This window comes from Daejeonella oryzae DSM 19973, assembly GCF_000422945.1.
Classification (GTDB): Bacteria; Bacteroidota; Bacteroidia; order Sphingobacteriales; family Sphingobacteriaceae; genus Daejeonella; species Daejeonella oryzae.
In genome coordinates, this window is the sequence record NZ_AUHA01000002.1 from 1,326,440 (window position 1) to 1,384,110 (window position 57,671).

Annotated in this window: 36 protein-coding genes and 1 tRNA gene (2 of these 37 running past the window's edge); 21 read left to right on the forward strand and 16 right to left on the reverse strand. The window is 37.2% G+C overall.

The features are described from left to right. From G521_RS0106240 to G521_RS0106255, 4 genes are all read left to right on the forward strand, one after another. A protein-coding gene (locus G521_RS0106240) for an NADP-dependent malic enzyme (protein ID WP_026897778.1) crosses the window boundary here: on the forward strand, positions 1-591 show its final stretch. The gene continues 1,737 nt to the left of window position 1, outside the view; 591 of the gene's 2,328 nt are visible here — the last part of the coding sequence; its start codon lies beyond the left edge, outside the window; its stop codon occupies positions 589-591. 2 nt (positions 592-593) lie between these two features. Continuing rightward, positions 594-1,178, forward strand: coding sequence for a Holliday junction branch migration protein RuvA (gene ruvA / locus G521_RS0106245; protein ID WP_026897779.1), 585 nt, complete (start codon positions 594-596; stop codon positions 1,176-1,178). 25 nt (positions 1,179-1,203) lie between these two features. Beyond that, positions 1,204-8,253 carry a T9SS outer membrane translocon Sov/SprA gene (gene sov / locus G521_RS0106250; protein WP_026897780.1) on the forward strand — a complete coding sequence of 2,350 codons (7,050 nt, stop codon included), beginning with the start codon at positions 1,204-1,206 and terminating at the stop codon, positions 8,251-8,253. A gap of 117 nt (positions 8,254-8,370) precedes the next feature. Further along, a complete protein-coding gene (locus G521_RS0106255; RefSeq protein WP_026897781.1) occupies positions 8,371-8,589 on the forward strand; it encodes a hypothetical protein in 219 nt (72 codons plus the stop codon). Between the two features lie 71 nt (positions 8,590-8,660). Here G521_RS0106255 and G521_RS0106260 read toward each other — a convergent pair whose 3' ends face one another. Together G521_RS0106260 and gldB are read right to left on the reverse strand one after the other, a co-directional pair. Beyond that, positions 8,661-9,464 carry a patatin-like phospholipase family protein gene (locus tag G521_RS0106260; RefSeq protein ID WP_026897782.1) on the reverse strand — a complete coding sequence of 268 codons (804 nt, stop codon included), beginning with the start codon at positions 9,462-9,464 and terminating at the stop codon, positions 8,661-8,663. A gap of 57 nt (positions 9,465-9,521) precedes the next feature. Further along, positions 9,522-10,553: a gliding motility lipoprotein GldB gene (gldB, locus tag G521_RS0106265; protein ID WP_456072971.1), complete on the reverse strand. Its 1,032-nt coding sequence runs from the start codon at positions 10,551-10,553 to the stop codon at positions 9,522-9,524. A 96-nt stretch (positions 10,554-10,649) separates the two neighbouring features. Between gldB and G521_RS0106270 the strand changes: the two genes are divergently transcribed. After that, positions 10,650-11,294: a porin family protein gene (locus tag G521_RS0106270; protein ID WP_026897784.1), complete on the forward strand. Its 645-nt coding sequence runs from the start codon at positions 10,650-10,652 to the stop codon at positions 11,292-11,294. A gap of 131 nt (positions 11,295-11,425) precedes the next feature. After that, positions 11,426-13,066 (forward strand): NAD+ synthase, encoded by a 1,641-nt coding sequence (locus G521_RS0106280; protein ID WP_026897785.1) that lies wholly within the window; start codon positions 11,426-11,428, stop codon positions 13,064-13,066. A 52-nt stretch (positions 13,067-13,118) separates the two neighbouring features. Here G521_RS0106280 and lnt read toward each other — a convergent pair whose 3' ends face one another. The 3 genes from lnt to rsmI all read right to left on the reverse strand — a co-directional run bounded on the left by lnt (position 13,119) and on the right by rsmI (position 16,239). After that, positions 13,119-14,759 (reverse strand): apolipoprotein N-acyltransferase, encoded by a 1,641-nt coding sequence (gene lnt / locus G521_RS0106285; RefSeq protein WP_026897786.1) that lies wholly within the window; start codon positions 14,757-14,759, stop codon positions 13,119-13,121. A gap of 68 nt (positions 14,760-14,827) precedes the next feature. After that, entirely contained in the window at positions 14,828-15,472 is a 645-nt protein-coding gene (locus tag G521_RS0106290; RefSeq protein WP_026897787.1) for a PH domain-containing protein, read from the reverse strand. 74 nt (positions 15,473-15,546) lie between these two features. Continuing rightward, positions 15,547-16,239, reverse strand: coding sequence for a 16S rRNA (cytidine(1402)-2'-O)-methyltransferase (rsmI, locus tag G521_RS0106295; RefSeq protein WP_026897788.1), 693 nt, complete (start codon positions 16,237-16,239; stop codon positions 15,547-15,549). A 101-nt stretch (positions 16,240-16,340) separates the two neighbouring features. Here rsmI and serS point away from each other — a divergent pair, with 101 nt between their 5' ends. The 3 genes from serS to G521_RS0106310 all read left to right on the forward strand — a co-directional run bounded on the left by serS (position 16,341) and on the right by G521_RS0106310 (position 19,404). Further along, positions 16,341-17,612: a serine--tRNA ligase gene (serS, locus tag G521_RS0106300; protein ID WP_026897789.1), complete on the forward strand. Its 1,272-nt coding sequence runs from the start codon at positions 16,341-16,343 to the stop codon at positions 17,610-17,612. Positions 17,613-17,947: 335 nt separating this feature from the next. Continuing rightward, complete coding sequence (locus G521_RS0106305) at positions 17,948-18,598, forward strand: response regulator (RefSeq protein WP_026897790.1); 651 nt, start codon at positions 17,948-17,950, stop codon at positions 18,596-18,598. 482 nt (positions 18,599-19,080) lie between these two features. After that, positions 19,081-19,404 (forward strand): hypothetical protein, encoded by a 324-nt coding sequence (locus G521_RS0106310; RefSeq protein ID WP_026897791.1) that lies wholly within the window; start codon positions 19,081-19,083, stop codon positions 19,402-19,404. Positions 19,405-19,474: 70 nt separating this feature from the next. Here the strand turns inward: G521_RS0106310 and G521_RS0106315 are convergent, their stop codons facing one another. After that, positions 19,475-19,936 carry a DUF4112 domain-containing protein gene (locus G521_RS0106315; RefSeq protein ID WP_026897792.1) on the reverse strand — a complete coding sequence of 154 codons (462 nt, stop codon included), beginning with the start codon at positions 19,934-19,936 and terminating at the stop codon, positions 19,475-19,477. A 312-nt stretch (positions 19,937-20,248) separates the two neighbouring features. On the opposite strand from G521_RS0106315, the gene G521_RS0106320 reads away from it, so the two are divergent. Continuing rightward, positions 20,249-22,213: a tetratricopeptide repeat-containing sensor histidine kinase gene (locus G521_RS0106320; protein ID WP_026897793.1), complete on the forward strand. Its 1,965-nt coding sequence runs from the start codon at positions 20,249-20,251 to the stop codon at positions 22,211-22,213. 20 nt (positions 22,214-22,233) lie between these two features. Here G521_RS0106320 and G521_RS0106325 read toward each other — a convergent pair whose 3' ends face one another. The 3 genes from G521_RS0106325 to G521_RS0106335 all read right to left on the reverse strand — a co-directional run bounded on the left by G521_RS0106325 (position 22,234) and on the right by G521_RS0106335 (position 26,331). Further along, on the reverse strand, positions 22,234-23,289 hold the full coding sequence (locus G521_RS0106325) for a hypothetical protein (RefSeq protein WP_026897794.1): 1,056 nt from the start codon (positions 23,287-23,289) through the stop codon (positions 22,234-22,236). Between the two features lies 1 nt (position 23,290). Further along, positions 23,291-25,444, reverse strand: a complete 2,154-nt coding sequence (locus G521_RS0106330) for a S9 family peptidase (protein WP_026897795.1) — start codon at positions 25,442-25,444, stop codon at positions 23,291-23,293. Between the two features lie 185 nt (positions 25,445-25,629). Further along, the gene (locus G521_RS0106335; RefSeq protein WP_026897796.1) at positions 25,630-26,331 is read right to left on the reverse strand and encodes an SIMPL domain-containing protein; all 702 of its coding nucleotides are present in this window, start codon (positions 26,329-26,331) and stop codon (positions 25,630-25,632) included. A 144-nt stretch (positions 26,332-26,475) separates the two neighbouring features. On the opposite strand from G521_RS0106335, the gene G521_RS0106345 reads away from it, so the two are divergent. Beyond that, positions 26,476-27,630, forward strand: coding sequence for a sensor histidine kinase (locus G521_RS0106345; RefSeq protein WP_155975679.1), 1,155 nt, complete (start codon positions 26,476-26,478; stop codon positions 27,628-27,630). A 39-nt stretch (positions 27,631-27,669) separates the two neighbouring features. Here the strand turns inward: G521_RS0106345 and G521_RS0106350 are convergent, their stop codons facing one another. Genes G521_RS0106350 through ileS form a run of 3 tightly spaced genes read right to left on the reverse strand, consistent with a single transcriptional unit; the run spans position 27,670 to position 32,110 of the window. Next, complete coding sequence (locus tag G521_RS0106350) at positions 27,670-28,320, reverse strand: lipoprotein signal peptidase (RefSeq protein ID WP_026897798.1); 651 nt, start codon at positions 28,318-28,320, stop codon at positions 27,670-27,672. Then, positions 28,321-28,716 (reverse strand): TraR/DksA family transcriptional regulator, encoded by a 396-nt coding sequence (locus tag G521_RS0106355; RefSeq protein ID WP_026897799.1) that lies wholly within the window; start codon positions 28,714-28,716, stop codon positions 28,321-28,323. A gap of 1 nt (position 28,717) precedes the next feature. After that, positions 28,718-32,110, reverse strand: a complete 3,393-nt coding sequence (ileS, locus tag G521_RS0106360; protein ID WP_026897800.1) for an isoleucine--tRNA ligase — start codon at positions 32,108-32,110, stop codon at positions 28,718-28,720. A gap of 267 nt (positions 32,111-32,377) precedes the next feature. Here ileS and G521_RS0106365 point away from each other — a divergent pair, with 267 nt between their 5' ends. The 10 genes from G521_RS0106365 to G521_RS0106410 all read left to right on the forward strand — a co-directional run bounded on the left by G521_RS0106365 (position 32,378) and on the right by G521_RS0106410 (position 53,191). Then, positions 32,378-32,638: a hypothetical protein gene (locus G521_RS0106365; protein ID WP_036678248.1), complete on the forward strand. Its 261-nt coding sequence runs from the start codon at positions 32,378-32,380 to the stop codon at positions 32,636-32,638. 56 nt (positions 32,639-32,694) lie between these two features. Further along, positions 32,695-33,042 (forward strand): diacylglycerol kinase family protein, encoded by a 348-nt coding sequence (locus tag G521_RS0106370; RefSeq protein WP_026897802.1) that lies wholly within the window; start codon positions 32,695-32,697, stop codon positions 33,040-33,042. A gap of 1 nt (position 33,043) precedes the next feature. Beyond that, positions 33,044-33,769 (forward strand): DNA repair protein RecO, encoded by a 726-nt coding sequence (gene recO, locus G521_RS0106375; protein WP_026897803.1) that lies wholly within the window; start codon positions 33,044-33,046, stop codon positions 33,767-33,769. 60 nt (positions 33,770-33,829) lie between these two features. Next, positions 33,830-33,907 (forward strand) — tRNA-Val (locus G521_RS0106380). A 452-nt stretch (positions 33,908-34,359) separates the two neighbouring features. After that, on the forward strand, positions 34,360-34,650 hold the full coding sequence (locus tag G521_RS0106385; RefSeq protein WP_026897804.1) for a hypothetical protein: 291 nt from the start codon (positions 34,360-34,362) through the stop codon (positions 34,648-34,650). A gap of 659 nt (positions 34,651-35,309) precedes the next feature. Then, the gene (locus G521_RS0106390; protein WP_155975681.1) at positions 35,310-43,934 is read left to right on the forward strand and encodes a T9SS type A sorting domain-containing protein; all 8,625 of its coding nucleotides are present in this window, start codon (positions 35,310-35,312) and stop codon (positions 43,932-43,934) included. Between the two features lie 91 nt (positions 43,935-44,025). Then, positions 44,026-46,521 carry a T9SS type A sorting domain-containing protein gene (locus G521_RS0106395; RefSeq protein ID WP_026897806.1) on the forward strand — a complete coding sequence of 832 codons (2,496 nt, stop codon included), beginning with the start codon at positions 44,026-44,028 and terminating at the stop codon, positions 46,519-46,521. Positions 46,522-46,831: 310 nt separating this feature from the next. Beyond that, positions 46,832-49,765 carry a T9SS type A sorting domain-containing protein gene (locus G521_RS0106400; RefSeq protein ID WP_026897807.1) on the forward strand — a complete coding sequence of 978 codons (2,934 nt, stop codon included), beginning with the start codon at positions 46,832-46,834 and terminating at the stop codon, positions 49,763-49,765. Positions 49,766-49,802: 37 nt separating this feature from the next. Beyond that, entirely contained in the window at positions 49,803-49,976 is a 174-nt protein-coding gene (locus G521_RS0106405; protein WP_155975683.1) for a PID-CTERM protein-sorting domain-containing protein, read from the forward strand. A 155-nt stretch (positions 49,977-50,131) separates the two neighbouring features. Further along, a complete protein-coding gene (locus G521_RS0106410) occupies positions 50,132-53,191 on the forward strand; it encodes a T9SS type A sorting domain-containing protein (RefSeq protein WP_036678254.1) in 3,060 nt (1,019 codons plus the stop codon). A gap of 17 nt (positions 53,192-53,208) precedes the next feature. On the opposite strand, the gene G521_RS0106415 is transcribed toward G521_RS0106410, so the two are convergent. From G521_RS0106415 to G521_RS0106430, 4 genes are all read right to left on the reverse strand, one after another. After that, the gene (locus G521_RS0106415; RefSeq protein ID WP_026897810.1) at positions 53,209-54,069 is read right to left on the reverse strand and encodes an N-acetylglucosamine kinase; all 861 of its coding nucleotides are present in this window, start codon (positions 54,067-54,069) and stop codon (positions 53,209-53,211) included. 1 nt (position 54,070) lies between these two features. Continuing rightward, positions 54,071-54,463, reverse strand: a complete 393-nt coding sequence (locus tag G521_RS0106420) for a response regulator (protein ID WP_026897811.1) — start codon at positions 54,461-54,463, stop codon at positions 54,071-54,073. Between the two features lie 85 nt (positions 54,464-54,548). Next, on the reverse strand, positions 54,549-55,868 hold the full coding sequence (locus G521_RS0106425) for a TolC family protein (RefSeq protein ID WP_026897812.1): 1,320 nt from the start codon (positions 55,866-55,868) through the stop codon (positions 54,549-54,551). A 14-nt stretch (positions 55,869-55,882) separates the two neighbouring features. Next, on the reverse strand, positions 55,883-57,671 hold the 3' portion of the coding sequence (locus G521_RS0106430) for an efflux RND transporter permease subunit (protein ID WP_026897813.1). 1,313 nt of this gene lie beyond the right edge of the window; 1,789 of the gene's 3,102 nt are visible here — the last part of the coding sequence; its start codon lies beyond the right edge, outside the window — the gene reads right to left on this strand; it ends in the stop codon at positions 55,883-55,885.

Genomic DNA, 57,671 nt, shown 5'->3' on the forward strand with positions numbered 1-57,671 from the left:
TATATGATGCTTACCAAAAAAGGACCTGTATTCTTTGGCGATACTACAGTAACGGTTGATCCAACGGTAGAAGAACTGGTAGATATTACGGTATTGCTTGATCACTCTGTTAAGAAATTTAATATCGCTCCCCGCATTGCCATGTTATCTTATTCTAATTTCGGATCTAACATGGGCATCATACCTGAAAAAACCCGTCGTGCAGTAAAAGTACTTCACGATAAGTATCCTGAAATAATTGTTGACGGAGAAATGCAGGCTAATTTTGCGATGAATACTGAATTGTTGCATGATAATTTTCCGTTCAGTACTTTAAACGGTGCTCCGGCAAATGTGCTGGTTTTTCCAAATCTGGAATCCGGAAACATTGCCTACAAATTATTGCAGGAACTGGGTGGGGCCGAAGCGGTTGGCCCAATTCTGCTGGGTTTGAATAAACCGGTGCATGTTTTACAACTCGGAAGTTCAGTTCGCGAAATTGTAAATATGGTGACTATTGCCGTGGTAGATGTTCAGGCTAAAGAAGCTGAAGATGAAACCGTACGTAAAAAAGGATTATTTAATCGCATACGCAAACCTGTTAAAGCATAAAAATGTACGCCTATATTGATGGTAGACTGGTTTTTAAATGTCCTGCTTACGTGGTTATTGAAACCGGCGGAGTAGGTTATCATATAAATATATCTTTAAATACCTATTCTGCTTTGCAGGATAAGGAACGCTGCAAATTGTTTACATGGTTACATGTTAAAGAAGATGCGCATACTTTATACGGTTTTTTTGATGAAGGTGAGCGCAGGCTTTACCTTCATCTTATTTCCGTTTCGGGAATCGGCCCAAATACCGGGAGAATGATCCTTTCATCCATAACACCTGCCGAAATTCAAACGGCAATTGTAAAAGGAGATGTGCCTTTAATACAGAGAATTAAAGGAATTGGTCCAAAATCAGCTCAGCGTATTATTCTGGAGCTTCAGGATAAATTAAAGAAAGAGGGTCCTGATTCTTTAATTAGCATGCCCCAGCATACTTCGGCCAAAGATGAAGCACTTTCTGCACTCATTATGCTTGGCTTTAATAAGGCTGTTGCCGAGAAAAATTTAGACCAAACTATCCGAAACAATACAGAAAATTTATCAGTAGAACAGTTGATAAAAATTGCCCTGAAAAGCTTATAATTACTTTCATTAAAGGATTGGGAGTTTGAAAAACGTTTTTACTTTTTTATTGCTGAAAGTATGCTTTTTCATTGTGCTTTTTGGCGGAATTGCATCTGCGCAAAATGCTCCTTCTAAGATTGATTCTACTAAACTCATTTATCCTTTCAGGGATGCCAAAACCATTCAATTACGTCCGCCAAGCGGAATTTTTCTTCCCAATCCGTCCAATATACAGCGAAGCGTAGAGTTTGATCCGGTAACAAAGCAGTATATCATTCGCGAGAAAATCGGTGACCGGTTTTACCGTGCTCCCCAATATTTAAGCATTGAAGAATATCAGCGTTTTGAAAATCAGCTCATAAAAAAAAATTACTGGCGTGAACTTGCTGATCTTCCTTTAAGTGAAGCACGGGCTCCTGGCTTTATACCCTCAGTTAAAGTCAACAGCCGCTCATTCGAAAAACTTTTTGGTGGTTCAACAATAGACATTCGTCCGCAGGGATCTGCAGAATTAACTTTTTCCGGTCGATTAAACCGGAATGAAAACCCGCTGTTTAACGAGCGGCAGCGAAGTCAGGGAAATTTCGATTTTGATCAGCGGATTCAGATGAATGTGGTTGGGCAAATTGGGGAGAAACTCAGAATAACCACCAATTACAATACCGAAGCTCAGTTTGATTTTGAAAATCAGGTAAAACTGGATTATACCGGGAAAGATGATGAAATCGTAAAAAAAATAGAAGCCGGAAATGTAAGTCTTCCTTTAAGCTCAACACTTATTACGGGCAGCCAGGCTTTATTCGGTTTAAAAACACAATTGCAGTTCGGGCGCCTAAATGTAACCAGTGTTTTCTCGCAGCAAAAATCTCAACAGCGTGAAATAACTATTACCAATGGTTCACAGCAAAATGATTTCCGCATTTCTGCGGATAATTATGAGGCCAATAAGCATTACTTCCTGGCTCAGTATTTTAGAAATAATTACAATCGTGCGTTAGCTAACATCCCAATAATCACTTCCAATATCAATATCACCAAAATTGAAGTATGGATTACAAACCGAACCAACAGCACAGTAGATTCAAGGGATGTTTTAGGATTAATTGATCTGGGGGAAAACCTTCCTTATAATACAGCACAAATTCAGGGCGGTGCGGCATTTTCTGCTTTGCCTGCCGGCTTTAGCGGCCCGGGATTTCCGCAGCAATCTAATAACCTTCTTCAAAATCTTCCACCCGGTGCCCGATTAACTAATACGAATGATGCGAATGCGTATTTTCAGGCAAATGGCGGAACTGATAATTTTGCTAAACTAACCTATGCCCGTAAACTTACAGATCGTGAATTTACTGTAAACCGGCAGCTGGGTTATATATCATTAAATACTTCGCTAAATGCGGATGAGGTTTTGGCGGTGGCATACCGATATACCAATAATGGGGTTGAATATCAGGTAGGCGAATTATCTACAGATATTGCAGTAAACAATGCAACACCTCAGGTTCTTTTTGTAAAATTATTAAAGAATGAAACGCTCAAAACCAATCTCCCAACCTGGGATTTGATGATGAAGAATATTTATTCTTTAAATGCGTACCAGGTTAGCCGCACAGATTTCAGGATGAATATTTTTCGGCTCGATGAAAATTCAGGAATAGAAAAACCACAGATTACAGAAGGGGCCAATACCAGCGGACAATTGTGGCTGCAACTTACCAATCTGGATAATTTAAATCAGCAGAATGACCGTAAACCCGATGGGTATTTCGACTTTATTGAAGGAATTACCATTGATGCACTTAACGGACGGATTACTTTTCCCATTATAGAACCCTTTGGATCGGATCTAGCCGCCAAATTTAATCCGGTTACCGAACAGAACCTGATTCAGAAGTATGTTTTTCAGCCGCTGTATGATTCAACTAAAGTTGATGCGCAACAGCTGTTTCAAAAGCTTAACCGATATATAATTCGCGGAACTTATCAATCTCAGGCCGGATCAGAGTTTCAGCTCAATGCCATCAATATCCCGCAAGGTTCGGTACAGGTTATTTCCGGAACTTTGCCTTTGCAGGAGGGAGCAGATTTTACAGTAGATTACAACATAGGCAGGGTGCGGATTTTAAACCAGGCCCTGTTAAATTCAGGTCAGCCTATTCGAATAAAACTTGAAAACAATGAACTTTTTGGTTTGCAGCAGCGCTCTTTGATAGGATCAAGATTTGATTATCGCTTGAGCGATAAATTGAATCTGGGAGCAACCATAATGAATCTGACTGAAACGCCCCTGACTCAAAAGGTTAATATCGGTGAAGAGTCAATTTCTAATTCTATATGGGGAATGGATCTTAATTACAGCAGCAATTCGCGTTGGCTGACCCGTATGGTTGATAAAATACCGTTCATTAATACCCGTGAAATTTCGTCCATTACATTCAGCAGTGAATATGCTAATTTCATTCCCGGTCATCCTTCAGCCCTTAACTTTGCCGGCAGTCGGAATGGCGCCAGTTACCTGGATGATTTTGAATCAAGCCGTTCTTTAATTGATATCAAAAGTTCATCTCCATGGCAAATATCCGGCACACCGCAATTATTTCCTGAGGCGCAGCTGATTAACGATCTGTCATATGGATATAACCGTGCCCGTTTAGCCTACTACAATATTGATCCGATATTTTTTACTTCGGCAAATTCGGCAACTCCAGATAATATAAAAGGGAATAAGAACGAATTGTCTAACCATTACGTAAGGGAGATTTTTGAAAGGGAAGTTTTTCCATTTAAGCAATCGGTAACGGGGCAGCCTTTAATTCTGCCAACCTTTGACCTTGCTTATTATCCTTCCATTCGCGGTCCTTATAATTTTACTACCACAGGATTAAATCCTAACGGAACGTTAAGCAACCCAAGAAACCGCTGGGGCGGTATTTTCAGGAAACTGGAAACCAATGATTTTGAAGCCCTCAATATTGAGTTTATAGAGATGTGGGTTTTAGATCCATTTATTTACAATCCCAATCGCCAGGGTGGCGACTTGTATTTTAACCTGGGTAATATTTCTGAAGATATTTTAAAAGATGGACGTAAAAGTTTAGAAAACGGTTTGCCCGTTGATGGAGATGTTGCCAAAACCGATCAGACAAGCTGGGGCCGTGTGCCAAGACTGCAGCCGGTAATCCAGGCATTTGATAATAATGCAGGTGCCCGCCAGTTTCAGGATGTTGGAATTGATGGATTAAGCAATAATGATGAGCGCCAACAATTGAATACATTTTTAACGCAGGCTAAAGCACAGTTAAATGCACAGGCTTCTGCGGCATTAGATGCCGATCCTTCTTCTGATGATTATCAGTATTACCGTGGAAATTTTTATGATCAGCTAAATGCAGGCATTTTAAAAAGATATGAATTATACAACGGTACAGAAGGAAACTCAAAAACTACCGAGCAATCATTAGAGCAAACAGGAATTGAGAATTCGGCCGCAACACCTTTGCCTGACGGCGAAGATATTAACCGTGATAATAACTCAACACAGGCAGATGAATATTACCAGTACCGGGTTTCTATACGTCCGCAGGATTTGCAGACTGTGGGAAGTAATTATATAGCTGATATTGTACCTACCACTGTAAAACTGGCCAACGGTAAGCAGGAAACTGTTCGCTGGATTCAGTTTAAAATTCCACTGGCAGAATTTCAACAGAAGGTTGGCAATATTCAGGACTTTAAATCCATCCGTTTTGTGCGCATGTTTATGACTGATTTTGCAGATACAACCGTAATGCGGTTTGCAAAACTTCAATTGGTTAGAGGAGAATGGCGCAGATATAATTCTGAGAATAATCCCGGCAAAGTGATTACCGATCCATCATTAATTAATCCGGGTTTGGATAATTCGACACTGGAAGTAGGTGCTGTAAACATTGAGGAAAACGGAAAACGTACGCCAATTCCGTATGTAGTTCCTCCGGGAATTGAACGCGAACGTGATATCAGTAATTTCAGAGGAGATACCCGGCAGAATGAGCAGTCATTGGCTGTAACCGTTAAAAATGTCCGGGATGGGTATGGGAGAGCGGCTTTCAGAACCACTATTAATGATTTCAGATCTTACCGAAGAATGGAAATGTTTATCCATGCCGAGGGAGATCAGCTACGGGACAACGATGTAAATGCGTTTATCCGTGTTGGAACAGATAATCAGGATAATTATTACGAATATGAGCTCCCGTTAAAGGTAACTAATCCGGGTTCTCGTGACCCGTTTGCAATCTGGCCGGATCAAAATAAAATTGATCTGGAGATTCGCCTTTTTCAGGAAGCAAAAATTGCCCGTAATAAGGCAACGCTTAATGGTCAGCCTTATCCCATTAATGTTCCATTTGTTTATACAGTTGGCAGCACTAAAATTACAGTGTTGGGCCAGCCTGATCTGAGTAAAGTTCGGGTCTACATGCTCGGTATTAAAAACCCTTTGCGAACTGCCGCAAATCCCGGGCTGGATGATGGCTTAGATAAAACCGCACAAATCTGGTTTAATGAACTCCGTTTAACGGATTTTGATGAGCGGGGAGGCTGGGCTGCCACCGCCAGGATGAATGCACGCTTAGCTGATTTTGCCGATATTACTGTTTCTGGAAGTAAAAGTACCATCGGGTTTGGCTCTATCGATAGAAGAGTTAGTGAACGAAACCGTGCGGATGATGTATTGTTTGATGTTTCAACAAGCATGGAGCTGGGTAAATTTTTCCCGGAACGTACGGGATTAAAAGTGCCGATGTTTGTTAATTTCTCTTCCCAGATTGGAACACCTCAGTATGATCCGCGTACACCCGATCTGGAATTGAAAGCTGCTTTAAAAAGTGCGACAAAACCTGTTCGTGATTCCATTCGTTTCAATACCGAAGATTATACATCCCGTAAGAGTCTCAATTTTACCAATGTGCGTAAAATCCGAACCAATCCGCAGAGCAGAATTCATTTATGGGATATAGAAAACTGGAGCGCTACATATGCTTTTAATGAATACAATCACCGCGATTTTATTAATGAAAAGGCTTTGCAAAAAACCTACCGGGCGGGCTTAGCTTATAATTACTCTAACCAGCCTAAAGTAATAACTCCATTTGAAAAGCTTATTAAGTCTAAAAATCTGGGATTAATTAAGGATTTTAATTTTAGCCTCCTGCCCTCAGTTTTAAATTTTCGTATTGATGTAGATCGTTTATATTCTGAAAATACGCTGCGTAATAATGATCCGAACAACTTTCTGCCTATTAATACCAATTTTAATAAAAATTTCCAGATGTCGCGGTTGTACGGTATCAGCTGGAATTTAACACGATCTATGCAGATAGATCTGAATGCCACCAATTATTCTGTTATTGATGAACCTGCCGGAAGAATTAACGGAATGGTTCGGGATACTATATGGGAGAACCTAAAAAGATTGGGCCGGACTACCGATTACGGTCATACTTTAAATATTACCTATAATGTGCCTATCAATAAAATTCCTGGTTTAGACTGGGTAACTCTTGCTGCCCGTTACGGATCTGATTTTAACTGGAGGGGAGAGCCATTGCTAACATTAAATGACCCGAATATTGATTTTGGCAATACCATTCGTAATTCGCGGATACTGCAGCTGAATCCAGCTTTAAGTTTTACTGCACTTTATAATAAAATTGGATTTATACGTACTGCGAATGCCCCGGATAATAAAGGGTTTGGAAAATTTTTAGTAAATGCTTTAACCAGTATAAAAACAATTAACGGAGCCTATACCAAAACTGAAGGAATTTTCCTTCCGGGATATTTGCCGCAAACAGATTTTCTGGGGCAGGATGTGGATGCCAATGCACCGGGCTATGATTTTGTATTCGGCAGTCAGCGTGATATTCGCGGCCGGGCATTAAATAATGGATGGATTACCCGCGATTCTTTGCAAAACCAGCTCTATATAACCAATTATAAGGAAGATCTGAACTTGAGAAGTATTGTTGAGCCATTCCGTGATTTCCGGATTGAACTGACTGCAGTTCGAAGCCGCAATTTTAATTATTCAACTAATTTTAAGTTTTTACCATCATCCAATAGTTTCGAAAACTTGAGTCCGGTAACAACCGGAGATTACAGTGTGTCTTACTTTTCATTAAGAACAGCCTTCAGTGAGGAAAATAAAAGCAATAATTCCTCAAATCTTTTCAGGCAATTTGAAAATAACAGAAATATTATTTCACAGCGATTGGGAGCTCAAAATCCAAATTCTTCCGGCTCGGCGGCCGGATTTGCTGATGGATACGGCAAAAATTCGCAGGATGTATTAATTGCAGCTTTCTTAGCTGCTTATACCGGCAAAGATGCAAACTCGGTAAGTCTTAGCCGTTTTCCTCAGGTTCCAATTCCAAACTGGAGAATTACCTATAATGGTTTAACCAAATACGATTTTTTCAGTAACCTGTTTGCTTCCTTTGATTTGAATCATGCATACAGATCGACTTATAATGTAAATGGATTTAATTCACTGGTACGATACCAGGAGTCAAACGGATTTGTAAATGTGAGAGATGCAAACGGAGATTTTCTGCCTTTTTACCAGTTTTCACAGATCACACTTCTTGAGCAGTTTGTTCCGTTGCTGGGTATTGATATGCGGTTGAAAAATAATATAACCACTAATTTTGAATACAGAAAATCACGGATATTGAGTTTTAGTTTGGCGAATAACCAGCTGGCGCAACAAAAGGAAGATGCAGTTGTGTTCGGTTTTGGATACCGCACCGCGAATTTCCGTTTTCCTTTTGGATTGTTCCGGGGACTTAAGCTGAATAATGATATGAACTTCAAACTGGATTTTGCATTGGGAGACCGGAAAACGATTATTTACCGTGCCGATGTAGAAGACGCAGAAGTTTCATCAGGAGCTCAGAATATTACAATAAGACCATCTCTGGATTACGTATTAAATCAGCGCTTTAATATCAGGTTGTTTTACGACGGGAATATGACCCGTCCGTATACTTCTCAAACTTTTAATACATCATTCAGTAATTTTGGGGTGAGTTTGAGGTTTACATTGCAGTAGTGCAATCAGATGCGGATTGTTCTTTGTTTTTTAGGATATTCGGAACGAATTTTAATTTCATTAATTATTGTCTTATTATATTCAGTATTTGTAATTTAGCGGCATCAAAAAAATAACATGGAAAACATAAAGGAAACCTATAATAGAAGTGAAAGTGTAGTACAATCCAACTCTCCAAGCCATTATAAATTAATTGCTATCGGAATTGTAGTTGGTTTGATTGGAATAATGCTTCGTTTTGTTACTGATTGGGTATTTATTGATATCGTTTCGAACATCATATTTGTTATAGGTATTTTTCTTTGTATCAAAGCAGTTTTGAATATTCTTAAATAGTTCCAATACTATAAAAAAAAGAGGTTGCTCCGGTAAGGTGCAACCTCTTTCTGTTTTAAGAAATTTAATCCTTAGGCTTTGTCGTTAATAATGTTTTTCATTTTAAAATTCGCGATAAGCGTATTTAATTTTTCATTGGTTTGTATTGCCTTTAGGGTTGCTTCGTAAGCCCTCCAGTAAATTTCTTCTGCCCGGCTTATCTCGAAAATAGTAATTTCACCTAATCCTTCGGGTTCGATCATTACGTCACATAATTTGCTTTTCTCTTCAATATCTGCATTAATGGATATAGTTGCAGCTCTGGATAAATACTTTTTCAAACCTCCCACCTGATTAATGTCCCTTAATTTATTACATGACGAACCAATAATAAAATTGCAGTCATTCAGCAATGGTTCTACCGGAAAATTATTCATTACACCACCGTCAACATATAAATGAGAATCAATGTGGATAGGTTTAAAAATACCGGGAATGGTGCTTGAGGCCAGTATTGCCGGAATGAGCTCACCCTGTGAAAAGTAAGTCAGCTTACTTACACTGAAATTTGTTGCGGTAATTACCAATGGGATATTTAATTTCTCAAACGAGTTATGAGGAAGGTATTCAAGGAATAACTTCCTGGTATTTTCTAAAGTGAGCAAGCCCGAAGTTCCGAGCGCCGGTCTTAAATATTTTACCAAACGGATTTTTAGAAATACTTCCAGAATTTCATATGGATCATGCCCCTGTGCAAATAATGCACCCACAATTGAACCAGCACTTGTTCCAGAAATTTTTTCAAAACGCAGGCCCGCTTCTGTCAAAACTTTTAAAACGCCCAGATGTGCAATTCCACGTATTCCACCACCTGATAATACAATTCCAATCTTCATACGCTAAACTTATTGACCTTTCAGCAAATTAAATTTTAAATGCCAAAGGATGAATTCTTATTTAGGTTTATATTTTGATCTGGTTAATATTTTTTGAAAATCGGAATCCGTCATTAATTGCTGTAACGTAATTTCGGGATTTTTATTCATATACATTTTAACAATTTGCCAGCCTATAAATACTGCCAGTTTTGGTGCCGATTCAGAATTCTCTCCAATACCAGGCGTAAAAGGTGCGTCCGCAAGGTATTTTTGAATCTTCATATAATCAGACTCATAAAGCAGATCATTCTGCAAGAAATAGGCCCAAATTTGCGGTTCAAATTTTTTACTCCACTCCATTTGCCGGGATGAATAGCCAATTTTCAAACTATCTGCCAAATCAGGCATTGTTGCATCTAAAAAGTAGAGGATTTTTCCATTGTAGATCATTTTAGAGAGCAGTGATCGGTCTCCATCTTTTGCAGGAAACAAGTCTTCCCGTGCAAATCCTTCAATTACTCTCGGAGTTATATTTTCCGGTGTAAATCTCCGGGAAATATATTCAGGAATACTTTGCCGCAAAGCGGGATAAAATTTAGAATCAGCGCCTAAAAACATATCGAGGCCGATTCCGATATAATCATTACCTACGGGTGTCTGGACAGAAAATCCTGAAAAAAATGAAATCAGGCGTGGTAGCTTTTGTTTGGGATAATAATAGCGAACATGTTTAAATGCCTCCGTTAAGTCTTGCTGTACTTTTTCCATACCGGGGTATTTTTGATTTACTTCTGCAGAAAGCTCACGGTAGTCTTTATTTGCCAGAACAATCCTTAATTGCTGGTAATAACTGGTATCAGAAACATCTCCCACTCCCAGTATTTTATCCATAAAATCAGCATAAAAATGGCCATATTTTTGCTTTAGTTGCGGTGCCTTAACAGAAACCTGATCTGCTGTTAAAGCAGATAGTTCTTTATCAAACCTTTCAATACTGGTACTCACCTTAATATTGCTAACGTCAGGAGTTGTTTTACTTTGACAGGCAATCATTAAAATACTTGTTAAAAAAATCAGGTAGATTTGCGGGCATCTTTGAAGATTCATCATTTCAGTTTAAATAGCGAAAATATGAAACGATGTTAAAGGTTTTTGCATTAGTAAAAATTATTTGAAGCTGTTTATTTTAATTAATCACATTATATGAAAATCAAAATTTTATTACTTGCCGTTTTTTTGGCACCCCTATTTGCCAATGCTCAATACTCTGAAAAAAATAAGGTGCAGCTCGGCTTTACAACTTCTCCAACTTTCGGATGGTTAACTTTTCCTAGCGGGCAAACACCGCCTATTGAACCTGATGGAATGCGTACCGGATTTTCTTATGGTGTTTTGGCAGATATTCCTTTTTCTGATAATTATTATTTCTCAACGGCATTAACTGTAAGTACGCTTAATGCAAAGGCAACGGAGCCCGGAATTAATACCTCGGTTTACAAGCTTCAGTATCTCGAAGTGCCTTTAACGTTAAAGCTGAAAAGTAATGAAATGGATAACAGGAGATTTTACGGTCAGTTCGGCTTAAATACAGGAATTAATATTGGAAGTAAACAAGATATAGTTTACACAGCCCCTGCAACTCCTGATGAAAAAAATAAAGATATCGGAAATCAGATAAATACTTTTAGAGCCGGACTTATTATTGGAGGAGGAGCTGAATGGAAAGTGGGTGATAATATGAATGTTCTTACAGGCCTTTCATTCAGCAACGGTTTTACCGATGTTCTGGATGGCAATGCAAAGGCAAAAAACTCATATATCGCTTTAAATTTGGGTATCTTTTTTTAGAATGTTTTTCAGCCATTATTAAATTTGGCAGGAAAATATAGCTTATAAATGAAGCTTCCATTTGCCACAAAATATCCAAAAGGATTAGTTGGGCTTTTGGAAGCTTTATTCACTTTAAAAATAAAATAACTATGAAAATTGCGCTTGCTCAGCTTAATTACCACATCGGTAATTTCGAATCAAATACACGGAAAATAATTAATTCCATTGAGGATGCAAAAGGAAAAGGTGCAGATTTAATTGTTTTTGCTGAGTTAGCCGTTTGCGGATATCCTGCGCAGGATTTTCTTGAGTTTAGCGAATTTATTGAGCTTTGCGAAAAATCAGTTAAGGAGATTGCTAACTCCTGTAAAGGCATTGCCTGTATTGTGGGTTTGCCTGTTAAAAATCCTCAGGTACAAGGTAAGGATCTTTATAATTCGGCATATTTTATTGAGAACGGACAGATTAAGCAGATAGTTAATAAAGCTCTGTTGCCTAATTACGATGTTTTTGATGAATACCGATATTTCGAACCTGCTCAAAAATTCAAATGTATTGATTTTATGGGCCATAAAATAGCACTGACCATTTGCGAAGATCTTTGGAATATCAATGATAATCCCATGTACCTCGAATGTCCTATGGACGTACTTATTCTGGAGAAGCCCGATTTGATGATTAATATTGCCGCATCTCCCTTCTCATATAACCATGATGAAGAACGTGTATTGATTTTAGGGGATAACTGCCGCAAATATAATTTGCCATTATTTTATGTAAATCAGGTTGGAGCTCAAACTGAAATTATCTTTGACGGAGGTTCGCTGGTTTTTGATCAGGAAGGGCTATTGCTGGATGAAATGGAATACTTCCGTGAGGAGACTAAAATTTATGAATTTAAAGAGGGGCAGGTACAAGGTTTTTCTCCTATTGTTCATAACGCTCAGAATGATATCGCCCAAATTCATGAAGCTCTGATTTTGGGAATCAAAGATTATTTTTCCAAATCCGGATTCAGTAAAGCTGTTTTGGGCTTGTCGGGCGGAATTGACTCGGCCCTGGTTTGTGCACTGGCATCAGAGGCTTTGGGTCCGGAAAATGTAATGGCCGTTTTAATGCCTTCTGAATTTTCTTCAGATCATTCTGTTAATGATGCTCTTGAACTGGTTAAGAATTTGGGTTGTAAGCATGAAATAATTTCTATTAAAGAAGCAGCTTCTGCATTTGAGAACATAATGAAACCGGTTTTTAAGGATTTACCATTTAATATTGCAGAGGAAAATATTCAGGCCAGAAGCCGGGCAATTATTTTAATGGCGATGTCCAATAAATTCGGTTTAATTTTATTGAACACCTCTAATAAAAGTGAGGCTGCAGTAGGTTACGGAACCCTTTACGGGGATATGGCAGGAGCAATTGCCGTACTGGGCGATGTTTACAAAACGCAGGTTTACCAGCTTTCCGAATATATTAACCGTCATGCTGAAATTATACCTGTCAACAGCATTACAAAGCCGCCTTCTGCAGAGCTGCGCCCCGGACAAAAAGATTCTGACTCCCTTCCCGAATATGACATTCTCGACAAAATTCTTTTTCAGTATATCGAGCTTAAAAAGAGTTTAGAATTTATTATCTCACAGGGATATGATGAGGCTTTGGTTCGCCGCATTTTAAAAATGGTAAATGTTGCAGAATTTAAAAGAAAACAAGCTCCGCCAATTTTAAGGGTTTCTCCAAAAGCATTTGGAACAGGCAGGAGAATCCCGATAGTAGGAAAATATTTAAGCTAATCTGCTGCAGGTGAATTAAGCCGAGTTAGTAATGGCAATTAACTGAAGGCCTTTATTGCGGCATCAGTTTTTTGTCAGATTTCTTAAATACCGAGTAAGGTAATAAAAGCAAAAGGCCAAAAATTCCGCTTCCAAAACATCCGGCATAAGCAATATAATCGCCATGCTTCACATAAAAGGTGAGCTGGTCATTCAGGTTTATATCTGCTTTTAAGGCTGTGGCTGTCCACCATGAAGATTGTTTTATAATATCTCCCCTCTGGTTTATAAATGCAGAAATACCTGTATTAGCAGATCTGGCAACCCAGCGACGGGTTTCAATGGCTCTCAGTTTTGCATATTGTAAATGCTGATCTTTGCCGGAGGTATTTCCCCACCAGGCATCATTTGTTATAATCGCAATAAATAATGCTCCTTTTTCTACATATTCGGCAACATATGCTCCCCATATAGATTCATAGCAGATCACGGGTGCAGCCCCAATTCCGCTTTGAGAATAAAAAACTGAGGGCGCATCCTGTTTGCCATATCCGCCTGTGGAACCTCCAAAATTGGCAAATACAGGTTTCATAAATGCCAGTGCTTCAGAAAAGGGAACCTGTTCAACACCGGGAACCAGCTTCGATTTATGATAGAACTGAACTTTCCCGCTATTTTCAAACTGTATTGCTGTGTTGAAGTAATCGGAATATTTATTAATCTCTTTCTCAAATCGTGACGTTGGGGTTTTAGCAATATTATATAGAGCGTAACTTTCTATGCCGGATATCAAGTTGCCATTTTTATACTTAGCCAAAAACGGACTTATTTTTTTGAAATGAATACTTGAAAGTATATTTTTCTCATCTGTATAATCAGTAATCGCTGTTTCAGGCCAGATAAAATATTCGGTATTGGGCTGTGCTACAGAATCAGATAATCGAATCAGCTGATCTATCTGGGAACCCGAATTCATTGATCCATATTTTGCGTAGGGATCTATATTGGGTTGAACAACCACAATATTAGCCGGATTTTCTTTTTCCTGATATCTGAAGTAAATAATAAGGGAACCTAATACAGGAATAAGGATATATGCAAGAGTTCCGAATAACAAGACCCCTTGTTGCTTTATTTTCATGGAATTTTTAAATCCAAGGTAAATTTCAAACAGGAGAATGTTGGAGACGAGAACCCAGAGAGTACCACCATAGGTGCCGGTGTATTCATACCACTGCACCAGATAATGACTTTTTGCGAAACCGTTTCCGAGATTCATCCAGGGAAACGCCAGATCCCAGCTTTGGTGTAAATATTCATACCCGATCCAGAAACACACCAAGCCTGCAAAACTCCATGTCCGGCTAATTATGGTTCGCAAACGATAATATAACCAAAAAGCTAAAGTCATCAATATGGCTGCAAGTCCAAAAGGAATAAGCGAAATTAAAATAGCTGTTGCGGTTGGCATAACCGCATTTAAAGAATTAAATACCCAATAAATGCTGGCCGTATTCCAGGTTAGGAATGTGATAAAACAAATTCTGAAAATGTATTTACTTTTCTTTTTAGTATCGGAATTGATAATACTTTCTATGGCTATTAATAATGGAATTAAAGCAATCAGTAATAAAATAGAAGTATATGGTATTGGCGGCCATGCGAGCCATAATAAGGCTGCACTTGTTAAAGCAAGAAAATAATTATTTTTCATCCAAAAGGAATTGTTTTTATTGATGATAGAAACCTTATCCCGGATTTAATGGGATAAGATTTGAATATCTAAAATTGGGACAGGATATCGGCTTTTTTACTTTCGTATTCCTCCTGGGTTATGAGTTGTTTTTCAAAAAGCGATTTAAGCTTTTTAAGCTTCAAGGTAACTTCATCCTCGGGTTCCGGAACAATTTCTGTGATTTCCGGTTTGGCAATAAAAGGAATATGTTCTTCTTCAATTTCGGTATAGGAATCGTTTTCACCTAGATTATCCAGAGATAAATGAACTCTTCTGTCATCAATATCCTGATTGCGTTCCAGTTCTTTAATTTTTTCAAGCTGTTCATTACAAAACTGATATAGCTTGCGTGCCTGTACTTTTGGGATATAGTCTATAGCCAGGTTTTCTCCTTTTTGAGGAACGGTAATAAATTTTGATCCGAAAAATTCTTCTTTAAATGATACTTCTTTAATATCATTCCAGGTAAAAGTGACAAAGTTTGTGGTTAAACCCAGATTGCCCGGTAAACAAAAAACAATACGTTTATTAGTGACTGCTATGCAATCAGGAATTAACGTTACCGCAGGTTTTTTTTGAATGGCCAGATAAATTATAGCTTCTCCCGAAGTGAGCATATCGCGTAATTTTATAAGTACTTTTTCCGCGGTTTTAGGGTCTTGCTCGTCTGTTAAATATTGTTCAATCCACATTTGTGTATTCTGTTTATAGTTTATTTAGAGAATTAATTTATCCTGATGCTTTTCAATATCGGTGTACCTTAACTTCATTCTTTACTTTTTTTAAGCGTTTTGCCTGCCACACAAATTACAAATTCTCCTTTTAAGGTGTGCGTTTCAAAATGTAATTTAATTTCTTCCAATGTTCCACGCACAGTTTCTTCAAATAATTTTGTGAGCTCACGCGATACCGATGCCTGCCTGTCGGGACCTAAATAAACAGCTAGTTCTTCCAAAGTTTTAAGAATACGATGTGGGGATTCATAAAATATCATCGTTCGCTCTTCATCCAGTAATTCTTTAAAACGGGTTTGACGCCCTTTTTTTACCGGCAAAAACCCTTCAAAAGTAAAGCGGTCCGCCGAAAGGCCAGAGTTGACCAAAGCAGGTACAAATGCGGTTGCACCGGGTAAACACTCTATATCAAGCTCATTTTTCAATGCTTCGCGAACTAGTAAAAAACCCGGGTCAGAAATCGCCGGTGTGCCGGCATCTGAAATAAGCGCTACATTTTTACCTTCTTTTAAAAACCGGATAACTTCTGTAACGGATTTATGCTCATTGTGCTGATGGTGAGAATACATTTTTTTATCGATTCCAAAATGCTTCAGCAAGGGGGCACTGGTACGGGTATCTTCAGCTAAAATAAAATCAACCTCTTTCAGAATCCGGATTGCTCTAAAAGTGATGTCTTCCAGATTACCAATGGGTGTAGGCACGAGATATAGTTTTCCGTTCATTATTGTTTATCTGTAATTAAATGGATGCAGTAAGGAAAAAAGTCCAGTCAGCAAACAGCAAACTCCAAACTGTTTATATCTTTGTGACAAAATTATTAGAGATGCTGCAAGTTAGTTATATCCGCGAAAATAGGGAAGAAGTTTTAAATCGTCTGGCGGTTAAGAATTTTATTAGGCCAGAACTGATCGATCAGATTATAACTTTGGATGAAGAACGCAGGTTTGTGCAAAACCAAATGGATACTACGGCAGCAGAATCTAATGCTCTGGCAAAGCAAATTGGCGATTTAATGCGCCAGGGTAAAAAGGCTGAAGCAGAATCTGTAAAAGCTAATACAGCAGGATTAAAAGACCAGATCAGAGATCTAGGCAGCAAACTAACTGAACTTGAGGAGAAGCTTCAAAGTCAACTGATAATTCTTCCAAATTTGCCTCATCAATCTGTTCCTAAAGGTTTCGGTCCAGAAGAAAACGAAGTTGTTTTAGAATATGGCCAAATTCCGCAACTGCCTGATAATGCCTTACCGCATTGGGATTTGGCAGCAAAATATGATATTATAGATTTTGAGTTGGGTAATAAAATTGCAGGTGCAGGTTTTCCGGTTTATAAAGGGAAAGGTGCAAAACTTCAACGTGCCCTTATCAATTATTTTTTAGATAAAGCTGGTGAAGAGGCCTACCGCGAAATTCAGCCTCCAATAGTGGTTAATGAAGCTTCCGGATTTGGTACCGGACAACTTCCCGATAAAGAAGGGCAGATGTATCATATCGGTATTGATAATTTATATCTGATCCCTACGGCTGAAGTTCCGGTTACAAATTTATACCGCGATGTAATTGTTAAGGAGGAAGAGCTGCCTATTCGGAATTGTGCCTACACTCCCTGTTTTCGTCGCGAAGCGGGATCTTACGGAGCTCATGTAAGGGGCTTAAATAGATTGCATCAGTTTGATAAGGTTGAACTCGTTCAAATTGCTCACCCTGATGAGAGTTATAAAATATTAGAAGAGATGAGCACATACGTTCAGGGTTTATTAAAAGAACTTGGATTGCCGTACCGTGTTTTAAGTTTATGTGGCGGAGATATGAGTTTTACTTCATCAAAAACCTACGACATGGAAGTTTGGTGTGCTGCCCAGGCCCGCTGGCTGGAAGTGTCATCAGTCTCAAATTTTGAAAATTACCAGGCTAACCGTTTGAAGTTAAGATTTAAAGGTGCTGAAGGCAAGCCCCAGTTAGCGCATACGTTAAACGGAAGTGCCCTTGCTCTGCCCAGAATACTGGCTTCATTGCTGGAGAATAACCAAACTGAAAAGGGCATCAGTATCCCTGAAGTTTTAATTCCCTATACAGGCTTTAATCTCATCGATTAACCGTAACTTACAGAACTATTACACGGTTTAAAAACTTAATCAATCGTCTTCAGTTTGCAATAAGCTAAATTGAAGCGTTGTTATCTCTTTCTCTCTCTCCCTATTTCCCGGCAGCCTTATTCTTTGGCTGAGCAGGTTTTATGAAGACTTTTATTGCAAAATCGATTGGATTTAAAGTATTAATAACTGTTAAACAGGTATAAATACTCGATGCAATCTGTTAAACATAACTGATATTTGCTAGAGTTAATTATTTGATTTTTTAACCGATGGTATAGTATATCAACTTTGGTTATTTATAAAGCCTAGTTAAATTGTAAATAATATTACCTGTTGTGATAAAAGTTTTATTAGCGGAAGACCATAATATCGTACGCCACGGTATCAAATCTTTATTAGATAATGAATCTGATATGGAGGTGATAGCTGATGTGCGTAACGGGAAAGAAGCAATGCATGCTTTAGGCAATGGCGTACTTCCTAATATTATACTGGTAGATTTAAATATGCCGGAAATGGGGGGTATGGAATTAGTCAAAGAAGTGTCGCGGCAGTATTCAGAGGTCTTTAGTGTTGTTCTATCGATGACTGATCATGATCACTATGTTAATGAGGCTCTTATAGCGGGTGCAAAGGGTTATTTATTAAAAAATGTACAACAGGAAGAATTGATTTTTGCCATCAGGCATATTGCCGATGGTGGAAAGTATGTATGCAGTGAATTAGCTATGCGGATTATTTCCAGAGCATCGCACTCATCTGATCAACATAATGGTGAGGGTACCGGAAATTTCGTTTTTACAAAAAGAGAGATGGAGGTGTTAAAATTAATTTCTGAGGGTTTCACCAATAATGAAATTGCTGATAAATTATTTACCAGCCGGCGAACTGTTGAAGGGCATCGGCAAAGTTTAATTGAGAAAACAGGAGTTCCCAACTCTGCTGCACTTATTATGCATGCTTTTAGAGGAGGAATTCTAAAATAAAAATTTGAAATCTTAAGGATCTCAAATATTGAGGTAAGTATTTTTCAATACATCTACTTATGATCAACATCACCATAATACACTTAAACTCTTACTATCTCTGAATCCGAACCGATCTGGTTTTTGATCTACCACTACTATATTTTAAACTCTAAATAAATGCTGGGGTGTAACTTTCACACCCTGAATTTCAGATAATTAGACGAAAGAATATTTTGTTTGTATTTATTTTTTTCTATTTTTATACCCTGTTCACAGCTAATTTTGGAGTGTAAACAGGGGCCTTATTTGGGATTTAAGGTCTTGGTAGTTTATAGAAATACGGAATGCAGGGGAGCATTCTTTTAATTAATAAAACTTTAAATCTAAACCTCATAAAAATTAAACCGTAATTACCGTAATTAATATAGGTATTTGCACTATTTTATAACTTAATATTTTAATATAAATTTAATCAACCTATAAACCTAATACCTATCACCATGAAAACAATTTTAACGCCTCACCTCCTCGGATTTCTTATTGAACGCGGTTACACGCACTGCCTGGCAAAAACTCAAAGTATTTCTAAATCGAATGCTTCGGTTATGATCACTTTAACCCCAGTTAAAGTTAAACCGGTTTTGCATAATTTGCCTTTGGGCTACGATACCTATTACAAAATAACCAGAGAGCCGATGCAAATGGCTGTTGGCATTGATGATACCGAAGTATACATTAGTTTAGAATTAAAGCAAAACAGATTTGTAGATACTTCTTCTGATTCTAAAAAAGAAGTTGAAACTAATTCTTACGCTTTTGAATAGAAACCTACATTAACATCTGCCTATAAAACAAAATGCCGCTGATAACAGCGGCATTTTGTTTTATAACAATTTAGAACTGGGCCAGCATCCAGCTGGTCAATTGCCACATAATATATACGATTGAAATAATAAAAATTGAAAATATAATTATCAGTATTGTTATAATTCCTCGTCCGCTTCCTGTGTGTTTTCCTTCCTGATAATGTTCTTTTAATAATCTTAAATTTTTGGTATTGGATTTATACGCAAAATCAAAGATGTTACCAATTAATGGAATGGCACCTATAGTTGTATCAACGAGTACGTTTAAAGACATCATAATCAATAACTTTCTGCTTGCCCCGTATTTAGCCATCGTTGCGATTAAAACAATAGAAACTGCAAAAGTTGAGAGGTTGCCTGCAAATGGAATTAAATTTAAGATTGGATCTAAACCGAATCTAAAGTTTGTACCCGGGAGGCGAAACTTATCATCCATTAGTTTTGAAACATATTCAATCCATTTAATATTGGAATTATTTACAGTTTGCATATTCAAATCGAGTTTACAGGTTACTGTATTAATTACTGTGCCATAATTAAAAATAATGTTAGACTTAATACCCGAATAAATTGAAAATTAAATATGTATTAGAAATAATATCAACTAAGTGTAAAATACAACATTAAATTACTCTGAATGGGCAAGTATTTATTCATTCTTAAACTCTAAAGATATTTAAATTGATTTATAAAAAAATTATATAACTCTATATTAACAATAGTTGTAAAGTAGAATTTATTTCCAGATATTCGGAAACTATAATCTTGTGAAAGCGTATATAGCCCATATTAACCAACTACATTGAATATTACTACCGTTAGCTCCCTGCTTTCTACAATTAACAATTATCAAAAGTCAATTTTTGTATTTGCAGGCCTGCTAATTCTTTCTTGCCAAACCCTACAAGCTCAAAATAAAGTTTTGGATAGCTTAAGAATTAAAGCAGAGTTGAAAACAACTCTTAATGATTCAAATAAGGTTATTCTGTTAAATGATATTGCCTATAAATTTTGTTTTATCAATTTAAATCAGCTTCATAATTATTCGAAAAAAGCTCTTGAATTATCAAAAAGACTTAATTATATAAATGGAATTGCAGGTTCCTACAAAAATATAGGGTTGTATTATATGCTCAAGGATGCAAATCCGCTGGCGCTGGATTATTTCGATAAATCATATAAACTTTACAAGAGTGTTAATAACCGGGCAGGTGCAGTTCGGGCGCTGAATAACAGTGGCTACTATTACTCTGTGATAAAAGACTATGAGGAGGGGATCAGATATTACAGGCTGGCAGAAAGACAGGCCAAAGGTATTAAAGAACCCAATTTAAAAGCAATTTGGGTGGGTAATATTGGAAATAATTATGAAGCTCTTGGTCAGCTTGATTCTGCTTATGTTTATTATCAGAGGATGATTTCTTTGGCATCTACGAAAGATACAGATTATCTTCTTGGAAGTGCTTATGCGAATTTAGCCTCATATCAATTAAAAAAGGGAAAATATAATCAGGCGATCCAAATTGCCGAGAAGGTATTTGCATTAAATCAATTAGATGATAATCATCCAAATCAGGAATTATCGGATATTAATATGATTTTGGGTAAAGCTCATTTTAAATTGGGCAATTACGAAAAGTCCCGCAAGTTTTTTGAGAAGAGTAATGAAATCGCAAAAAACGTAGAGTATTCTGAAATCATCATCGAAAACTATTATAATTTCTACCGTTTGGATTCTTTGGAGGGCGATAGTAAGGCGGCGCTCAAAAACTTCCTGGTTTATTCGCAACTCCGCGATAGTTTAACAAATGCCAATAAAAACCGCCGAATTGCTTACTATCAGATAAAATTCCAATCAGAAAAAAGCGAGGCAGAAAATCAGAGATTACGAAAAGAAGAAGAGAAAAATAAAGCCTACATAAGCAGTCAGCAAACCCGGGTAATAACTTTGGGAGTAGCGGTATTCTTTGTATTAATTGCAGTTTTTATATTAAGCCGTGTTAATCATCGCATGGAGAGTAAAAATAAGATTATTAAGCAGCAGAATAAAAAGCTTGAAGAGGCCAACCTGGTAAAAAACACCTTGTTTTCTGTTATTGCACATGATCTCAGGACGCCATTCTCTCATATTATTCCTCTTCTGGAGATGATAGAAAAAGATCAGATGGATCAGTCGGATTTTAAAGAGCTTGCTCCGCTGATAAAAGTTAATTTTTTAGATAACTTATTGTTGGTAGATAACCTTCTGTTATGGGCCAAAAGCCAGCTTGAAGGATTTAAGGTTAATCTTCAGCCCTTTAACACCTTTAAACTGGGAGAGGAGCTGAAGCAGTTTTTTAAGGAGTCTTCATCTCAGAAAAACATTACTATTGAGAATTATATAGATGAAAACACCGGGATTCTTGCAGATAGAGAAACTATAAAAATCGTATTGAGAAACCTTCTGTCTAATGCTATAAAGTTTACATCAGAAGGTGGTAAGATAAAAATGGAAAGCCGGATTTCTGATGATACTGCTACAATATCTGTTACAGATACCGGAGTAGGAATAAATCAGAAAGATGTAGAAAACCTTTTTACGCTGATTAATTATACAACTTTGGGTACTTCAAATGAAAAAGGTACGGGCATGGGACTAAAAATCTGTAAAGATTTTATAGAACTTAACAACGGAACTATACAGGTAGAAAGTGTCAAGGATGTTGGAACCACTTTTTCGTTTACACTGCCATTTATAAAAGAGGCAGAAAACGCTGCGCTGGTTTAAATTTATTCTCAAAACTTAGTTTACAAGTTCATTCTTTTTCCTACTACCAGGTTTAAAAATTCATATACAATTTGACCCATCGTCTGGCAATTTTTAAAAATCGGAATGTTAAAATGTAAAGACAACTCTAATCCCAGCTGCTCAACTTTATCTTTAGGAGAAATTTCGTCCTTACACATAACATTAAAAAGGTCGTTCAGTCTGTAATGGGCAGATCGTACCCGGTTAGAAATTAAAGTCCGTTCTTCCTCCTGATATTGGCGCATAGTAGTTTTGTCCATGTGCTGCATTCCCAGATTCACCAGCTTAATATTCTCTTTAAAGAAATGAGGGAGATAAAGCTTTAATTTCCCTTCGTAAGATTGCTGATCAAAATCAATGGCCCTGATTCTGTATTGATTTCCTTCAATGTCTGGGGTTATATCAACCACAAAATTATACGATCGCATATCTCCCAATAACCTGACAAAACACCGTTCGTTGAATTTTACGAATTCTTTACTGATTCTGATTTGGTTGAATTTGATATCCTCAAGGTAATGATCAATAAAAACATCACCGGGCAAACCCGGTATATGTTCTTCTATTAAGGTATTATCATCTGTTAAATAGGTGATCCGGTTCGGAGACAAAATGTGCTCAAGCTCCAGGCCGTAAACTCTTGATGCGTCAGCCACTTTTACATAAAAATGGTCGTAGTTATCATTCAGCCTATTAATAATCCGAATGCGAAAGGGTTTTGAGTTTCCAAAAGTGCAGTAATCTATCCTGGCAACAGATAAGTGCTCCATAACCTCGGTATCGCCATCAGTATTCAGAAGTGCATAAATTTGAGTCAGGCTGGGAAATAATTCACGCATTTCTGCTTCATCATAGTATACCGTTAACCACAAAGTATTATTGCCGTCTTTATCCAGTAATGGAGTTTTTAAGTTGAATCTAAGCAGATCAGAATACTGAACCGGTAGTTTTGTTTCCCGATCATATTTCAATAAGTATTCCCTCAGATCCGGACAGATGTCATAAAAAATTTTTTTCTTCGATGGAACATCAGTTCTTGTGTTTAAATCTTCCATGCTAATTTATGTATCGTTCAAAAAATTCGAAAATGCGAAGCATTTGATCTATTCGCTGGCGAACATTTCCGGACCGAACCAGTTCATGCGTGCCTCCCGGATGCCGGACATATTCAACTGTTTTGCCCTGCACTTTCAGGGATTTATAAAGCATTTCACTTTGAATTACCCCGGTTCGCAAATCATTTTCTCCATGAAAAATTAGAAACGGAGTATTAATCTGATTCACGTAAGTTAACGGCGACTCACGTTTTAAAATCACATCTATATCATCCTGCCAGGGAAATCCTCCGAAATAATTGGGCACAAGCTGCCAGGCATTTCCTTCACCAAAAAATGTTTTCAGATCATACACTCCACGCTGAGCAGATGCTGCTGCAAAACGTTTGTCATGAGCAATAATCCATGCGGTTAAATATCCGGCATAAGAACCTCCTGTAATGGTGAGTTTGTTTTGATCGGCCCAGCCTTCGGCAACCGCACCGTCCAGTGCACCCAATACATCTTCTGTTGGTCCCTGGCCCCAGTTGCGGTAATTGCCCCTTAGAAATTCCTCTCCGTAACCTCCGGATCCACGTGGATTGGCATAAATTACCCCATATCCCTGGCTGCAAAAATATTGAAACTCGTGCCACATACTTGATTCTCCCGGTCCCCACATGGCAGATGGCCCACCGTGCATCTGTAAAACCACCGGGTACCTATTATCAGGATTAAATCCTGCAGGTTTCATAATCCAATATTCAACTGTCATTCCTTTGCTGTTGATGTACGATTTTTTTTCAGGGAATGAAAGTCTTTTATTTTTAATCCATTCTGAATTAAAAGATGTCAGCTCTTGCGGAGATTTATTGGATAGATCGGCACTGTAGATTTCATACGGATTTTGCACCTCCGTTTTTACATATACCAATTTGTTTTTAGAAATATCGTAGCTGCCTGTTCCACTTTCATAATTACTTAATTGCTCCACTTTCATGGTCTTCATATTTAAACGATACAACGGAGCCCCGCCATTTGACTGTGCGGTAAAATAAAGAAAGCGTTCATCTGCCGACCATTTAAAACTTCCTGCACTCCGGTCAAATGGAATTGAAATTGACTTAGCACCTTTTTCTGTGATTTTTAACAGGGCTAATTTTGGGACATTAATGCCCGTAGTTGGACTAAATACATAGCTTAACCAATTTCCTGAGGGTGATAAAACAGGATTGCTGTAGCGGATTTTTTTTTGTGATAAGATTTTTTTTAAGTTGCCGGATTTAACGTTCAGTGAATATATTTCGCTCTCTTCGCTTCTGTCGGGGTGCAGAAGACTGTCTATGTTTGAAACCAGAATCAGATTATTGCCATCGGCCGAAAATTCTGCACTTCCGTAGGAATAAAATCCCGAAGTTAATGCACGTGGCTTTGATCCCGGTGTAGCATCTACAACGTAATAATGATTGAATTTTAATTCCGGATCTGTGGCAGATTCTCCCTGGAAATTTAAATTGGTAAATACTTTTGCTTTTTTGTCTGATTCATTTTTATCCAAATAAGATCTTATTTGCTCTATACTACCATTGGGGTTTGGTTTTGCCGTATTTCTTAAGTTTTCATTTTGTGAAAATCCGGGTTTCTCCAAAGGCCATATGACATCAGTTTTTCTGCTGAAAGCAGCTGTGTCTTTAAGCATCTCATTTAAAGAAAGTGTTGTAGAAAAAAGCAATTTTTTTCCATCCGGAGACCATTTCGGAGCGTTTGCGCCATACTTATAATCGGTAATTTGTATCGGCTCGCCTCCGGCCATATCCATTACAAATATTTGCGACTTGTTTTTTACTGATCTTACAAATGCAATTCGCTGATCATCCGGAGACCAGGCCGGTTGGCTGGCACCGGAAATTCCGGAAGTTAATGCCCTGGTATTTTTCCCTTTGTCAAGTAATGACATGTAAATCTGACTGCGGTAAGTATATTCTCCCTCAATTTCTTCATTGTCAAGAATAGCGTTAATGGTATAAATAACTCTGGTTCCATCGTGTGAAATAGAAACTGAACCCAGTTGTTTTATAAGTGTTAGGTCAGTTACCTGAACCGGCTGGGAGCCTGTTTGTGCAATAGAAGTTATGGAAATAATCAGTAAAAGGGCAGTAGTTAAAATAGATTTCATGTTATCGAATTGCTTTTTGCAGGTAATATATCTTAGTTTTTTAACTGTTTTTAGCCCAGTCGGTTCATTTAAACGCTGGTGATTCAGTTTAAAAATTGCAGATTCCAAGATACAGATTTACGTGAAATCGGAGCATAAAAAAAGTCCCCTGGTTATCAGGAGACTTTTAAATTCGGTTTAATGAATTATTTTAATTCAAATACCGTACGCATCTGGTAATTTAATTTGATTTTTTTAAAGTCTATTTCCGGCATTGAACTTACTTCACTAAGTGCATCAGATTTCATCATTACATTTGATCGATACATAGGTTGAGGGTAATATTCATTATTTATTTCCTGAATATCTATTGCTCCCCCAATTTTTTCTCCAATAGATTCTGCAAGCAGTGAAGCTTTGGCTTTAGCCGCTTGTAAAGCTTTAATTTTTAATTCTGATTTTAAGGATTCGATTTTAGAATAATCATAGCTTTCAATATTGCTGTACTCAATTCCTTTTGGATCAACTGCACTCATAATCTGATTGAACTTTGTAAGATCAGTTACTTTAATCCGGTATTGTTTTTTCGCCAGGAAATCAGGATTTTTCTTTTTATCCCAATAATAATTAAAACTCGAAATATTGTTAATCATGAAGTTTTCTTTCGGAATACCTGCATTTAGAACTGCAGTCTGGAGTTGTCTTTCCAGGTCTTCTATCTCTATTTTTTTCTTACTGTTATTATCTTTAAAATATTCTTTCAAAGATATTCCTATATAAATAATATCCGGTGTTACTTCGGCTTCTGAAGAGCCGGTTACTTCAATTTTTCTGCGGTTATCTATATTTTGGGAAAATGCCGTAAGTGCAAATACACTAAGGAAAGCTGTAATTAGTAAACTTTTCATATTCTTTAATTTTTGTAATTGGTTTTTAAAAGAGATGTAATTTTCATGCCAATTCCATAAATATGTTTCTTCATTATGATTTTAATTTTGTAAAGGCAATGTTTGCTGTTTATCGAAAATTGAATCATTGTAAAATTGAATTATTTGGAACAGATAGAAGAATTTTTTCGCTTACTTTTAAATACAAAAGATTTTCCGGCCCGCTGGCACTGCGGGCGCTGGACCGATTTTCATGGTTGGGTTTATGTAATTTCAGACTTATTTATATGGGGCGCCTATTTTGCCATACCTATACTTTTACTTCGTTTAATCACAAAACGGACAGATATTCCGTTTCCTAAAGTTTTCCGGCTCTTTATTGCATTTATAATGCTATGCGGGTTATCACATCTAATTGACGCTGTAATATTCTGGTGGCCGGCATACAGATTAAGTGCATTGATCAGGCTTCTCACTGCTATTGTTTCTGTATTTACCATATATGCATTGTATAAAATTCTTCCAATGGCTTATACATTAAGAACGGCCAAACAATTGGAATATGAAATTAATGAGCGTAAAAAAGCGGAAAGGGAAGCTCAGGAACAACAAATTGCGCAACTGGCTACAGCAGATCTGATGCGGAAAAAGGATGAGTTTATGAGTATTGCAAGTCATGAGCTTAAAACGCCAATTACCAGCGTGAAAGGAGCCCTGCAAATAATTGAAAGGTATTTTGATGAGCAGGAGCAGGACTATCCTGTAAGTGTTTTTGTGAAAAAGGCCAGTCGTCAGGTTAATAAACTAACCAGCCTGGTTGAAGATCTGCTGGATGTTACAAAAATTCAGTCAGGTAAACTAGAGATCAATAAACAAGAATTTGCTATTAATGAGCTTTTAAATGAATGCACAAGTATGGTTGAGCATGATTTGAAAAATCATAAAATAACCATCAATGGAAATGTAAACCTGCTTATTAAAGCCGACAAAAATCGTTTGGAGCAGGTTGTAAGTAATCTCATTACGAATGCTATAAAGTATTCTCCAAACGGAGGAATTATTGAGATTTCAGTTAGTGAAATTAAGGGATATACCAAGATTGAAATCAGGGATAATGGAATTGGCATTGAAGCAGATAAAATTCCGTACATATTCGACAGGTTTTTCCGGGTTGAAAACTCATCTCAGAATTATTCAGGTCTGGGACTTGGTCTGTTTATATCATCCCAAATAATAGAAAGGCATGACGGGGAAATGGGTGTAGAAAGCCAGCTCAATCAGGGTTCAGTATTTTGGTTTACTTTGCCAAAAAATGGATAAATTTTTCTCATAAAAAAAAGCCTCAACTGAGGCTTTTTTTTATTCTTCAACAATTTCACTGTGGGGATGAAATTCTTCTTTCACCTCTTCTTTAAAATATCTTTTCTGATAAATTAATATCAGGATAACTCCAATTGAAATGGCTGCATCTGCAATATTAAAAACGGGTCTGAAAAATATAAAATCCTGACCGCCCCAAAACGGGAACCATTGAGGATAAATTCCCTGAATCAAAGGGAAATAAAACATGTCTACTACCTTGCCATGAAAAATACCGGAATAACCGCCTTCCTGCGGGAAAAGAACAGCCGGCTCATAATAAGTGCTTTCGCTGAAAATTAAACCATAGAATGTAGAATCAATGATGTTTCCTAAGGCTCCTGCAAATATTAATGCAACATTGATAATCAAACCACGGTGGTATTTCTTTTTGATCAGATAAACCAGACCGTAACCAATTCCTGCAACAGCCACAATACGGAATAATGTTAAGGCAAGTTTGCCGGCTTCGCCGCCAAATTCCATTCCGAAAGCCATGCCATTATTTTCTGTAAAATGAATCAAAGCACGGTCGCCCAGGATTTTGAATTCCTGCCCCAAAGCCATGTTCATCTTTATCCAGAATTTTAATAACTGGTCGGCAATTAATATAAATAAGACCGCTAAAAACGGTTTAGTATAACCTTTCATTTATGACTGTTTCAGTTTTGCTTCCATACTTAAAGTAGCATGCGGAACAGCACGTAAACGTTCTTTTGGAATCAACTTACCTGTTTCACGGCAAATGCCATACGTTTTGTTTTCAATACGCACTAAAGCACCTTCCAAATTTTCAATAAATTTTTTCTGTCTGGCTGCCAACTGATTGATTGACTCTTTTTCTAGTGTAGCAGATCCATCTTCCAAAGTTTTATAGGTTCCGGCAGTATCATCAGTTCCGTTTAAATTGGGGTTACTTAAAGATTGAGTTAACATACCCAATTCTTCTTTCGCAATGCGTAATTTCTCTAAAATGAGGTCTTTAAATTCCTGTAGTTCTGAGTCGGAATATCGGGTTTTTTCCCAATTGCTCTGTTTATTCTCCATGTTAAGCTTTTGTAATTAATATGGTAAATTCGTTATTTTCTATAATAATCTTTTCTCCTTTAGCTGTTTCGTTATCCAATACAAAAGATTCTGCAAGAGTTTCGGCGCAAATATATAATAAATTATTTTTCACAGCTTGCGTAATATACGGGTGGTTTTCTACTCGTACATTAATCTTATCTGTTACTTCAAAATTTAACTCCTTACGCAAATTCTGGATTCTGTTAACAAGCTCTCTTGAAATTCCCTCCTGCAATAATTCATCAGTTAAAGTAATGTCAAGTGCAACGGTTAGGCGGCCTAAGCTGGTAACCTGCCAGCCCGGTACATCTTCAGCCAGAATTTCAACATCCTGCAATTCTATTGTATAATCCGATCCTTCTATCTTAAATTTCTCTTCTCTTTCGAACAAGGCAATTTCCTGCTGTTGAAGATTAGTTAATTTTTCTGCAACCAGCTTCATATCCTTACCAACTTTGGGGCCAAGAGCTTTAAAATTTGGTCTTACTTTTTTGCTGATAATTCCTGAAGTGTCCAATATATACTCAATTTCTTTAATATTAGTTTCAGAGAGGATCAGGTCTTTAACTTTGTCGACTTTATCTTTGAATGTACTATCCAATACCGGTATTAACGCTTTGCCAAGTGGCTGCCGAACGTTGATTCCAACTTTTTTACGTAAGGATAAAATCATGGAAGATATATCCTGAGCCAAGGCCATTCTTTCTTCAAGAGCTTTATCAACCAGGCTTTCATTGCATACAGGGAAATCGGCCAGATGTACTGATTCTACCAATTCTTTACCAGTGACAGCATTAAGATCTAAAAATAACCTATCACTAAAGAACGGAGCAATAGGCGACATTAGTTTGGTTACTGTATTTAAACAAGTATACAAAGTTTGATATGCGGAGATTTTGTCGGAAGAATAATCGCCTTTCCAGAAACGCCTGCGGCATAAGCGAACATACCAGTTGCTTAAATTCTCATCAACGAAATTCTGAATTGCTCGGGCAGCCTTAGTTGGTTCAAAATCTGCATAATAAGAATCGACTTCCTGAGATAAAGAATTAAGTAACGATAATATCCACCGGTCGATCTCAGGTCTTTCGGAGTTTTCAATTTCCTCCTCCTGATATTTAAAACCGTCGATATTGGCATATAATGAGAAGAAAGAATAAGTGTTATGCAAGGTGCCGAAAAATTTTCTCCGCACTTCATCTATTCCTTCAATATTAAACTTAAGATTATCCCAGGGTGCAGCATTGCTGATCATATACCACCTGGAAGCATCTGCACTATACTTTTCAATTGTATCGAAAGGATCGATGCCGTTGCCCAAACGCTTGGACATTTTATTTCCGTTTTTATCCAGCACCAATCCGTTGGAGACAACATTTTTAAATGCCACGCCCTTGTTTCCAATTTCCGTATTGATTTCTTTGATTACATCGCTTGTTTCATTCAGCATCACCGCAATGGCGTGAAGCGTAAAAAACCAACCCCGGGTTTGATCTACACCTTCGGCAATAAAATCTGCCGGATAGGCATTTTTAAATTCTTCTTTATTTTCAAAAGGGAAATGCCACTGAGCATACGGCATAGCGCCAGAATCAAACCAAACATCGATCAGATCCGCTTCGCGGAACATTTTTTTACCTGTTGGAGAAACCAATATTACATCATCCACATAAGGCCGATGCATATCGTTAATTTCAAATGCTGCATCCATAAATCCGGCTTCAACGGATTTTTTAATGCCATTATTAAGTTCTTCAATTGAGCCAATGCAGCATTCTTCTGAACCATCCTGAGATCTCCAGATTGGCAATGGAGTTCCCCAGTAACGTGAACGCGAAAGATTCCAGTCGACAAGGTTTTCAAGCCAGTTGCCAAAACGCCCTGTTCCGGTCGATTCGGGTTTCCAGTTAATCCCTTTGTTTAATTCGACCATACGATCTTTTACTGCAGTGGTTTTTATGAACCAGCTGTCTAAAGGATAATATAAAATAGGTTTATCTGTACGCCAGCAATGCGGGTAACTGTGTTCGTATTTTTTAACGTCAAATGCTTTATTGTCTTCTTTCAGCTTAATGGCAATAAGAACATCTGTTGGCCTGAAATCAGGATCTTTTCGTTCTTCATCGCTGTAGTATTCTTCTTTTACAAACCGTCCTGCAAAGTCAGTTATTTCGTCAACAAATTTTCCCTGTTTGTTTACAAGGGGGAATTCATTTCCTTTTTCATCTGTTACCATAACCGATGGAACGTTGTTCTCGCGGCAGGCACGAAAGTCATCTGCTCCAAACACTGATGCTGTATGAACAATGCCTGTACCGTCTTCGGTAGTTACAAAATCAGCCGATATTACTCTGAATGCATTTTTTTCCAGATTCTCATCATCAACATATGGCATTAGCTGATGATATCTGAGATTTAATAAATCCGAACCTTTAAATTCGCCGGTGATATTCCAAGGTATAATTTTATCACCTTCTTTATAATCCTGAAAAGAGGCGTTTTCTCCTTCTTTTTTAAAGTATTTTCCGATCAGATCTTTAGCAAGAATGACGCTTACAGGTTGATAGGTATATTGGTTAAAGGTTTTTACCTTGACATACGTAATCTGATTTCCCACAGCCAGAGCACAGTTAGCAGGCAAGGTCCATGGAGTAGTTGTCCAGGCCAGGATTACGGTATCTTCAGCTTCATCATCAAAAAGAGCAGGAATCAAAGGATGGACCTGATTGTTTTTTAACCTGAACTGAGCTACAATTGAGGTATCCTTCAGCATTTTGTAAGTTCCCGGCTGATTTAGCTCATGGGAACTTAAACCGGTTCCGGCAGCCGGAGAATAAGGCTGAACCGTATACCCTTTATATAAAAGATCTTTGTTGTAAAACTCTTTCAAGATCCACCAAAGAGTTTCTATGTATTCATTCTGGTAAGTAACATACGGGTTGTTTAAATCTACCCAATAACCCATTTTTTCGGTCAGGTCGTTCCAAACATCCGTGTATTTCATAACCTCGGTACGGCAGGCAGCATTATAATCTTCAACAGAGATTTTTTTACCTATATCGTCCTTGGTTATTCCTAATTTTTTTTCAACAGCAAGTTCTATTGGCAAACCGTGAGTATCCCAACCTCCTTTACGCTTAACCTGAAATCCTTTAAGAGTTTTATACCGGCAAAATATATCTTTAATAGAACGCGACATGACATGATGTATGCCGGGCATTCCGTTGGCAGAAGGCGGACCTTCATAAAATGTATATGGTTTTGATGCAGACCGGTTACTTATACTTTTCTCAAAAATCTTGTTCTCTTTCCAGTATTCAAGTATTTCTTTGCCTGTTTGCGATAAATTAAGTTGTTTATATTCTTTGTACATCAGCGATTTATCCTCGATAATTTAAGGCTGCAAAGTTATAAAATTTAATGCCTAAAGTTGAGGAATTCATATTATTGATGCATAATTTCGATTATATTTAATGGATATTTTAAGATTGGTTATCTCTTCAATGTAGATGCACTTAGTTAATGGCATGCAATTGGTTATCTTAAAGTATGCCATTGAAAATTGGATGAAAATTTAAATCCATTTATTTTAATCTGGCGGATAATCTAAAATAGACACTAAAGAGTAAAGAGAATCATTATGACAAACAAATACATGAAACGGGGAATATGGTTTTTTTTAGCCGGTATAGGTCTGATCATATTTGGATATTACCTTAAGGGAACCGAACTGATGAAATATGGCTGGGCCATGATTATTGGTTATCTGGCCTTTGGAGCAGGTTTTTTGTATATATTGTATAGCCTTATCCGCAAAATTGAGCGGCGTTCATTACTGGAGGAAAGAGCTGAAGAAGCAGAAAAGTTAGAGAACGAAGATCCGGCAAGTAAAACTGAGTAAATTAAATTCATTGGATTTCATTTTTCTCTTCAAAGAGATATTATTAGCATCACGACGTGAAAAAACTCCTCAGAAGTTTTGCTTTCGCATTTAAAGGCTTGATTTACGCTTTCACGACTCAACTGAATTTTAAAATCCATATATCATTAATGGTTTTTGTCATCATTATGGGATGGTATTATCAATTATCTTCTCAGGAATGGTTGTGGCTCATAACTGTAATATCAGTGGTGTTAATTGCAGAATTAATAAATACCTCTATTGAAGTATTAACAGACCTTGTTTCACCAGGCTATCATGTTAAAGCCGGAATTGTTAAAGATTTATCCGCCGCTTCAGTTTTATTAGCGTCTTTATTAGCGATTATTACCGGCTTAATAATTTTCATACCTAAGATTTTATAAAATGCTTTATAAAACCCGTGGGATTGTATTTAAGACGACAGACTATTCTGAAACCAGCGTAGTTGCTCAGATTTTTACAGAGAAATTCGGACTTCAGTCTTACCTGATAAACGGAGTTAAAAAACCCCGGGCTAAAATAAATCAAAATATTCTTCAGCCGCTTTTTTTGTTAGATATGGTGGTTTATCATAAACCTTCGGGCGGTATTCAGCGAATTGCAGAGGTACGGCATCAGCCGGCTTTTTTAAGTATTCCGTATGATATAGTTAAAAGTTCTCTTGTTATGTTTTTAAATGAAGTTCTATATAAATCCATCAGGCAGCAAACTGCAGATGATGTGTTATTTGAATTTCTGTTTCATGCAATAGAAATACTGGATCGTACTGAGCAGGGAATATCTAACTTTCATTTATATTTTTTATTAAGATTAACCCGTTTCCTGGGATTCTATCCGGATAATACCCTGGCTAAACATTCAAATTATTTTGATCTTCAAAACGGAGATTTTTCAATTATACAACCTCCGCATAAAAATATTATTGAGCCAGAACAAATTGGCAAATGGAAAGAACTGATCAATAGTAATTTCGATAATTTGCATTTATTGTCTGTTTCATCTATTGATCGCAGGATAATTTTGGCCAAAATTCTTGATTATTATCAATTACACATCGAAGGATTTGGTTTAATCAAATCGCATCATGTTCTGGAAGAAGTACTTAGCTAAAAAATCAAAAATAATTTTGCAAAATAGATTTAGAGGTATATATTTGCATTCCCAAAACAAGGGAGATTAGCTCAGCTGGTTCAGAGCACCTGCCTTACAAGCAGGGGGTCACTGGTTCGAACCCAGTATCTCCCACCATGGAAATCAAGCACTTGCATTCATTTGTAAGTGCTTTTTTTATGTTTCATACATCCGTATTTGAGTATAAATTAATTCAATCTTATTATTTGAAATAAAATAGCTCAGCTATAAGAGATAATTATTCAATAAGGTCAATCCCCTCGCAGTCTAATTTTTGGCCTTTACAAGCATCATATACCCCAACTTCATTCCGTAATTCAAATTTTATAAACAGATCTGTTTATTCATAAAAAGAATATTTATAATTTTCGAGAGTTATTATAATACTTTTAAAATTTGTAATTAAAACTTTCAAAATTAAGCTTTAACAAAAGTTCGAAATATTGCCTGGAGAGTATTTTCCACATAGCAAATAAACATTTGTTGAGATTGATGATTAATTTATATCAGAAATAAAAAACAGAGTTGTATGTTAGGAGTTGTATAATTAACTGAAAATGAGGGGAGTCATGCCGGTAAAAAAAAGAACTGCTATTAAGGAATGGATTAAATCCATGGGCTTTAAATTGGTTAAATCGCATTTAGTTAACCGTAGAAATACCCGGATTAACTATTACAATCTGGGAAATTTTGGAATCTATGAAGAGATTTCAAGACCTGAAGAAAATAATGCAGAAAAAAAGCTGAAATTCATTTCCTGGAGTCCTTGGGGAGAACATTTTGTAGTGAATTCTGTGCAAGAGCTCAGCGAGGCATATGAAGATAATTTAGCTCTTAATCCTGAATTATCCCTTTTATAAATCATTGCTTTAAATTCTATTGAACAAAGAATTTTGCTTCTGATTATATTTTAATTATTTGCTGTTGATTATTGATATTTCAACGGTCAATAAAGTCTATTGAGTTAATTTTAAACAATAATTTTATTATACCCTGATATGTGTTTATTCAAGAAATGAGCATTGATGCTTTTTCATTTTTTATTTTTTCTTTCCTCAGTTTATATGTGCTAACCAAGTTTTCATGACTAATTTTTTCCGATAAAAGATTAGCAGAGAATTCTTAAGGTATTCTTCCCTAGAGAAACTATCATCTTGTGTATAAAATTCACATAATCTGTGGTTAATATGCTTTATGCTTAATTAAATTGTATTGTGTTTTTTGTCATTTCTATGGTAAATTTATTAGGACCGATAAGAGCTTAGTGATATAAATTCTAATAGTAAAATTTCTTATCTCTTAATTTTTCTTTTCTGATTTATGCTGATATACAAATGTTTAATCCGGGGCGATATTAATTTTTATTCAGCTTAAACCTACAGGGATGGGAATAAATTTACATTTTTTTAGATCACAGCATTGCCAACCTATTTTTGCTTCGAATAGATCAGTATTATATCATAAAGTAAAAGTTGGTAAAATTTTTATTTGGGGAAATTTTTTCTCCTTAAAGGGGCTAATGCCCATTTTTTTATTAATTATTTTTTTGCTTTGCGCATTTAATGCAAAATCTCAGACCAATACCATGACTGCTGGTATTGACTGGAATTCAGGAACCTGGAGCTTAGGTCATATACCTTTATCTTCAGAAAATGCCGTTATTAACGCCGGACTCTCCGTTCAGATTACTACCCCAGCAGTTTGCGCTACACTTCAAATAAATAACTCAACAAATAATACTTCAACAAGTGTAACAATAAACGCAGGTCAAACACTTACAGTAGGTGCAGGAACTGGTGCAATAACAATAGGCAGTGCTTCAGCAATGGGCAATGGAAACATTAATAGTACCTCATTGATTGTAAATGGTACTTTATTAAGTGGAAATATAAATCAAACCCCGGGGAATCGATTAACCGGATCAGGGGGGAATGGAAGAACGAATTTAACCGTAAATGCTTCAGGGATAGTCACAGTTTTAGGTAATGTGACAGGAACTTCTTTAAATGGTACGGGTACAAATACTGCTTCAGCTTCTGTAATTTTTACTGGAACCGGCACATTAAATGTAACTGGAACATTTACAACTTCAGTTTTTACTCCTTCAACGGGTATAGTAAATTATAATGGTACTTCTTTACAAACTTTAAATGCAGCTTATACAACTTATGGGACTTTAAAAGTCAATAACTCAGTTGGAGTAAATTTGGGTGCTCCTGTTACATTAACGAATCTTACAATTGGTGATATAAAAGCAAATAGCATCCTAAATGATAATGGAAATCAAATTACAAGTACCGGGACTTTAAATCTTAGCTCTGGAAATTTTAACATTGGGAGTGGCGCATCTAACACAATATACCCTGCTTTTGGTACAAATACTATTGCTGCAGGTACTACTGTAAACTACAATTCCACAGGGCCTCAAACTATCCGGGCAGTAAATTATGCAAATCTTACTAACTCCGGTAATGGTACAAGAACGCTTGCTCCCGCAGGAACTATACGGGTTTCAGGATCTTTTACACCAGGGAATGGAGCCTATACCATCACAACCAGTACTGTAAACTTCAATGGTACTTTAGTGCAAACCATTCCAGCTTTTACCTTTAATAACCTTGTTATTGATAATAATGCAGGAATATCGTCGATAGGGGGTAATGTCACAATTAATAATTCCCTCGCTCTCACAAACGGTGTTATAACTACCGGAGCTAATAAAATAATAGTAACTAACGGTGGTTCAGTTTCTCGTACCAATGGATGGATAAACGGAAATCTTCAGCAATATATTTCTAACACTGGTACATATAAAACCTATCCAATAGGAAATGCTACCGTATACAGACCTTTGAGAATCATCTATTTTACTATATCAACCCCTGGAAACTTAACCGTGGCACAATTAACGGGTTTTCATCCTCAAATTGCTAGTTCAGGGCTTGATAATATTACTCCCAGATCAATTACCCCTTATTGGAATTTAACATCAGACGGTCTTGCCGGGGTGTATGATGCAATATTTGGATATATATCTTCCGATATTCCTGCTGGTGCGGTGTTTGGAAATTTTGTGGTTCGTAATTTTAACAGTTCTTGGACAGCCCCGACAACCGGTCTTCGTACCGCCATAAGTACAGAGGTTGAAGGACAATCTACATTTGGTGATTTTGCTATCGGCGAAAGACATCCGGTGCCAAGTGTTTTATTACAACCTGTTAATACTTCTGTATGCAATGGCAATACTGCCTTATTGACAAGTACATCATCTTCCATCCCAGCACCAACGGTTAAATGGCAACGTAGTACAGATGGCATCACATGGGTAGATATTCTCGCTTCCACTGATGGTGGTAGTGTATATACCAACTTTACTACTAATACGCTCACTATATCTGGGGCAGTTGCTAGCATAAACGGATATCGTTACCGCTCAGTTTATACTAATATTAACGGCACGGTGAATTCAAGCAGTGCTACACTCACAGTTACTCAACCTTCAACGATAACCTTACTTGAATATGCTACATCCCCATTCGCCAAGATTACAAGTTCGCCCCAGTCGGTTACGCTTACAGGTACCAATTCATACACCGGAGGTACATTTACTTCGGATGCGGGATTATCTATAAATTCTGTTACAGGAGATATAAGACCAGATTTAAGCACTATAGGTAATCATACCATAACCTATACAACTGCAGCTGTCGGCGGATGCGGAGCTATAACTTCAACAACCATAATCAATATAACCACTGCGCCAACCGCAATAATAAATTATATTCCAGCCTCTTTTTGCATTTTAGATAATACAGCGTATACTATTAATCTAAGCGGTACCGGAGCATATACAGGTGGTAATTATACAGCCACATCCGGATTAGCCATTGACGCCTCGGGCACAATTACTCCAAATGCCAGCACAGCCGGCTTGCACACGGTAACGTATAATATTCCTGCATTCGGCCCTTACCCAAAATCAACAGTAACAACTGATGTCATTATTACTCCGGTGCCTACTGCATTTATCAGTTATTCAGGAGGCCCATTTTGTACTTCTGATGAAACTGCACAGACTGCTACTTTAACAGGGACCGGAGCTTTTTCCGGCGGAACATTTTCTTCAGATGCAGGTTTAGTTATTGACCCAATAACTGGGGCTTTCACTCCTAACGGCAGTACTGGCGGAACCCATATTATAACTTATACAATTCCGGCTTCCGGCGGTTGTGCTGCTGTTCCAGTTACAACATCAGTAACTATTGTTACCAGACCTGCTGCAACTCTCAGTTATTCCAGTTCATATTGTCTATCTATAACCTCAGCCCAATTTCCTGTTTTAACAGGAACTTCGGGAGGTACGTATAGTTCACCGGACGGGTTAATAATAGATGCAAGTACAGGTGCTTTTACTCCGGGTAATAATGCGGCTGGTAATTATACTGTCCTATATTCTATTCCAGCTTCAGGTCCTTGTGGGATTGTTCAAATTACAGCAGATGTGTCCATCGTGGATTCTCCAACAGGAAGCATAAGCTATCCAGGTCAGCCATTTTGTACCGCAGATGTTCCAAGGCCGGTGACATTGGTCGGTACTGGAGTTTATTTAGGAGGAACCTATTCTTCAACTCTGGGATTGAATATTAACTCTTCAACCGGGATTATTACTCCTTCTACTAGCATTCCGGGAACTTACCTTGTAAAATATACCACTCTTAATTGTCCGGTAGAATTTACAACTTTCGTTGAAATAAACGGAGCGCCAAATCCTGTGATCACCTATTCGGGTACCCCTTTCTGCCAATCAGATGGATCTGCTAATCCAGCTATTTTAACAGGAGGTGATGTAAGTGGAATTTTTAGTGCACCCTTAGGTTTAAGCATAAACTCAGTAAATGGAGATATTACCCCAAGTACCAGCAATGCAGGGACATACACCGTGACTTATACTATTCCAGGATCAGGAACCTGTCCCGACATTGTTAAAACTACATTGGTAACTGTAACACCTGCTGTAGGAACACCAACAGCAATTACAATAGGAAATGGTTTAGAACCAACCTGTCAACTCGTAAATGGTACTACAACCACCACTTATGCAACATCAGTAACGAATAGCACCAGTTTAAATTGGTCATTAAGTAACTCTTCCGCAGGCGTAATATCTTCTACAGGATTAATGACATGGGCAAATGGTTTTTCAGGTACAGTTAATATCCAAGTATCAGCAAATGGATGTAATGGTATATCATCTCCGGTGATCCGAACAGTTACTGTAACACCGACAGTAAGCACACCAACTGCAATAACAGTTGATGCAGGAATAGAACCTGCGTGTCAAATAGTATTACCTACAACAACAACCTATGGTTCAACTGCAAATAACAGCTTAAACTTGAATTGGTCAGTAAGCAATGCCGCAGCGGGTTCCATTAATTCATCCGGTATTATGACCTGGACAGCAGGCTTCTCTGGAACTGTGAATATTCAGGTTACGGCGAGTGGTTGTAACGGTCCATCAACACAAGTGATAAGAACAGTTAATATCACACCAACAGTAAGTACGCCCGCAGCAATTACAATTTCTGCAGGAACAGAACCTCCCTGTCAAATAACAGGATCCACTCCCACAACAACATACAGCACATCAGCAACTAATAATTCGGGCTTCAATTGGTCAATAAGCAATGCTGCAGCTGGTACTATTGATGCAATTTCAGGAGTAATGACATGGGCAACCGGATTCTCCGGCTCAGTAAATATTCAGGTAATTGCAAATGGCTGCAATGGACCTTCTGCTCAGGTAATCAGAACAGTAATTATAACTCCTGCTGTAGGTATACCTACAGCAGTTTCAATTTTTGCAGGTAATGAGCCAACCTGCCAGTTAACAAATGCAACTACTACTACCACATATGCAACAACTTCAACAAACAGCTCTGGTTTCAATTGGTCAATAAGTAATGCATCCGCAGGTTTTATTAATGCTTCCACAGGACTAATGACATGGACCAGCGGCTTTTCGGGTTCAGTAGATATTCGGGTAACCGCCAATGGTTGTAATGGTCCATCTGCCCAAGTTTTTAGAACGGTGAATATTAGTCCGACAGTGGGAACACCCACACCGATCAGCATTAGCAGTGGAATCGAACCAGTATGTCAGTTAACAAACGGAACTACAACAACAACGTATGCAACAACCACAACAAACAACACCGGATTCAACTGGACATTAAGCAATAATGCTGCAGGTTCTATTTCATCTGGAGGAGTTATGACATGGGCGAACGGTTTCTCAGGTACGGTATTTATTCAGGTAACAGCCAATGGCTGTAATGGTCCTTCTACAATGTCTTTAAGAAGAGTCACGATTAATCCGCCTTTTACTCCTTCAATTACAGCATTACCTTCTTCTGTGATATGTTTAGGTCAGGCAGTAACCTTTAGTGCAAGTGGTTTCAGTGCTCTTGGAGATATATCAGGAGGTAGTTTTAATAATGCCAATCCTCCAGGATGGAGTGGCGACAATGCAAATAATAGCAATGGGGCCGATAATAGTGATTGGGGTGAAGCTAATGGTGGGAAATCATATAACGGTAAAATTTATAATAACCCCAATACCCCAAGCGGCGGTAAATTCATGATCGTTAATGGACTGACAAACTCCGCCAGTAACATCAGTATTTTATCATCACCTGTATTCAGTACTGTTGGAAGAATATCTGCAAGCCTTGAATGGTGGGAGGCTTATAATTTTGCTGCAGGTTCCATCGGTAAAGTTGAGATATCCTTGGACGGGGGTGTTACTTATCAAGCCACTCCGTTGCTAATTTATCAGGGTGTATTAAATTCTCCATCAACAAATACTTTTACTAAAGCTTCTATTGATTTGAATGCTTATTTAGGGCAGTCTAATTTAAAAATTCGTTTTTATTATCTGGGCACTACAGGAAGCAATTGGGCTTTAGATGATGTGAATATAACTGGTTCATATCAAGCCATCTCTTATACCTGGCCACCAGGTTTTACAGTATCAGGTAATACAGCAACAATAACGCCTTTATCAGTGGGGACTTATACTTATAAACTAACTACGACTTACGGTGGATGTGCTTCTACAACAGCAAATTTTACTATTACTGTAAATCCTTTGCCAACAATTTCTTTGGCAACTGCAAGTTCAGGAAATGTTATAGTATGTTATAGTACTGTCGGACAATTGGCTCCAATTATATATAGTGGTTCTAATTTAACTTCTCCAACCACATACAACATTGTATGGTCTGCTGCAGCTATTTCTGCAGGTTTTGAAAATGTTAACGCGGCAGCATTACCTCTTGGTTCGCTTAATCTCTCTGTTCCGGCATCCGCAGCAGCGGGCACTTACACCGGAACAGTTACTGTTAACAATGGTAGCGGCTGTTCCAATGCCGGTAGTCCATTTAGTTTAACTATTAATCCGATGGCAACTTTGGGCGGAGTTTCCAGTGCTCCGGTTTGTAACGGTCCTTCCTTAACCGTTGATATTAACGGTTTACTGGCGAACAGTACTTCAACAATTATTTATACACTTGGCAGTGCAAGTCCGGTATCTGTCTCCGGAATTGTATCTAATTCCTCCGGAATCGGAAGTTTTCCAATTGCTGTAACTGCTGCAAACAATGGGCAAATTTTAACTATAAATTCTATAAGCAGTACTACAGCTTCTAATTCTGTAAGCTGCTTTACGCCACTTATTACCAACAATACCGTCACTTTATCAATATCCGATGGTTATATCTGGACCGGGAACGGCGTAAACAATTTATGGACTAATGCTGCTAACTGGACGGTATGTGGTGTGCCGGGTAATGGGACAAGCGTTACAATACCAGACGTTTCTAATAAAAATTACCCTATGCTGGATGTTGATTTTATCTCAAATAATTTCAACCTCCTGGGGAATGCAACCATAAAACTGAACGGCTTCACGCTTACATTAGGAACTTCAACAGTATCTGTAATTAAGGAAGAGGGATCTGTAATTGGGAGTTCAACAAGCAATTTAATTCTTCAGGGAAGTTTTATAACAGATTTGAAATTTGACCAGACTGCAGACGGAATATCAAATTCATTGAAAAATATCACATTAAACAGCAATGGCCAAACGGTGAATTTGGGAAATCCACTTAAAGTTATAGGTAATCTAATTCCAACTACAGGAGTTTTATCTTCTAACGGAAATTTAACGATGGTTTCAACCGCGACCACCACCTCTAATATTGGAAGTTTTACGGCGGGTGCAGATGTGTCCGGAATTGTAAATGTCGAATCATGGTTAACCGGCGGTCCTGCAACCAATTCAGTTTCTACCAATGCAAACAGAGGAACGCGAACAATGTCATCACCTGTAAATGATGCGACAACATCGGTAGCCGTTTTTAAGCAATTGCAAGCATATATGTTTATAACAGGATCTGGTTCAGGCGGCTTTGATGTTTATCCTACCGACCCATTTGCTGAAACTCTTTTTACTTACAAAGAATCTGCTACGTATGACCAGGGAGCATTAGCTCAATATAATCTTATTCCCGATATAAATAACACACGAATCCCGGCGGGTTTGGGTTTCTTTTTGTACTACAGAGGCGATAAGTCTGACAATAATACGGCCGCAGGTTCAAAAGTTGTATCTCCTTTTGATACTCCGGAAAGTATGTCTATTACTTACAGGGGGCAAATAAATAAAGGAAATGTAAATATGAATCTTTCTTATACTCCCAATTCGGGATTAAGAGATCCTGAGTATAATGGATTTAACTTGGTTGGAAATCCCTATCCTGCTACAATCGACTGGACAAAAGTAACAAGGTCCAATAATTCAATAGTAGATAATATGATAGCCATTATCAGACCCGGCGGCGGAATGATAACCTATAGCGGTGGAATTATAACTAATGGAGGGCAGGGTGCCATTCCTTCAGGAGCATCGGTTGCAGACCCTAATTATACACCCGAAATTCCGTACTATATCCAGCCCGGACAGGGATTTTATGTTAGAACAAGGGCGGCAAATTCATTTATAACATTTACAGAAAATTCGAAAGCAATTTCTGTCGCCGGAGTTTCCACGGCTCCTGCAAGGTTATTAAGCAACGGGCTTGTCACTCAAAACTCATTACAGCCTAAAATTTTGCGGCTTACACTAAAAGATGATTTTAATACCGACGAAACCGCAATTGTATTTAAAAAAGATTTTGATGCTTCATTTGGAGCTTTGGATGCTACTTATCTGGCAGGAAGTTCTGTTACATTATCCAGCCAAACAAGTGATGGTAAAAATATGGCAATTAACTTTATGCCTGATATTAATGATGTATCTGAAATAGGGCTGACTGTAAATTCTGCCTCCAGCGGAAATTTGAAGTTGAATTTCTTAAATGTAATTGAATCGTTTGATCAACAGGTTTTTCTTAAAGATATATTTTTGAATAACATCACAAATGTAAAAGAAAACCCTGTTTATGAATTCCTAATTGACCGTTCAAACTCTTTAACATTTGGTTCTGAAAGATTTAAGATAATTTTTAAAGAACCATTGGTTACCAAAGTCAAGTATTTTTCTTTTGTCGGAAAGGCTGTGAGGTTAGGCTCAGAATTGAAGTGGATTACTGATGGTGAGGTTAATAACGATTATTTTGAAGTTGAACATTCCCGGGATGGAATATCGTATTCAACAATTGGAAAGATTAAAGGAGCAGGTAATACTTCGGTTAAAACCAATTATATTTTTCTGGATGAAAAGCCATATCAAGGGATAAATTATTACAGACTGAAACAATTTGATTTACAGGGTCAGTATACACATTCAGAAGTTATTACAATAACTAATATAAATCCTCTTAAAGCAAATTTCTCTGTATTTCCGAATCCAGCCAGAAATGAACTTAATTTAAAAATTGATCTGATATCAAATCAACCTATTCAGTTGAATATTTACAATACAAGTAGTCAGAAAGTAATTACCCGGACGTTTACTTCATTAAATTATGGCGAATATTTTAAGCAGGATATAACGAGTTTAAATAGCGGGGTCTACATAGTTGAACTAATAGATTTGGGAAATAAAGAATTCATCAACCGTGCTAAATTTATAAAGGAATAATCTCAAGATTGGATATAGATTTTTCATTTAAAAAAACAGAGAGGTAACTTAATATATAAACATTTCGTATAAAGCTCATATTGAATTTTATATGAGATCATATTCAAGATTTTTAATTCTCTTTATTTTCTCCAATATAATTTTTTCGGCAAATTCCTACCTGCAGGCAGCTTCTATTTCAATAATTACGGATACTAACTGGAGTAATATTACATCCGGGAGTGGTGCAGGCGGAAAGCCTACCGCAGCAGATTTTGTTACAGTAAAGAATAATGCATCGTTAACCATTGATGTTAGTAACGCTACCTGCCTAAGTTTAACAGTAGGAGAAGCAGGAGCTAATAATGGCGAAGGATTTTTGGTTTTTAAAGCAGGCTCGGTGTTAACTGTTGTTAATGATATAATTCTAGGTAAGAATGAACCTAAATTCGGTTCTCTTGATATGACATTGGGTGGAACCCTTAGAGTAGGTCAAAGTTTTACTGCTCCTGATTTAGGAGAATTTACTCCCGGTTTAGGGACTATAGAATATTATGGTACTTACAATCAGCCTATATTAGGAACTGCAGCATTAGTTAATAATTATTACAATTTGATAATAAGCGGAGGTGTTACTAAAACTTTAACGAGTTCTGTAAATGTAACCGGTAATTTAACTGTTCAGGCGAATACAACTTTAAATTCCAATAATTTTTTAACACTTACTTCAAACGCAAACTCCAATGCCGGTATTGGTCCCTTATTAAATGGTGCTGTCGTATCCGGGAATGTTAAAGTTGAATCGTGGTTTACCGGAGGAAATGCTCCTAATAATGCCATGCGGGGAACACGCACCGTTTCATCTCCCATTAATGATACTTCAACTCCTTCCGTTTTTGAACAATTAAAAAATTATATGTTCATCACTGGAAACGGGTCAGGATTTGAGCCTGCACCAGCACCCAATTCTCCAACAATCTTAAAATACAATGAAACAGTAAGCTATGGGGCAGGTGCATCAGCTCAGTATTTGAATATCAACAGTACAAGTTCAAAATCAACTCCTGGCCTGGGATTTTTTCTTTTTTATCGGGGCAACCGCAGCAATTTATCCGGGAATAAATTGGTGCCCGTAAATGGTTCCTATGCAATTCCCGAAAGTTTTGCAGTTACTTATACTGGTCCCATAAATCAGGGCTCTGTCAATGTTCCATCTTTATCTTATACTTATCGAACAGAACATCCCAACGATGCGGGATATAATGGTTATAATTTGGTTGGAAATCCATATCCTTCGACTATCAATTGGAATTCTTCAGGAATCATTAAATCAAATATTGAAGAGAATTTAATATCTGTAATTAAACCGGGAGGAGGAATGATTACTTACAGTAATGGTGTTACTACAAATGGCGGTCCTCCCTTAACAGATACCTACGGAACTTCTCCAATTTCAACAAATTTGCCTTACATACAAACCGGACAAGGATTTTATATAAAAGCTAAAGGACCGGGAGCATTTGTAACTTTTACAGAAAATTGTAAAGCTGTAAATAATTCTCCTGCCAGATTGCTGACAACTTCAGATGATATTTTGATGTCAACCTCAAATTCTGTTAATGAGATGCCATCAGATATTTTAAGAATATTTTTACAGGATTCGCAAAATCAAGATGAAACAGCTATTGTATTTAATGATAATTATCTTGCCGAATATGGTGACGCTGATGCTATATATTTTAACGGCAGTACAGTTTCATTATCGAGTTTATCTGCAGATGGAAAGAATTTAGCAATTAATTTTATGCCTTCTCTTAAAGCTGTGGATGAGATTAAATTAGCAGTAAATGGTACGGCAAGTGGAAATTTAAAATTGATTTTTACTGAAATTCCGAAAAACTTTGCAGGAGAAATAGTTCTTAAAGATGAGTTTTTAAATACTTTAACTAATTTAAAAATAACTCCAGTTTATGAATTTTTAATTGATAAATCTAATCAAAATACTTTTGGAAGCAATCGCTTTAAAGTGATTTTTCAACCTGCCTTAAATCCGGAAATGACAATTTTGAATTTCTCTGCCCTAAAAATTCAAAGTAACATCGATCTTTCCTGGGAAATAAGCAATCAGGTTAATACCAGCTATTACATTGAGAAATCAACTGATAGTTTAAATTACTCGGTTATAGGAACTATCAACGCACAGAATTCTTCAACTTTGAATTTTGTATTTTCTGATACCTCGCCTAATGTAGGTTTGAATTATTATAGGTTAAGATACGTGACTTTGGATGGTAAAACCAATTATTCAAAGACAATTCCTATTTACTTACTCGATAAACAATCCGATTCGAATTTTTCAATTCTCCTGTTTCCCAATCCGGCATCAGATGAAATAAAAATCCTTTTATCTCAAAATACTAACCCTTTCATTCAATTAAGTGTTTTTAATATAAATGGTCAGCATCTTTCTGATTCTATAATTTCATCTATTAATCCAATCAAATTAAATGTCAATCATTTAAAGGATGGAGTGTATTTATTAAAAATTTCAGAACCCAAATCCAATAAGTTTTTAGGGTCAGTTAGGTTTATTGTTGGTAAAAAGTAAACTCTGATTTATGCTGCTAGTTTGAAAATTTCCCGCAATGTGTAAATTTACTTCCCCGATGTGAGAAAGTATTTCCCATTTTTATAAATATTTATATTTTTTGATTCCCGAATATTTATAATTTATCCTCAGATTTCAATCTTCTTTTTTTACTGAAAGTCAGAAAAAACATCTTTATTGACTCGGAATAAAGGCTTTAAAAAATAATCTATAAGAGTATATTAATTTGTTAAATCCAACGGTATAAATACAAACCGGCAGGAATGAAAATTGTCTTATTGCGTGCGAAGAATAGAATATTCCAGAGCCTATGATAATTTTTACAAAGCCAAAAAACATCTTTTATATATTTTTACTGTTTAACTTATTTGTTTCATTTTCAACGTTTGCTGTTTCTATAACTTTTACCGGAAATGTTAACAACAATTGGGGAAATGCAGGTAATTGGTCGCCTGCACAGATTCCTACCTCCTCTGATGCAGTAATTATTCCAAATGGTGAAAACGTTACCATTGATATTGCTGTTGCTACTTGCAGTTCTTTAAATCAGATAGGCGATGTAACGATTTCTTCTACCAATTCTCTTTTAGTTACCGGAGTGGCAACCCTTGACCAGAGTGTTCTGACTGTTGGTAACGGATATTTTTATGTAGGCGGTAATATGAATGTTATTGGAAATGGAAACGCAAATCAGGGGGTTTTAGCAGTAAGCAGCGGAACTGTTATAGTTAATGGCTCAATTTATTTTTGGAAGGATGCAATTGGGACAACAGGAGGAAGCACTCAATACCGTCTTCTTGACATTAGCGGAACAGGTTCTATAACTTTGGGAGGCACCCTCGTAGGTAATAATGGTTCAGACGCTACAACCTTGGCAAAAACTAAGCCTGAATCATATATTTTTAAAGGCAATTCGGGTACTAATTATTGGAATGTTGCTTCTAATTGGAGTAATGGCTTAGTGCCAACAGTTGACAAATCCGTAATTATCCCATTTAATTTAACAGTTAACCTTGATGTAAATCCAACTGTAACGAAAATTGATATGTATTCGGGTGCAGTCATCAACCTGGTTGATAAAACTCTAACATTAACTGGTAATTTAAATAATAACGGCGGAAACTTTTCGGGGAATACCGGAACTTTAAAGTTTTCGGGAACTTCAGTAGATCAGACTTATACAGGTAGTTCCTCAGCTACAGTTCCTAATATTTTAATTGACAAATCCGCTAAATCATTAGAATTGAATGGGGCTTTAAATGTATCTAACCTGGTAACAGTAACCAATGGTACTTTAAAGTCTAATGGCAACCTTACATTGCTATCATCCGCTTCAAGTTATGCACAAATCGGTCCTTTAACGGCGGCAGGGGCAGTAGTTAGCGGTATTGTTAATGTTCAATCCTGGTTAACCGGGGGTGCAGCTACTAATTCAGTTTCATCTAATGCGAACAGAGGAACACGGACGCTAAGTTCTCCGGTAAATGACTTGATTACGAGTATTCCAATCTATAAACAATTGCAGTCGAGTATGTATATAACCGGGTCAGGTGACCCGGGATTTGATTTGCCCGGCTCTTCAGCTACAATTTTAACTTACAATGAGCCTGCAAAATATGAGGCGGGTGCGGCCGCACAATATACTCCAGTAACCAGTTTATCCACCAGATCTGCTAAAGGGCAGGGCTTTTTTCTTTTTTACAGAGGAAATCGGACTTCATCCACCGGAAAATTAAATCCTGTAAGCGGTACTACTTATGCCACCCCCGAAAGTTTCCCGGTTACTTACCAGGGAGTTGTAAACCAGGGAGATATAACTGTTGATTTGAGTTATACCAACAATACAGGTCCTAATGACGCTGCCTATAATGGCTTTAACCTGATCGGTAATCCCTATCCGGCTACTATCGATTGGACAAAGGTTGTCCGTTCCTCTACTTCAAATATTGATAACATGGTTTCTGTTATTAAACCTGGAGGAGGAATGACCACTTATAGTGGTGGGGTTGTTGTTAATGGTAGAAGTGCTCTTCCTGCCGGAGCAACCGCACCATCTAATACAGCTAATAATTTTTACATTCAACCGGGTCAGGGTTTTTATGTTCGAGCCAGGGCTTCGGGAACTTCAATTACTTTTAAGGAAACATCTAAAGCTGTAACAGGTTCACCTCTCAGATTACTGCATATGCCGATCATCGGTCTGGATAAAGGTACTAATGCGAATCTGTCAGTTCCGGGATCTAATTCAGCATTAGACGATGCACCAAAAGCAATTTACTTTGAGCTAAGTGATCAATTCCATAAAGAAGAGGCAGCTGTGGTTTTTGAGGATGGCAATGATTCGGCTTTTGGTCCAAGCGATGCTACCTACTTTCCTGGAAGTACAGTAGCTTTATCTACCCTCACCAGTGATGGAAAAAATGTGTCTATTAACTTTATGCCTCAAATTAATGATGTTTCAGAAATTAGTTTGGTGGTTAACGCTTCTGTTGGCGGAGATTTTAAATTAAAATTTACTGATTTAAAAGCTGCAGGTAAATTCCAGATATTGCTTCAGGATCAATTGCTTAACACTTCAATAGATGTTAAAGAAAATCCTGAATATAATTTCAGCATTGATAAAAAGAATCTGCTTTCTTACGGTGCCGGCAGATTTAAAATTGTATTCAATCCGCCTGCTGTTGAAATTAAAATTTTCGAAGCGCTGGCTGTTAATCAAAGTGCAGAATTAAACTGGACAACCAGCAGAGAAAAAGATAATGATCGTTTTGAGGTAGAGCGGTCGATAGACGGTGTCAATTTTGAAGTGATTGGTCAAGTTAAAGGATCTGCCAGTTCACAAACTTTATTGGACTATAAATTTATTGATCAAAAACCATTCATCGGAAATAATTTCTATCGCTTAAAGCAGATTGAAACAAATAGAAATTTTGATTATTCAGAAACTTTAATGTTAAAATTTGAGAAATTGAACGGATTACCGTTAAATGATTCTAAGGGCTTAAATGTTTTTCCTAATCCGGCATCAAATGAAATTAGCGTAAATTTACCAACACTTTACGATAAGGATGTGCTTATTACTATCTTTAACACCTCTGGCGGTAGAGTGAAACAAATTCAGCTAGATCAACGTAATCCCATATCTGCCGATGTTTCTAATTTAATGGGCGGACTTTATATTTTAGAATTGACAGATGCAAAAACGAATGAAGTTATTGGAAGGACGAAATTCATTAAGAATTAATAAGCTTAAGAAGGTTTATCTTTTCATTATAACTTTAATGTTCTGTACTCTTGCTTCCTCAACTTCAGTTTTTGCTCAATGTGATCCTTTTCTGGACCCCTTTTGTACTGAACCTATCCCTCTGGATGGAGGTATTGTAGCTTTGGTAGCTGCAGGGGCAGCTTATGGTTATAAGAAAATAAAAAATAATACAAATCCGCAAAAAGATTAATTTCTTTCTTAAATTTAAGTACCTGGTTTGGTTGTTACTTTCCCAAACCTAAGTATATCTATACTTACACCCCGAATACCTTCTAAAAGATTTCTACCAACCATTATGAATTGAGACTCCCTAATCAGGATTCTTTTACTAATAATTATTTGTACATGCTTCAAGTCTCATGTATATATAAGGTTATTTACGCGGCATTTTTGTGGCTGTTTTTACTGCCACAATATAATTATGCACTAACCATCTCCAGCCAGGCTAGCGGTAACTGGAGTAATGCCAATACCTGGGCAGGCGGAGTAATGCCAGCCAATAATGATGATGTAATCATCTCAACAGGAAATACAGTCAACCTGAATTTTTCATTGCCATCAACTTCCTCATTTCTTAGCCTCACCATCCAGCCTGGTGCTGCATTAATTGTAACAGTAAACAGCAGCACCTTACGTATTAAAGGAAATCTGATGAATAACGGCATTCTCAATTTGTGGCAGGCAAATAATTTGCAGGCTGATATAATTTTGTATGATAACAGTGTATGGTCAGGTAATGGATTTTGGAATTTATCAGGTTTAAACATTCAGGGAAATAGTATTGAGTTTTCTTCTGGTTTGATATTGAATGTGAACGGAAGTATATCTGCCGGGGCTAACGGAAGTTTTAATAAACTTAACAAACACTCTACTATTTCATTGGTGTTTAACGGTACTGCTAATTCAACCATACCTTCACTGGCGGCTAATTTTTACTATGGGAATATAACTGTTAACAAAGTTTCTGGCAATTTGAGTTTCTTACCTTCCGCATCAGATAATGATCTTAACTTTTCAGGTGATTTGGATCTTGTAAATACCAATGACCGGCTTATTATCAATGATTTCAACACTTTAAAGATTCATAAATCTGTAAGCGGATCAGGTGAAATTTCTGGTGGCGGAATTACCAGTTCTATAGTAATAGATAATGTGACTGCAACTGCCATTAATCCACTGCGAGTCTCTTCTGGAGTTTCTTTCAAAAATTTTATTGTTAATCGTTCCGCAGGCGTTGTTCTGGCCAGTGGTTTTACAGTACGTGAACTTCTTGCTTTAAATAATCAAAGCCGCTTAACCCTTTCCAATCAAACCTTAAGTTTAGGTGCAAACGCATCACCACCCGCTCCCGGTATTTTTTCTGGGGATGGATATCTGGTAGGTTCCGCAGCATCTAGCATTTCTGTCAGAGGAAATAATCCAAACCCGACTTATTTGCGTTTTAGTCAGATGTCTTCACAGGAATATACTCTTAATAATATGATTGTGGATAAAATAAGTGGTATTACCGGTCTTTTTAACGACTGTAATCTTAATATCACAGGCTTTATGGATGTGTATAATGATAATTCTTATTCTATAGGTAAGGCAACACTCACATTTAATTCAGTCCCTCATTTTTTAGGGAACGGATCTTTAAAAGGTTCTGAGCAATCGTCTCTGGTAATTGCCGGAAACGGAACAGCTTCATATTCACTTCAGTTTGATCAATCGACCTCCTCGGGACGCAGTTTGCAATATTATATACAAAGCAGAAATGCCATCATTGAGCTGAGTAATAAACTAGAAATAGTCGGGACTGTAAATCTCACAGGAAACTCATCACGACTTATTTCCAATGGAAACTTAACACTCTTATCATCGGCTGAAAGGAATGCTGGTATTGCAGCCTTAAATAATTCTACTGATATTATCGGAGATGTAAACGTTCAATTATTTCTTACCGGAGGAGAAGGGATGCGTGGCACCCGGACATTATCTTCTCCGGTTACAGCGGATGCACTTTTGCCTGTTTTTAAACAATTGCAGAGTTATATGTTCATTACCGGTAGCGGAACGGGCGGGTTTGATAATCCGGGCTCAGCACCGAGTTTATTTAAATATATTGAATCATCCAGCATTCAGGATGGAGCTTCAGCACAATATACTGCCGTTACAAATCTTAATAGTTCTCCATTGCCGGCAGAAGGTTTCTTTTTAAATTTTAGAGGAGATCGGTTGAACAATCTAGCCAATAAACTGAATCCACCTTACGCAATACCGGAAAGTTTTCCGATTACCTATACAGGCCCGATTAATAAAGGTGTTGTATATATTCCTGCCACGGTACTTACCTATACAAATAGAACAGAACACTTCGGCGATGCTGCTTATAATGGTTATCATCTAATTGGAAATCCTTATCCCGCAACCATTAACTGGGAAACGGTTGTAAAAACCAACATGGAAAACATTGTTTCAATAATTAAACCCGGGGGCGGAATGATTACCTACAGCAACGGATTTGTAACAAACGGAGGACCGCCTTACAGCAATACAGAATCAAATGAAGTGGTTTCATCAGGATTACCGTTAATACAGACCGGACAGGGTTTTTATGTAAAGGCCAAACCTGGAGGAGGCACAATAACATTTACAGAAAATTGCAAGAATTTAATTGCTCTGCCTGCACGCTTACTTTATGATGGAAGGAAATTGCTACTAAAAAAATCGTCGCAAAATGATTTTGAAAACAAATCCACAAAATTTAATATCAAGGTAGAACTTGAAAATAACAAAAATTCAGAGCAAACTATTGTTGTATTTGCTGATGGATTGGAAGCTAAATATGGTGAGGGAGATGCATCTTATTTCAGCGGCAGTTCCATTTCTCTTGCCAGTATCACAGAGGATATGCATGATGTAGCAATAAATTTTATGCCTGATTTAAGCATGGTTCAGGAAGTAAGATTAAAAGTTGATGCCGCATCCAGCGGAACTGTTAAATTCAATTTTACTGAATTGAATATTCCTGATAATTTTAATTTGCTTCTAAAGGATGAATATCTAAAAGCTTTAGTGCCCCTTATAAAAGGCTTAGTTTACCAATTTGAAATTGATAAAGCAATTTCCTCAACTTTTGGTATTTCACGATTTAGCTTAATCATTAACAAAAAGAAAGAGAATGTAAATCCCGAAATAGCCGTATATCCTAATCCGGTTAGAGATTTGATTAACGTTAAAATGCTTTCAAAAAAGGTCCCGATTCCTCAATTAAATATTTATGATATTTTAGGCGTCAAAAAATTAAGTACAATTGGATTTCAGCAGGATGTAAGCAATTTAACATCAGGTATTTACCTGATCGAAATAACTGATCTTGAAAAAAAGAAGAGTTTGGGAAGATTTAAGTTTTTAAAAGAATAAGTATAAATACCAATCAACTATTTTACCCTCATTTCCCTCTCCATTACAAACTTATTCAGTTCTTCGATTGGATGTTTTAAAACCTTTCCTACTCTTACCTGGTTTTCGTGGCAAACTGTTTTAAGAACTTTAGAAAAATGATAGGCAATTGAACCTATAAAGTGAGTGGTATAAATCTTATAATCAGGGTAAGATTTTATATTGCTGTTAATAAATTTTTCAAATCCATCATACAAGAGAGATTGAATGTATGGTTCTTCTAAATGGTCACTCATGAACTTAGTGAAGGAAGCTAAAAAAAAGTTGGGTGCCGATTTGGTATACACCTCTTCAATTACAGACTCTTTATTTAGACCGTATGTTGAAAAGAACTCTTTCTGCAAATTTTTGGGCATAGTATCATACAAATACCCTGTAATTAATTTTCTTCCAAAATAGGTTCCCGAACCTTCATCCCCTAATATATATCCCAAGCCATGAAGCCCGCTGTGAATTTCTACACCGTCAAAATAAGTGATATTTGAACCTGTTCCCAGGATACAACTTAATCCGGGCTGAGTGCCGCAAGTGGCATAAACAGCTGCAGAAAGGTCATTTTCAACGCTGATAAAGGCATTTTTAAACAGCACAGACAAGGCATTAGAAATTATCTCACGGCTATCCGGACTTGAACATCCTGCTCCAAAAAAATAAACTTCGCGGATTTCGTCAAGATATGGCTGTATCTCGGGAGTGTGTTGTAGAATTTTAATTATCTTTTTTTCAGATAAAAAAAAAGGATTGATTCCTCTCGTTCTGAATTGAATCGGGGTAGTTAGATCCGTAAAATTTAGAATCCAGTCGGCTTTTGATGAGCCGCTATCTGCAACTAAAATCATTTTATATCTCTGCTAATGCCTGGCTGGTTAGAGGTTTACCAATGAATTTTGCTACTAATTTATTTTCTTTTACTCTTTTCATATCGCTAGGATCTAAAGAAGAAGAGAGAATATAAATTTTAATCTGTCCCGGCTTTAACTCCGGAATGTTTTCTAAAGCCTTCAAAAATTCAAAGCCACTCATGTCGGGCATCCTCAAATCTAAGAAAATTACGCTTGGAGTATTCAGGCCGGATAAAATACTTTCTTTTACAAATTCAATTCCCACCTTAGGAAAGTCTATAACCTTAATATTTTCTGCATAATTGCTTTTCTCTAATATCTTTCGATTAATTAGATTGTCGATATAGCTATCGTCAATTAATAAAGCATTTTTATGTTTAAATCTTTCCATTAGCATAGGCAGTCCTCTCGGTTAGAGATTCCTCTCTTATACGTGAGCTGAAAAGAATAAGTTTTATTTATTATTTATTTCTCAATTACTGAAGAGAAAGTGTACCTGCTATTTGTTTTAAAGTTATTTCTGCGAGTTTGGCCAGATATTGAGCATTGGTGTAGCGGGCATTAGAATTAATGTAGTTTCGCTGCGCTTCTCTGAATTCAAGAGGAACCACGGTTCCCAGTCTGAATTTTTCAAGCGTGATATCCAGATTTTGTTTTGCCACATCCTGATTTTGTTTTTCAAGCTTTACCAGTTCAATATTGGTAAGATATGTTTGATATAAGGATACAAGCTGCGCATTAATCGAGAGATTTGCTTTCTCATACAGAAGCCTGCTATTATCGATTTCAAGCCCGGCGACTTTCTCATTCTTCTTTTGCAGAAATCCGCTGAAAATATTAATAGAGGCCGAAACACCGTAATTTAATCCTCTTCCCCTGGATTCACGTGCGAACCCTAATTCTGAAGTGGAGTTGCTAAAATTATATCCTGTATTGAGGTTAATATCCGGATAACGGTTGGCCCTAACCTGCTTCAGATTTAACTCGGCAATTCGCTGATTTATGACGGCAGCCTGCAAGTTGGGATTTAAAGTAGCCGCATTTTTTTGAAGTTCATCTAAAATCAGATTATTGGAAATGATAATGGTATCAGCAACTGTAAAATCAATATTTACATCTCGTGCTAAAAGTTCGTTTAAAATAGTTTTGGTGTTTCTGTACTGATCTTTTTGTCTTAGCAGATTTGTAGTATCAGAGTTAAGGTCAACACTTGCAGCCAGTACTTCAAGTTTGGCAGCCTTTCCAATCTGGTAACGGCTTTGAGAATTTTTAAGCCTGATCCGTGAAATTTCAAGAGCGGTATTTAAAGCTGAAATTTGCTGCTGCTGCTGCACCAGATCATAGTAATTTGAAATTACATTCACTAGGGTTTGTTGTATGGTTTGACGAAGATTAGATTCTTCCAGTTTCTGTAATTCTTTTAACTGATCATAGCGGGCAAACATTTCAAAACCATCAAAAACTCTCCAGTTTAAAACAGGTCCGTAAGAAAGGCTTGAGTTTTTAGCTCCGTCTCTTTCCTGCAACTGTCCGCTGGATAAAGTCTGACTTGTATTTTGAATTGTATTATTGGTATTAAAATTTCCGGTTACAACCGGATACATTGCAGATAAGCCCTGGCTTACATTTGTTTTTCTGATATCCAGACTAACTGCATTTAACTTGATGTCGTAATTATTTTGAAGAGCTATTTGCACAGCTTGTTCCAAACTCAACTGTTCTTGCGCATTGCTTTGAACAAAAAGAAAAATGAAGGAACCGGTTAAAATACTTTTTAAAAAGAAATTCAAATTCATAAGATTAATGCAGATTATACCAGTTCTAATTCTTTCGCTTGAGGTTTTTCGCCTGTTGATTCAGGTAATGGTTTATGTGCTTTAGACCAGTAAGAGTAAAATGCCGGAATAACCAGCAGTGTAAGAACCAAAGAAAATAAGGTTCCGCCAATGATTACAATACCCATACTCATTCTGCTTTTTGCCGCAGCACCTAAAGAAAGTGCAATTGGCAGCGCACCCAGCGCAATGGTTAAACTCGTCATTAAAATAGGTCTTAAGCGGGCTACTGCAGCTTCGCGAATTGCTTCCTGCACAGATTTGCCCTGCTCTTTAAGCTGGTTGGCAAATTCAACAATTAGAATCCCGTTTTTCGTGACCAGTCCGATGAGCATAATTGTTCCGATCTGACTAAATATATTCCAAGTTTGACCAAATAACCAAAGCGATAAAAATGCTCCAGCTACTGCCATTGGCACTGTTAGAATAATAATAAACGGATCAATAAAGCTTTCGAACTGCGCCGCAAGAATTAAATAAACAAGCAGCAAAGCAAGACCAAATGCAAATAAGGTATTTGATGAACTTTCTTGAAAATCTCTTGATTCTCCACCCAGATCTGTAGAAAACGATTCATCCAACACTTTTTCTGAAGCCTTATCCATGGCGTCAATACCGTCTCCTATACTATAGCCCGGTGCAAGACCGGCGGAAACTGTAGCAGCCATAAACCGGTTATTATGATATAATTGAGGTGGAGTACTGGTCTCTTCAATCTGTACCAGATTATCAAGCTGTATAAGTTCGCCCCGCGTATTACGCACAAATATGGAGGTAAGATCTAAAGGGTCATTTCGGTTTTCCCGGTCATATTGTCCAATTACCTGATATTGTTTTCCGTTCATATTGAAATAAGAAAACCGCTGACCGCTTAATGCAAACTGTAATGTTTGGGCAACATCTAAAACAGAAACACCTATATTTTTAGCTTTTTCGCGATCAATAGAAATGTTAATTTCAGGTTTATTGAATTTTAAGTTAACGTCAGTTACGGTAAAAGTTGGATCCTGACTAATAGTTTCCATAAAAACCGGTAGTTTTTCTCTTAATTTTTCAAAATTAGGAGCCTGGATAATATAATTTACCGGCAGACCGCCACGTCTGCTAACCGAAATTGTGGGTTGCTGAATAACAAATGTTTTTGCTTCAGTATAACCGCTTGTGATTTTAGTCAGCTTTTGAGCAATTTCAGCCTGAGAACGTTCACGCTCGCCCGGTTCTGCAAGCCGGATACGCATAAAGCCTGTATTTGCTGCACCAGATCCGGAAAAACCCGGAGATGTAACGGTAAGATTTATTCGTTTTTCGGGAAGAGAATCCTCTACCATCTGGGTAAGTTTCAGAATAAAATCATCTGTATATTCATAGGATGCGCCTTCCGGAGCGGTAATGCTCACGTTTACTGCTCCACGATCATCAATAGGCGCAGTTTCTTTCTGAAGTACAAACCAGAACAATGCAATTGCACCTATACAGGTAATTAATATAGGATATGCCAGCCAGCGTTTTTCCAAAAAGCTGTTTAATGAATCGGCATAGCCGCTAGTCATTTTTTCGAAATAGGGTTCTGTTGCATTATAAAATTTGGATTTTTTCTGATCTGCTTTCATTAAATAAGCATTCAGCATGGGGGTTAATGTTAATGATACAAATGCCGAAATGAGAACAGCTGCACCAATTACGACCCCAAACTCCCTGAACAGCCTGCCCACAAATCCCTCTAAGAATATCACCGGAAGGAAAACTGCAGCCAAAGTTATGGAG

Bases quoted from the DNA above. Each gene is read 5' to 3' on its own strand.
- ruvA (WP_026897779.1), top strand. From the start codon at position 594: ATGTACGCCTATATTGATGGTAGACTGGTTTTTAAATGTCCTGCTTAC.
- G521_RS0106255 (WP_026897781.1), top strand. From the start codon at position 8,371: ATGGAAAACATAAAGGAAACCTATAATAGAAGTGAAAGTGTAGTACAA.
- G521_RS0106260 (WP_026897782.1), bottom strand. From the start codon at position 9,464: ATGAAGATTGGAATTGTATTATCAGGTGGTGGAATACGTGGAATTGCA.
- gldB (WP_456072971.1), bottom strand. From the start codon at position 10,553: ATGAATCTTCAAAGATGCCCGCAAATCTACCTGATTTTTTTAACAAGT.
- G521_RS0106270 (WP_026897784.1), top strand. From the start codon at position 10,650: ATGAAAATCAAAATTTTATTACTTGCCGTTTTTTTGGCACCCCTATTT.
- G521_RS0106280 (WP_026897785.1), top strand. From the start codon at position 11,426: ATGAAAATTGCGCTTGCTCAGCTTAATTACCACATCGGTAATTTCGAA.
- lnt (WP_026897786.1), bottom strand. From the start codon at position 14,759: ATGAAAAATAATTATTTTCTTGCTTTAACAAGTGCAGCCTTATTATGG.
- G521_RS0106290 (WP_026897787.1), bottom strand. From the start codon at position 15,472: ATGTGGATTGAACAATATTTAACAGACGAGCAAGACCCTAAAACCGCG.
- rsmI (WP_026897788.1), bottom strand. From the start codon at position 16,239: ATGAACGGAAAACTATATCTCGTGCCTACACCCATTGGTAATCTGGAA.
- serS (WP_026897789.1), top strand. From the start codon at position 16,341: ATGCTGCAAGTTAGTTATATCCGCGAAAATAGGGAAGAAGTTTTAAAT.
- G521_RS0106310 (WP_026897791.1), top strand. From the start codon at position 19,081: ATGAAAACAATTTTAACGCCTCACCTCCTCGGATTTCTTATTGAACGC.
- G521_RS0106315 (WP_026897792.1), bottom strand. From the start codon at position 19,936: ATGCAAACTGTAAATAATTCCAATATTAAATGGATTGAATATGTTTCA.
- G521_RS0106325 (WP_026897794.1), bottom strand. From the start codon at position 23,289: ATGGAAGATTTAAACACAAGAACTGATGTTCCATCGAAGAAAAAAATT.
- G521_RS0106330 (WP_026897795.1), bottom strand. From the start codon at position 25,444: ATGAAATCTATTTTAACTACTGCCCTTTTACTGATTATTTCCATAACT.
- G521_RS0106335 (WP_026897796.1), bottom strand. From the start codon at position 26,331: ATGAAAAGTTTACTAATTACAGCTTTCCTTAGTGTATTTGCACTTACG.
- G521_RS0106350 (WP_026897798.1), bottom strand. From the start codon at position 28,320: ATGAAAGGTTATACTAAACCGTTTTTAGCGGTCTTATTTATATTAATT.
- G521_RS0106355 (WP_026897799.1), bottom strand. From the start codon at position 28,716: ATGGAGAATAAACAGAGCAATTGGGAAAAAACCCGATATTCCGACTCA.
- ileS (WP_026897800.1), bottom strand. From the start codon at position 32,110: ATGTACAAAGAATATAAACAACTTAATTTATCGCAAACAGGCAAAGAA.
- G521_RS0106365 (WP_036678248.1), top strand. From the start codon at position 32,378: ATGACAAACAAATACATGAAACGGGGAATATGGTTTTTTTTAGCCGGT.
- recO (WP_026897803.1), top strand. From the start codon at position 33,044: ATGCTTTATAAAACCCGTGGGATTGTATTTAAGACGACAGACTATTCT.
- G521_RS0106385 (WP_026897804.1), top strand. From the start codon at position 34,360: ATGCCGGTAAAAAAAAGAACTGCTATTAAGGAATGGATTAAATCCATG.
- G521_RS0106390 (WP_155975681.1), top strand. From the start codon at position 35,310: ATGCCCATTTTTTTATTAATTATTTTTTTGCTTTGCGCATTTAATGCA.
- G521_RS0106395 (WP_026897806.1), top strand. From the start codon at position 44,026: ATGAGATCATATTCAAGATTTTTAATTCTCTTTATTTTCTCCAATATA.
- G521_RS0106400 (WP_026897807.1), top strand. From the start codon at position 46,832: ATGATAATTTTTACAAAGCCAAAAAACATCTTTTATATATTTTTACTG.
- G521_RS0106405 (WP_155975683.1), top strand. From the start codon at position 49,803: ATGTTCTGTACTCTTGCTTCCTCAACTTCAGTTTTTGCTCAATGTGAT.
- G521_RS0106410 (WP_036678254.1), top strand. From the start codon at position 50,132: ATGCTTCAAGTCTCATGTATATATAAGGTTATTTACGCGGCATTTTTG.
- G521_RS0106415 (WP_026897810.1), bottom strand. From the start codon at position 54,069: ATGATTTTAGTTGCAGATAGCGGCTCATCAAAAGCCGACTGGATTCTA.
- G521_RS0106420 (WP_026897811.1), bottom strand. From the start codon at position 54,463: ATGGAAAGATTTAAACATAAAAATGCTTTATTAATTGACGATAGCTAT.
- G521_RS0106425 (WP_026897812.1), bottom strand. From the start codon at position 55,868: ATGAATTTGAATTTCTTTTTAAAAAGTATTTTAACCGGTTCCTTCATT.